General features: G+C 72.3%; 57 protein-coding genes and 1 pseudogene (2 of these 58 running past the window's edge). 31 read left to right on the plus strand and 27 right to left on the minus strand.

Features of this window, described 5'->3' with window-relative positions; all coding sequences use genetic code 11:
* Positions 1-497 carry the 5' end (the start) of a glycerol kinase GlpK gene (gene glpK / locus ACFWXC_RS08395; RefSeq protein WP_384475036.1) on the minus strand. Its footprint begins 1,024 nt before the window's first position, so 497 of the gene's 1,521 nt are visible here — the first part of the coding sequence; the start codon lies at positions 495-497; its stop codon lies off the left edge, out of view.
* 44 nt (positions 498-541) lie between these two features.
* A complete protein-coding gene (locus ACFWXC_RS08400; protein ID WP_384475038.1) occupies positions 542-1,309 on the minus strand; it encodes an IclR family transcriptional regulator in 768 nt (255 codons plus the stop codon).
* Between the two features lie 200 nt (positions 1,310-1,509).
* On the opposite strand from ACFWXC_RS08400, the gene ACFWXC_RS08405 reads away from it, so the two are divergent.
* Positions 1,510-1,935 (plus strand): ATP-binding protein, encoded by a 426-nt coding sequence (locus ACFWXC_RS08405; protein ID WP_384475041.1) that lies wholly within the window; start codon positions 1,510-1,512, stop codon positions 1,933-1,935.
* A 79-nt stretch (positions 1,936-2,014) separates the two neighbouring features.
* Here ACFWXC_RS08405 and ACFWXC_RS08410 read toward each other — a convergent pair whose 3' ends face one another.
* The 3 genes and pseudogenes from ACFWXC_RS08410 to ACFWXC_RS08420 all read right to left on the minus strand — a co-directional run.
* The gene (locus ACFWXC_RS08410) at positions 2,015-3,364 is read right to left on the minus strand and encodes a PP2C family protein-serine/threonine phosphatase (RefSeq protein WP_384475044.1); all 1,350 of its coding nucleotides are present in this window, start codon (positions 3,362-3,364) and stop codon (positions 2,015-2,017) included.
* A 98-nt stretch (positions 3,365-3,462) separates the two neighbouring features.
* The gene (locus ACFWXC_RS08415; protein ID WP_384475047.1) at positions 3,463-4,221 is read right to left on the minus strand and encodes an IclR family transcriptional regulator; all 759 of its coding nucleotides are present in this window, start codon (positions 4,219-4,221) and stop codon (positions 3,463-3,465) included.
* Between the two features lie 85 nt (positions 4,222-4,306).
* Positions 4,307-4,416 (minus strand): annotated as a pseudogene (locus ACFWXC_RS08420) (IS5/IS1182 family transposase); the annotation flags it as partial.
* 208 nt (positions 4,417-4,624) lie between these two features.
* On the opposite strand from ACFWXC_RS08420, the gene ACFWXC_RS08425 reads away from it, so the two are divergent.
* The gene (locus tag ACFWXC_RS08425) at positions 4,625-5,332 is read left to right on the plus strand and encodes an SDR family oxidoreductase (RefSeq protein ID WP_384475050.1); all 708 of its coding nucleotides are present in this window, start codon (positions 4,625-4,627) and stop codon (positions 5,330-5,332) included.
* A 1-nt stretch (position 5,333) separates the two neighbouring features.
* On the opposite strand, the gene ACFWXC_RS08430 is transcribed toward ACFWXC_RS08425, so the two are convergent.
* Genes ACFWXC_RS08430 through ACFWXC_RS08445 form a run of 4 tightly spaced genes read right to left on the minus strand, consistent with a single transcriptional unit; the run spans position 5,334 to position 8,200 of the window.
* Positions 5,334-6,095, minus strand: a complete 762-nt coding sequence (locus ACFWXC_RS08430) for an acyl-CoA dehydrogenase family protein (protein ID WP_384475053.1) — start codon at positions 6,093-6,095, stop codon at positions 5,334-5,336.
* 2 nt (positions 6,096-6,097) lie between these two features.
* Positions 6,098-7,216 carry an acyl-CoA dehydrogenase family protein gene (locus ACFWXC_RS08435; RefSeq protein ID WP_384475056.1) on the minus strand — a complete coding sequence of 373 codons (1,119 nt, stop codon included), beginning with the start codon at positions 7,214-7,216 and terminating at the stop codon, positions 6,098-6,100.
* On the minus strand, positions 7,213-7,638 hold the full coding sequence (locus ACFWXC_RS08440; protein WP_384475059.1) for a nuclear transport factor 2 family protein: 426 nt from the start codon (positions 7,636-7,638) through the stop codon (positions 7,213-7,215). Before ACFWXC_RS08440 ends, ACFWXC_RS08435 begins: the two co-directional genes overlap by 4 nt.
* Positions 7,628-8,200 carry a carboxymuconolactone decarboxylase family protein gene (locus tag ACFWXC_RS08445; protein WP_384475062.1) on the minus strand — a complete coding sequence of 191 codons (573 nt, stop codon included), beginning with the start codon at positions 8,198-8,200 and terminating at the stop codon, positions 7,628-7,630. The genes ACFWXC_RS08440 and ACFWXC_RS08445 overlap by 11 nt, the downstream gene beginning before the upstream one ends.
* Positions 8,201-8,485: 285 nt before the next feature.
* Between ACFWXC_RS08445 and ACFWXC_RS08450 the strand changes: the two genes are divergently transcribed.
* The 11 genes from ACFWXC_RS08450 to ACFWXC_RS08500 all read left to right on the plus strand — a co-directional run bounded on the left by ACFWXC_RS08450 (position 8,486) and on the right by ACFWXC_RS08500 (position 20,148).
* Positions 8,486-9,940, plus strand: coding sequence for an aldehyde dehydrogenase family protein (locus ACFWXC_RS08450; RefSeq protein ID WP_384475065.1), 1,455 nt, complete (start codon positions 8,486-8,488; stop codon positions 9,938-9,940).
* 46 nt (positions 9,941-9,986) lie between these two features.
* Positions 9,987-11,375 (plus strand): ABC transporter substrate-binding protein, encoded by a 1,389-nt coding sequence (locus tag ACFWXC_RS08455; protein WP_384475068.1) that lies wholly within the window; start codon positions 9,987-9,989, stop codon positions 11,373-11,375.
* Positions 11,376-13,487, plus strand: coding sequence for an ABC transporter permease (locus ACFWXC_RS08460; RefSeq protein WP_384475071.1), 2,112 nt, complete (start codon positions 11,376-11,378; stop codon positions 13,485-13,487).
* Positions 13,468-14,178, plus strand: a complete 711-nt coding sequence (locus ACFWXC_RS08465) for an ABC transporter ATP-binding protein (RefSeq protein ID WP_384475074.1) — start codon at positions 13,468-13,470, stop codon at positions 14,176-14,178. The genes ACFWXC_RS08460 and ACFWXC_RS08465 overlap by 20 nt, the downstream gene beginning before the upstream one ends.
* Positions 14,175-14,882: an ABC transporter ATP-binding protein gene (locus ACFWXC_RS08470; protein ID WP_384475077.1), complete on the plus strand. Its 708-nt coding sequence runs from the start codon at positions 14,175-14,177 to the stop codon at positions 14,880-14,882. Before ACFWXC_RS08465 ends, ACFWXC_RS08470 begins: the two co-directional genes overlap by 4 nt.
* A complete protein-coding gene (locus ACFWXC_RS08475) occupies positions 14,879-15,313 on the plus strand; it encodes a hypothetical protein (protein ID WP_384475080.1) in 435 nt (144 codons plus the stop codon). The genes ACFWXC_RS08470 and ACFWXC_RS08475 overlap by 4 nt, the downstream gene beginning before the upstream one ends.
* A complete protein-coding gene (locus ACFWXC_RS08480) occupies positions 15,279-15,596 on the plus strand; it encodes a hypothetical protein (RefSeq protein WP_384475083.1) in 318 nt (105 codons plus the stop codon). Before ACFWXC_RS08475 ends, ACFWXC_RS08480 begins: the two co-directional genes overlap by 35 nt.
* 27 nt (positions 15,597-15,623) lie before the next feature.
* The gene (locus ACFWXC_RS08485) at positions 15,624-16,922 is read left to right on the plus strand and encodes an amidohydrolase family protein (RefSeq protein ID WP_384475086.1); all 1,299 of its coding nucleotides are present in this window, start codon (positions 15,624-15,626) and stop codon (positions 16,920-16,922) included.
* Positions 16,922-17,689, plus strand: coding sequence for an SDR family NAD(P)-dependent oxidoreductase (locus ACFWXC_RS08490; RefSeq protein WP_384475089.1), 768 nt, complete (start codon positions 16,922-16,924; stop codon positions 17,687-17,689). The genes ACFWXC_RS08485 and ACFWXC_RS08490 overlap by 1 nt, the downstream gene beginning before the upstream one ends.
* Positions 17,689-18,882 carry a CaiB/BaiF CoA transferase family protein gene (locus ACFWXC_RS08495; protein ID WP_384475092.1) on the plus strand — a complete coding sequence of 398 codons (1,194 nt, stop codon included), beginning with the start codon at positions 17,689-17,691 and terminating at the stop codon, positions 18,880-18,882. The genes ACFWXC_RS08490 and ACFWXC_RS08495 overlap by 1 nt, the downstream gene beginning before the upstream one ends.
* A gap of 117 nt (positions 18,883-18,999) precedes the next feature.
* Entirely contained in the window at positions 19,000-20,148 is a 1,149-nt protein-coding gene (locus ACFWXC_RS08500; RefSeq protein ID WP_384475095.1) for an acyl-CoA dehydrogenase family protein, read from the plus strand.
* Positions 20,149-20,203: 55 nt separating this feature from the next.
* Here the strand turns inward: ACFWXC_RS08500 and ACFWXC_RS08505 are convergent, their stop codons facing one another.
* Positions 20,204-21,223, minus strand: a complete 1,020-nt coding sequence (locus ACFWXC_RS08505; protein WP_384475097.1) for a phosphotransferase family protein — start codon at positions 21,221-21,223, stop codon at positions 20,204-20,206.
* Positions 21,220-22,521, minus strand: coding sequence for an acyl-CoA dehydrogenase family protein (locus tag ACFWXC_RS08510; RefSeq protein ID WP_384475100.1), 1,302 nt, complete (start codon positions 22,519-22,521; stop codon positions 21,220-21,222). Before ACFWXC_RS08510 ends, ACFWXC_RS08505 begins: the two co-directional genes overlap by 4 nt.
* Positions 22,522-22,630: 109 nt before the next feature.
* Between ACFWXC_RS08510 and ACFWXC_RS08515 the strand changes: the two genes are divergently transcribed.
* On the plus strand, positions 22,631-23,089 hold the full coding sequence (locus ACFWXC_RS08515) for a VOC family protein (RefSeq protein ID WP_384475103.1): 459 nt from the start codon (positions 22,631-22,633) through the stop codon (positions 23,087-23,089).
* A gap of 33 nt (positions 23,090-23,122) precedes the next feature.
* Here ACFWXC_RS08515 and ACFWXC_RS08520 read toward each other — a convergent pair whose 3' ends face one another.
* Together ACFWXC_RS08520 and ACFWXC_RS08525 are read right to left on the minus strand one after the other, a co-directional pair.
* Positions 23,123-23,311 carry a ferredoxin gene (locus ACFWXC_RS08520; protein WP_384475106.1) on the minus strand — a complete coding sequence of 63 codons (189 nt, stop codon included), beginning with the start codon at positions 23,309-23,311 and terminating at the stop codon, positions 23,123-23,125.
* The gene (locus tag ACFWXC_RS08525; RefSeq protein ID WP_384475109.1) at positions 23,308-24,588 is read right to left on the minus strand and encodes a cytochrome P450; all 1,281 of its coding nucleotides are present in this window, start codon (positions 24,586-24,588) and stop codon (positions 23,308-23,310) included. The genes ACFWXC_RS08520 and ACFWXC_RS08525 overlap by 4 nt, the downstream gene beginning before the upstream one ends.
* Positions 24,589-24,719: 131 nt before the next feature.
* Between ACFWXC_RS08525 and ACFWXC_RS08530 the strand changes: the two genes are divergently transcribed.
* From ACFWXC_RS08530 to ACFWXC_RS08555, 6 genes are all read left to right on the plus strand, one after another.
* On the plus strand, positions 24,720-24,959 hold the full coding sequence (locus ACFWXC_RS08530; protein ID WP_384475112.1) for a hypothetical protein: 240 nt from the start codon (positions 24,720-24,722) through the stop codon (positions 24,957-24,959).
* Complete coding sequence (locus ACFWXC_RS08535) at positions 24,956-25,816, plus strand: NAD(P)-dependent oxidoreductase (RefSeq protein ID WP_384475115.1); 861 nt, start codon at positions 24,956-24,958, stop codon at positions 25,814-25,816. The genes ACFWXC_RS08530 and ACFWXC_RS08535 overlap by 4 nt, the downstream gene beginning before the upstream one ends.
* A gap of 184 nt (positions 25,817-26,000) precedes the next feature.
* Positions 26,001-27,287 (plus strand): SRPBCC family protein, encoded by a 1,287-nt coding sequence (locus tag ACFWXC_RS08540; RefSeq protein ID WP_384475118.1) that lies wholly within the window; start codon positions 26,001-26,003, stop codon positions 27,285-27,287.
* A 17-nt stretch (positions 27,288-27,304) separates the two neighbouring features.
* A complete protein-coding gene (locus ACFWXC_RS08545) occupies positions 27,305-27,634 on the plus strand; it encodes a hypothetical protein (RefSeq protein WP_384475121.1) in 330 nt (109 codons plus the stop codon).
* Between the two features lie 5 nt (positions 27,635-27,639).
* Entirely contained in the window at positions 27,640-27,762 is a 123-nt protein-coding gene (locus tag ACFWXC_RS08550) for a hypothetical protein (RefSeq protein WP_384475124.1), read from the plus strand.
* A 50-nt stretch (positions 27,763-27,812) separates the two neighbouring features.
* Entirely contained in the window at positions 27,813-29,021 is a 1,209-nt protein-coding gene (locus ACFWXC_RS08555; RefSeq protein WP_384475127.1) for an amidohydrolase family protein, read from the plus strand.
* Positions 29,022-29,090: 69 nt separating this feature from the next.
* On the opposite strand, the gene ACFWXC_RS08560 is transcribed toward ACFWXC_RS08555, so the two are convergent.
* On the minus strand, positions 29,091-29,855 hold the full coding sequence (locus ACFWXC_RS08560) for an SDR family NAD(P)-dependent oxidoreductase (protein WP_384475130.1): 765 nt from the start codon (positions 29,853-29,855) through the stop codon (positions 29,091-29,093).
* A 4-nt stretch (positions 29,856-29,859) separates the two neighbouring features.
* Positions 29,860-31,350, minus strand: coding sequence for a class I adenylate-forming enzyme family protein (locus tag ACFWXC_RS08565; RefSeq protein ID WP_384475133.1), 1,491 nt, complete (start codon positions 31,348-31,350; stop codon positions 29,860-29,862).
* Between the two features lie 94 nt (positions 31,351-31,444).
* On the opposite strand from ACFWXC_RS08565, the gene ACFWXC_RS08570 reads away from it, so the two are divergent.
* On the plus strand, positions 31,445-32,611 hold the full coding sequence (locus ACFWXC_RS08570; RefSeq protein WP_384475136.1) for an acyl-CoA dehydrogenase family protein: 1,167 nt from the start codon (positions 31,445-31,447) through the stop codon (positions 32,609-32,611).
* A 191-nt stretch (positions 32,612-32,802) separates the two neighbouring features.
* On the opposite strand, the gene ACFWXC_RS08575 is transcribed toward ACFWXC_RS08570, so the two are convergent.
* From ACFWXC_RS08575 to ACFWXC_RS08590, 4 genes are read right to left on the minus strand one after another with little or no spacing between them, the layout of a single operon-like run.
* Complete coding sequence (locus ACFWXC_RS08575; RefSeq protein ID WP_384475139.1) at positions 32,803-33,069, minus strand: hypothetical protein; 267 nt, start codon at positions 33,067-33,069, stop codon at positions 32,803-32,805.
* Positions 33,070-33,121: 52 nt separating this feature from the next.
* Positions 33,122-34,567: a FadD3 family acyl-CoA ligase gene (locus ACFWXC_RS08580; RefSeq protein ID WP_384475142.1), complete on the minus strand. Its 1,446-nt coding sequence runs from the start codon at positions 34,565-34,567 to the stop codon at positions 33,122-33,124.
* 1 nt (position 34,568) lies between these two features.
* Entirely contained in the window at positions 34,569-35,747 is a 1,179-nt protein-coding gene (locus tag ACFWXC_RS08585; protein ID WP_384475145.1) for an amidohydrolase family protein, read from the minus strand.
* Between the two features lie 38 nt (positions 35,748-35,785).
* Positions 35,786-37,321, minus strand: coding sequence for an AMP-binding protein (locus tag ACFWXC_RS08590; RefSeq protein WP_384475148.1), 1,536 nt, complete (start codon positions 37,319-37,321; stop codon positions 35,786-35,788).
* Between the two features lie 116 nt (positions 37,322-37,437).
* Here ACFWXC_RS08590 and ACFWXC_RS08595 point away from each other — a divergent pair, with 116 nt between their 5' ends.
* Positions 37,438-38,157, plus strand: a complete 720-nt coding sequence (locus ACFWXC_RS08595; protein WP_384475151.1) for an enoyl-CoA hydratase/isomerase family protein — start codon at positions 37,438-37,440, stop codon at positions 38,155-38,157.
* 110 nt (positions 38,158-38,267) lie between these two features.
* Here ACFWXC_RS08595 and ACFWXC_RS08600 read toward each other — a convergent pair whose 3' ends face one another.
* Genes ACFWXC_RS08600 through ACFWXC_RS08610 form a run of 3 tightly spaced genes read right to left on the minus strand, consistent with a single transcriptional unit; the run spans position 38,268 to position 40,479 of the window.
* Positions 38,268-39,026, minus strand: coding sequence for an SDR family NAD(P)-dependent oxidoreductase (locus ACFWXC_RS08600; RefSeq protein WP_384475154.1), 759 nt, complete (start codon positions 39,024-39,026; stop codon positions 38,268-38,270).
* Positions 39,023-39,229: a hypothetical protein gene (locus ACFWXC_RS08605; RefSeq protein WP_384475157.1), complete on the minus strand. Its 207-nt coding sequence runs from the start codon at positions 39,227-39,229 to the stop codon at positions 39,023-39,025. The genes ACFWXC_RS08600 and ACFWXC_RS08605 overlap by 4 nt, the downstream gene beginning before the upstream one ends.
* Positions 39,230-39,264: 35 nt before the next feature.
* Positions 39,265-40,479, minus strand: coding sequence for a CaiB/BaiF CoA transferase family protein (locus ACFWXC_RS08610; RefSeq protein WP_384475160.1), 1,215 nt, complete (start codon positions 40,477-40,479; stop codon positions 39,265-39,267).
* Positions 40,480-40,762: 283 nt separating this feature from the next.
* Between ACFWXC_RS08610 and ACFWXC_RS08615 the strand changes: the two genes are divergently transcribed.
* From ACFWXC_RS08615 to ACFWXC_RS08650, 8 genes are all read left to right on the plus strand, one after another.
* Entirely contained in the window at positions 40,763-41,578 is an 816-nt protein-coding gene (locus ACFWXC_RS08615) for an NAD(P)-dependent oxidoreductase (protein WP_384475163.1), read from the plus strand.
* Positions 41,579-41,643: 65 nt separating this feature from the next.
* A complete protein-coding gene (locus ACFWXC_RS08620; protein ID WP_384475166.1) occupies positions 41,644-42,504 on the plus strand; it encodes a mycofactocin-coupled SDR family oxidoreductase in 861 nt (286 codons plus the stop codon).
* A 35-nt stretch (positions 42,505-42,539) separates the two neighbouring features.
* Positions 42,540-42,731, plus strand: coding sequence for a ferredoxin (locus tag ACFWXC_RS08625; RefSeq protein ID WP_384475169.1), 192 nt, complete (start codon positions 42,540-42,542; stop codon positions 42,729-42,731).
* Positions 42,732-42,764: 33 nt separating this feature from the next.
* Entirely contained in the window at positions 42,765-44,126 is a 1,362-nt protein-coding gene (locus ACFWXC_RS08630) for a cytochrome P450 (protein WP_384475173.1), read from the plus strand.
* Between the two features lie 14 nt (positions 44,127-44,140).
* The gene (locus ACFWXC_RS08635; protein ID WP_384475176.1) at positions 44,141-45,802 is read left to right on the plus strand and encodes an OB-fold domain-containing protein; all 1,662 of its coding nucleotides are present in this window, start codon (positions 44,141-44,143) and stop codon (positions 45,800-45,802) included.
* Entirely contained in the window at positions 45,799-46,707 is a 909-nt protein-coding gene (locus ACFWXC_RS08640) for an alpha/beta hydrolase (protein WP_384475178.1), read from the plus strand. The genes ACFWXC_RS08635 and ACFWXC_RS08640 overlap by 4 nt, the downstream gene beginning before the upstream one ends.
* On the plus strand, positions 46,704-47,303 hold the full coding sequence (locus ACFWXC_RS08645; protein WP_384475182.1) for a DoxX family protein: 600 nt from the start codon (positions 46,704-46,706) through the stop codon (positions 47,301-47,303). The genes ACFWXC_RS08640 and ACFWXC_RS08645 overlap by 4 nt, the downstream gene beginning before the upstream one ends.
* The gene (locus ACFWXC_RS08650) at positions 47,303-48,181 is read left to right on the plus strand and encodes an NAD(P)-dependent oxidoreductase (protein WP_384475185.1); all 879 of its coding nucleotides are present in this window, start codon (positions 47,303-47,305) and stop codon (positions 48,179-48,181) included. The genes ACFWXC_RS08645 and ACFWXC_RS08650 overlap by 1 nt, the downstream gene beginning before the upstream one ends.
* Here ACFWXC_RS08650 and ACFWXC_RS08655 read toward each other — a convergent pair.
* On the minus strand, positions 48,122-49,513 hold the full coding sequence (locus tag ACFWXC_RS08655) for an amidohydrolase family protein (protein WP_384475188.1): 1,392 nt from the start codon (positions 49,511-49,513) through the stop codon (positions 48,122-48,124). The two genes, ACFWXC_RS08650 and ACFWXC_RS08655, sit on opposite strands and share 60 nt — an antisense overlap.
* Positions 49,510-50,919, minus strand: a complete 1,410-nt coding sequence (locus ACFWXC_RS08660; protein WP_384475191.1) for a CoA transferase — start codon at positions 50,917-50,919, stop codon at positions 49,510-49,512. The genes ACFWXC_RS08655 and ACFWXC_RS08660 overlap by 4 nt, the downstream gene beginning before the upstream one ends.
* A 22-nt stretch (positions 50,920-50,941) precedes the next feature.
* On the opposite strand from ACFWXC_RS08660, the gene ACFWXC_RS08665 reads away from it, so the two are divergent.
* Positions 50,942-52,030, plus strand: a complete 1,089-nt coding sequence (locus ACFWXC_RS08665; protein WP_384475194.1) for an enoyl-CoA hydratase/isomerase family protein — start codon at positions 50,942-50,944, stop codon at positions 52,028-52,030.
* Positions 52,031-52,055: 25 nt separating this feature from the next.
* Here ACFWXC_RS08665 and ACFWXC_RS08670 read toward each other — a convergent pair whose 3' ends face one another.
* From ACFWXC_RS08670 to ACFWXC_RS08680, 3 genes are all read right to left on the minus strand, one after another.
* Positions 52,056-52,835 carry a hypothetical protein gene (locus ACFWXC_RS08670; RefSeq protein WP_384475197.1) on the minus strand — a complete coding sequence of 260 codons (780 nt, stop codon included), beginning with the start codon at positions 52,833-52,835 and terminating at the stop codon, positions 52,056-52,058.
* Between the two features lie 251 nt (positions 52,836-53,086).
* A complete protein-coding gene (locus tag ACFWXC_RS08675; RefSeq protein WP_384475200.1) occupies positions 53,087-53,899 on the minus strand; it encodes a class I SAM-dependent methyltransferase in 813 nt (270 codons plus the stop codon).
* 421 nt (positions 53,900-54,320) lie between these two features.
* On the minus strand, positions 54,321-54,394 hold the 3' end of the coding sequence (locus ACFWXC_RS08680) for a DNA-directed RNA polymerase subunit alpha (protein ID WP_384475203.1). It continues 949 nt past the right edge of the window; only the last 74 of its 1,023 coding nucleotides appear in the window; its start codon lies off the right edge, out of view; its stop codon occupies positions 54,321-54,323.

Consider the following 54,394-nt stretch of genomic DNA (forward strand, 5'->3'; position numbering starts at 1 on the left):
GTGCCGAACAGCACCTCACCGTCCTTCGCGCGCTGTTCCAGGCCCTTGACATGGTCGAACAGCCAGCGGATCCGCAGCGCCGAGAAGTAGGTGGAGGGCGGCAGACCGCACCGGTCGAGGAAGAACTCCTCTCCGGGCCGGTTTCTGAGCTCTTCGACGAGCGGCGCCGTACGCGTGTCCTGCCAGACGATCGCCCGGCCCAGCGGGACTCCCGTACGCCGGTCCCAGAGCACCGTCGTCTCCCGCTGATTGGCCACGCCGATGGCGGCGACCTGTCCCGCCTCGACGGCCGTACCGGCTCCGGCCATGGCCTCGGACACCACACGTCGCAGGTTGTGCCAGATCTCGACGGCGTCGTGCTCGACCCAGCCGGGCCTGGGGAAGTGCTGCTGGTGCTCTCTCTGCGCGACGGACACCAGGCGCCCGCCCCGGTCGAACAAAATACATCGCGTGGAATTGGTGCCCTGATCGATGGACATCACATACCGTTCCACCATGATCGGGTCCGCCTTCCGATGGATCGCGGAGGTAGCCGGGGGCCTTACCAGCGAGCGGCACCCAGGTCTCTGGAGATCGCCCGTGCCGCCTCACGGATCAGCGTGATCAGGCCGGTCCGGGGGTGGCCCTGGCTGTCACAGACCCGCTCGACCGGGCCGGACAGCCCGATGGCGCCGACGACCAGGCCGCCATGCCCGCGGATCGGCACGGCGAGCCCGGCCTCACCCATGCTCATCTCCTGTATCTCGGCGGCCCAGCCCAGTTCCCGGACCTCGGCGAGTGCCCGGGTGAGTTGCTCCCGGGTGACCAGGGTGTGCCGCGTGTAGGCCTCCAGCCCCGAATCCACGGCGGATTCGAAGGGCGCGGTCCCATACGCCAGCAGCACCTTGCCCAGCGAGGAGGCGTGCAACGGCAGCAGCGAGCCCACGTCCAGAGTCTGGAGCGTGTCGTCGGGCCGGAACACATGGTGGACGACCAGGACCATGCCTTCCAGGGGGGTGCCCAGGCGTACCGCTTCCCCACTGCGGGCGGCCAGGGCGTCGGCCCAGTTGATGGATCGGGACCGCAACTCGTTGACGTCGAGATAGCTCGTGCCGAGGTGCAGCAAGGCAGCTCCGAGCTGGTACTTTCCGGTCGTCGCGTCCTGCTCCACGAAATCCACGTGCTGGAGTGTGCGCAGAATGCCGTGCGCGGTTCCCTTGGCCAGCCCGAGCGAGGCCGCCACCTCTCCGAGCCCGAGTCGGCGGGGCCCACCTGCGAGCAGGCGCAGAATCGCGGCCGCCCGTTCGATCGACTGGACCGGACCGGCCATGAAGCGAGCCTATTACCGTCGCGGACGGTCTGCCGTACGTGCGGGGGCCCGCCGTGGCACCGGAGCGGGCGGCGGCGTTCGGTAATGCCGACCGCCATTCATTGACCGACCCGGCCTGGCTCCTTAGCGTGCTAGCAGGCCCGGCAAAGCGCCGAGGCGTCTGACGCGGGGCCTGTGGCGCTCACCTCTGGAGACACAAGATGGCGGTACAGCTCAACACCCTGGTACGGGGGGCATGCGAACAGGTCTTGCCGATGCCGCCCCTCGCCGCTGCCGTCCCGGACGTACGTCGACGGGCGGGCGCTGTCCTGGCCGCCTGGCAGGTGTCACCGGAGATCGTCGAGGACGCACTGCTGGTGGTGTCGGAACTCCTCACCAACGCGATCGTCCATGCCCTGCCCCCGGCGATGCTGCGGCTTTCGTGGATCCACGACGCCGGTCTCGGCACCCTGCGCATCGAGGTCACCGATGCGGGGCCCGCACGTACTGCGGGACAACCGCCCGCGGGGATCGACCCGGACGAGCACGGCCGGGGCGAGGAAATCGTCCACGCGCTGGCCACTCGCTACGGCATGGACGTCCGTCCGGGCGGGATCACCCGGTGGGCCGATCTCGTCGCGGTGTGACAGGGCGCGTTGCTGCACCGAGCGCCGGCGGTTCGCCACGGGGAGGGTTCCACAGTTCAGCCGGCCGGCCCCGGGTCGTTCAAAGGGTGCCGACGCCGGCTCCCGTACCGTCAGCGGCCCTGACCCGATAAGAACGCGGCGCCGCTCCGCTCGGCCGATCGCCCTTCACCGTCCGGGCCCCGGCTGCGGACCGACAGCCCGACACCACGGCGACGGACCCGCGTCCGACCTGGTTTCCCGGTTCCGTGGCGGCCGCTCCCGGTACCGCCGATTCGGACGGGACCGGTTCGTCCAGGGTCTCCATACGGAGCAGGAGCAGCGCCGCGTCGTCGTGCAGCCGACCACCCACATGTGCCAGCAGTTCGTCATGGACCGCGGAGAGGATGTGTTCCGGCTCGTCGGACACGTGGTGGGCCACTCTTTGGGCCAGCGGGTAGAACTCGCGGGCACGGTCGCGGGCCTCGGTGACCCCGTCGGTGTAGAGCAGCAGCTGATCTCCGTCGGAGAAGGGCAGAATCTCAAGGCAGGGGGACTCGTCGACGAGGGCGCGCAGGCCGAGGGGCGGAGCCGGACGGGTGGCTTCGACCGCGACGACGCCTCCTGACGCGGGTATCAGCAGGGGAGGCGCATGTCCGCAGTTGACCACTTCCAGTTGCCCCGGGCTCGGGTGTCCGACGACCACGGCGGTGACGAAGTCGTCGGGCCCGAGGTTGCGCGCCAGACTGCGCTCGATCCTGCCGACGACAGCGAGCAGATCGGGCTCGTCATAGGCTGCCTCGCGAAAGACACCGAGGACGAGAGCGGCGATCTCCACCGCCGTCAGCCCCTTGCCGCGTACGTCGCCGACGATCAGCCGTACCCCGTGCGGGGTGGGCACGAGGGCGTAGAGATCACCGCCGATTCGGGCTTCCGCCGCCGCGGCGCTGTAGCGGACCGCGACTCGGAACGGGCCCACGGTCTCCGGGATGGGTTTGAGAACCGCGTGCTGGGCGGCCTCGGCGACCGAGCGGACGGCGGCGAGCACCCGTTCCCGACGGCCGCGCAGTGCGCTGGCCAGGGCACTCGCCAGAGTGACGGCCAGCAGGGCCGAGAGCACGGCCGCCAGCTCGTGCCCCGGACTTCCCTCCCTGGCACCCAGGGTCGCGCCCAGCACCCCGGCGAGGAGTCCAACGCACAGGACGCCCCGGGGACCGTTGGTACTGGCGGCCAGAGCCGGCCCGGCCGCCAGCAACGGCAGCCAGAACATCCCTGATCCGCCGCAGACGTCCACGAACACGATGCCGGAGACGACCAGAACCGGCACGACGGGAATACCGGCGGCCAACGGGGCGGAGGCGCGTTTCGGAACCTGCGCCCCCGGGCCCGCCAGTCGTTCGCTGAGCGGCCGCAACGGCCAGTGGCCGCCACCATGGTCTCGCGCCTGCCTCATGTCGCTGTCCGCAATCCTCACCTGTAGGGGACGTACTCCCGACTTGTCCGTTTCATCCAGGAAAGGGGTTCGGTCAGTAAGTCACAAGGAGAGGATTTTCAGATAGTGAGCGAGAGGCCTCTGGTCACGCGGTCGGCGATCGGGAGCAGTCGGATCCCGATCTCCGTGAGTCGGGGGAGCCGATCCGCCGGGAGGGAGACGCCGAGCGAGCCGAGGACGTCACCACGGTAGATGGGTACGGCGACGCACACCGTGCCGAGGGCGTACTCCTCGATATCCGTGACGGCTGGAGCCATGGGGGAAGAGTCGAGCCTGCGGAGCAGTTCCGGGAGGCTGGTGATGGTCCGTGGCGTCAGATCGGCGAGATCGTGCCGGGAGAGGTAGTCACGGCGGGCGTCGTTGTCCAGTTCGCGCAGTACGGACTTGCCCAGCGCGGTGGCGTGTCCCGCGTCCTCGAATCCCACCCAGAGGTCGACCCGGGGCGCGCGGGGGCCGTCGACGATCTCGGCGACACTGATCTCGCCCCCCTCGTAGAACGTGAGGTAGGTGGCGGCGGCCAGCTCGTCGCGCAGCGCGGCGAGTGTCGGCCGGACGCGGCTGAGCAGCGCCTGCGCGCGACCCGCGGTGTGCAGCGTCTGCAGCTTGTCGCCCAGGACGAAGCCGCCGTCGCCCAGCTTCCGCAGGTATCCGTCGTGGACCAGCGTCCGCAGCAGGTGATAGGCGGTCGCCAGAGGCAGCTCCGTCTCACGTGCCAGCTGTTTCGCCGGCGCGCCGTTCTCGTGGGCGCTCACCGCCTCCAGCAGGCGGAAGGCGCGCTGCACGGACATGATGAGCGTGGGGCTCTCGTGAACGCTCATGCCACCAGCGTGCGCCGGTCGCCCGCCGTGAGCAAGGCGCAGCTCTCGCGAACACCATGTGACACCGTTTGCTGCCGGCTGTTCCCGAAGCCGGCACCTCGCGGTCGCCTCGCCGACGATGTCCACCACCCTGGGGCGTTCCGGAGTCGGCGGGACCACTCGCTGGAACAACTCCCACAGATCTTCCGGCGCCAGCCGTCCGACAAGCGCAGCAGTTTCGTGGGCTCTGGCACCGGAGGCCGGTGTCTCTGACTGCCTTCGATCGCCTCTGTAACCCGGCCTGGCAGGTCACAGCCGGTTCGGCCTCAGTAAGCCCAGGTCGGAGAGGTGCGTCGGTGGTACCGGCAGTCCCAGGAAGAAGGGTCTTCTGGCTGACCGGGCGGCCGGGGCGCAGGCTGGACGCATGACGACAACACTGATCACCGGGGCCAACAAGGGCATCGGCTACGAAACCGCCCGCCAGCTCATCGCCGCAGGTCACACCGTGTACATCGGAGCCCGGGACGCCGAGCGCGGCCGCCGGGCCGCCGAGGAACTGGGCGCCCGGTTCGTCCTCCTCGACGTCACCGACGACGTCACCGTCGACGCCGCGGCCAAGACGATCGAGGCCGACGGCGGACTCGACGTCCTGATCAACAACGCCGGGATCGAGACCCGGACCGCGGACAACAGCGTGCCCACCGCCGAGACCGTGACCGCCGACCAGATGCGGAACACCTTCGAGACCAACGTCTTCGGTGTGGTCCGCGTCCTGCACGCCTTCCTGCCGCTGCTGCGGCGCTCGGCGGCACCGGTCGTGGTCAACGTCAGCAGCGGTCTGGCCTCGCTGACGGCCCTCTCCGACCCCGATCACCCCGCCCACTTCTACCCGGGCATCGCGTACCCGACCTCCAAGACCGCCGTGAACATGCTCACCGTGCAGTTCGCGAAGGCGTTCCCGGCCATGCGGATCAACTCCGTCGAGCCCGGCTTCACCAAGACCGACCTGAACGGCAACACGGGCACGCAGACCGTGGCGGAGGGCGCCGAGATCATCGTCCGGATGGCGCAGCTCGGCCCGGACGGACCGACCGGCGGCTACTTCGACGTCAACGGTCCGCTGTCCTGGTGAGTCACAGCTGAACCAGCCGGGGCGCGGTGCCCTGCGTGCGCACCAGCGCCCCGGCTTCGCGGGTCAGCTCCCGCGCGCTGCCCAGCAGGCCGTCCAGGACGACGGCCCGGCGGACGTGCCGGTGCAGCGGGTGCTCGGCGGTGAACCCGATCCCGCCCAGCACCTGCTGGCAGTGCCGGGCCGCGGTCAGCGCCGCCTGCCCGGCCGCCGCCTTCGCCAGCAGTGCGCCGAGATCGTCCTCGGCCGCCGTGAGGGCGGCCTCGGCGCCCTCCAGCGCCACCAGGGTCTCCGCGAGCCGGTGCCGTACCGCCTGGAAGGCGGCCAGCGGCCGGCCGAACTGGACGCGGTCCAGGGCATGCCCCCGGGCGAGCGCCAGCATGGCGTGGCCGGTGCCGAGCAGCCACCAGCCGACCGCCCGCCGGCCGGCGGCGAGGGGCACGGGAGCACCGGTGGCCACCGGCCGCAGGGGCAGCTCCTCGTCCAGTCCGGCACCCGTCCCCGAACCGCCGTACTCCCACACCACCCACCGGCCACCCGCGTACGGCAGGGTCGCCGCGCCCACCACATCGGTCAGCACCGAGGCATGCGCGCCCGTCTCGCCCAGCAGCCGGAACACCGTCGCGACGGCCACCCCCGGGAACTCGGCCAGCAGTGCGGGCCAGCCCAGCTCGGTCAGTGCCGCGTCCAGGGCCGGGCCCGGGGCGGTGACCGTCATCGTCTTGCGGAGCGTCTTCGACAGCAGTTCCAGTTCGGCGGGGTCCATGCTCACTCTCTCCCCAGGTCGAGCAGCCGGCGGGCGATGATGTTGCGCTGGATTTCGGCGGTGCCGCCGTAGAGGGTGGCCGCCTTCGCGTAGAGGTACTCCGACCGCCAGGGCGTCCCGGTCAGCTCCAGGACGCCGGGCAGCAAGTCCCGTACCGTCTCGAAGAGTTGTTGTTCGGCGGTGGCCAGCAGCACCTTGTCGACCGAGGTCTCCGGGCCGAGCCGGGTGCCCTGCGCGAGCCGGCGCTGGGTCGCGTGGGAGCGGCAGCGGACGGTGTGCAGGGCGAGATAGGCGGCGCCGAGAGCCGCGTCGTCCGGGGTGCCGGTCTCGGCGACCAGGCGGTCCAGGCGGGTGTAGAGATGCGCGATGCGGTGCCAGAAGCAGGTGGAGCGCTCGTGCGGGAGCAGGTCCATCGCGAGCCGCCAGCCGTCGCCGGGGCGGCCCAGCATGCGGTCGGCGGGCACGGCCACGTCGTCGAGGAAGACCTCGGCGAACTCGTCGACGCCGTGCATCGTGCGCAGCGGCCGGACGGTGATGCCGGGGGTGTCCATGTCGACGAAGAAAGCGGTGATGCCCCCGTGGCCGGGGGCGGTGCGGGTGAGCAGGACACAGCGGGCCGCGTACTGGGCGAGACTCGTCCACACCTTCTGCCCGTTGACCACCCACCTGCCGTCGTCCCGCCGCACCGCCTTCGTGGTCAGGGAGGCCAGGTCGCTGCCCGAGCCCGGCTCGGAGAAGCCCTGGCACCACTGCTCCCGGCCGCTCAGCAGTAACGGGACCATGGCGGCGGCCAGTTCGGGACGGGCGTAGGCGACGAGGGTCGGGGTGAGGACCTCGACCATCGACCAGATGCCCGGCTCGGCCAGGCCCCGGGTGGCGACCTCCTCGCCGAGCACCGCCCGCAGGACCGCGGGTCCGCCGAGGCCGCCCACCTCCGCCGGCCAGCCGTACCGCATCCAGCCCGCGTCGAACAGGGCCCGGCGCACCCGCGCCAGCTGGGCGACCTGGGCGTCGAAGGAGCTGTCGGAGCCGGGGGAGAGGTCGTGCTCGTCCAGCCAGCTCCGCAGGGCGGTGCGGAACTCCGCCGTCGTGGTGGCGCCGGTGAAGGCGAAGGCGTTCATACGGCCGGGCGTTCGAAGGCGTGCGGGCGTCCCGAGTCGTGGGCGCCGCTGCGGCGGATGAAGGTCATCGCCCGGGTGCGCAGCCGCCAGCCCCCGGCGGTGCGGGTGTACGTGTCGTCGTAGTAGCCGATGCGCATCTCGTGCGTGGCGTGGTCGACGAAGCACAGCGGCTGGGTGCCGGTCGCCGTGTCGCCGTCCAGTTCGACGAGGGGCGTACCGGTGAGGAACAGCCCCTTGGGGGCCGCCGCGACCAGTGCCGGGAAGTCGGCGAGGGGATAGGTGTCGCCGAAGGCGCTGTAGCTGCCGTCGGGGGTGAAGACCGCGAGCAGCCCGTCGATGTCGCCGCGGGTGATGGTCACGGCGTACCGGGCGAGCAGCTGCTGGATCGCCACGAGGTCGGCGGTGGTGTCGTCAGCGGTCACGGGCCCGCCTCCTTTCCGCACGCTCGCGCGCGTCGTGTTCGGGCCGGATGCCGAAGGTGTTGAAGGCCATCGCCATGAGGGCGTACGTCCCCACGGTGAACACCAGGTCCATCAGCTGGTGTTCGTCCAGGTGTGCCGCGAGCGCGGCCCAGGTGCCGTCCGTGACGTCGGAGTTCTCGTCGAGTTCGTCGACGGCGGCGAGCACCGCGCTCTCCAGCGGGTCCGCCGCCTTGCCCTGGCCGGCGGCCTCGATCTCGCTCTCGGTCAGACCGCACTGCCGGGCCGCGTGGAAGTGGTGGGTCCACTCGTAGGCGCAGTCGTGGCGCCTGGCGATCCGCAGGACGACCAGCTCGCGCAGGCGGTCCGGCAGCGTCGAGCCGACCAGGAGGTAGGTGCTGTAGGGGAGGAAGGCCGCGGTCAGGTCGGGGTGCCGGACGAGTGTGGACATGGCGTTGCCGGCCGCCGCGGCGTTGCGCATGCGCCGGGGAAGGAGTGCGGCGAGCACCTCGCGGGTCCGGTCGTCCCACTGGTCGTCGGGCAGCGGAGGCAGGCGAGGCGGCATGCAAGCTCCCTGAACAGTAGCGAGAATGGGATTCTCGATTTCGAGTCCCAGATTTTCACCTGGGTCGCGGTGGCGTCAACCGTCATGCCTGGAGCCTGCCGAAGTCCCGGCCTCGGCAGGCTGAATCCGCCCCGTGCGCTGACCGGGCGTGATTCCTCCCGCTCCCGTGTGAATGCCCAATTCTCCTGTGCGGATGGTTGCTTCTCCTCTACTGAGAAGCTACTTTCCACCGCAGGCAGGGCCGTGGCAAGCAGGACCTGTGACACCCAGAAGAGATGGGGAGCCGTGAGTCTTTTCCATGAGGGCCGGCTGTTGATCGACGGGCGTCTCGTACAGGCGGGACGCAGTTTCGAGACCGTCGATCCGTCCACCGGGAAGGTGCTGGGGACGGCCTCCGACGCGGACGCCGAGCATGTCGGGGCCGCCGTGGCGGCCGCCCGCCGGGCGTTCGACACCACCGACTGGATGCGCGACCGCGACCTGCGGCTGCGCTGCCTGCGCAGCCTGTACCACGCGCTGCACGCGCACCGCGAGGAGCTGCGCGACCTGACCATCGCCGAGGTGGGCGCACCCCGCTCGCTCACCCACGGGCCCCAGCTCGACGAGCCGATCGAGATGGTCAAGTACTACGCCGACCTGCTCGAACGCTACCCGTTCCGCGAGGAGCTGCCCGTCCTGGAGAGCCGGGGACGGCACCACCGCCGCTGGATCGAGAAGGAGGCCGCCGGAGTCGTCGCGGCCATCCTGCCGTACAACTTCCCCAACCAGCTGGCCCTCGCCAAGCTCGCCCCCGCGCTCGCCGCCGGCTGCACGGTCGTACTGAAAGGCGCACCGGACACCCCGTGGACGACCCTCGCGCTCGGCCGGATCATCGCCGAGGAGACCGGCATCCCCGCGGGCGTCGTCAACGTCCTGACCTCGTCCGGCCCCGAGACCGGTGAGCTGCTCACCACCCACCCCGGCATCGACATGATCACCTTCACCGGGTCGACCCCGGTCGGAAAGGCGATCATGGCCGCCGCCTCCACCACCCTGAAGCGGGTGTTCCTGGAACTCGGCGGCAAGTCCGCGATGATCGTGCTCGACGACGCCGACCTCGCCGCCGCCGCGACGTTCGCCGCCTTCACCATCTGCTCGCACTCCGGCCAGGGCTGCGCGCTCACCTCACGCCTGCTGGTCCCGCGCGAGAAGCACGACGAGACGGTGGACCTCGTCGCCGCCATGCTCGGCAAGGTCAGGTACGGCGACCCGGCCGACCCCAAGACCCATATGGGCCCCCTGATCAGTGAGAAACAGCGGGCCAAGGTGCACGGCATGGTCGAGCGGGCCGTCGCCGCCGGGGCCCGCCTGGTGACCGGCGGCCGGCCCGCCGAACGGGAGGGCTTCTTCTACGAGCCCACCCTGCTCGCCGGCGTCGACCCGGCCGCCGAGATCGCCCAGGAGGAGGTCTTCGGACCGGTGCTCGCCGTCATCGCCTACGACGACGAGGACCACGCCGTCCGGATCGCCAACGACTCGGTGTACGGCCTGTCCGGTGCGGTGATCGGCGCCGACGACGAGCGGGCGACCGCGGTCGCCCGGCGGATCCGCAGCGGCACCTTCAGCATCAACGGCGGCAACTACTTCGCCGCCGACGCCCCGTTCGGCGGGTTCAAGCAGTCCGGGATCGGCCGGGAGATGGGCGTCGCGGGCCTTGAGGAGTTCCTCGAACTCAAGACCTTCGCCGTGCCGGCCGGCTGACCGACGGCACACGGCAGTCCGGGGAACACCACCGAGGAGGAACCCCGTGAGAGTCCAGGCAATCCCCGCCGCCCTGGCGGCGGCCACGCTGCTCGCCGTCGCCGGCTGCGGCGGACACGACAGCGCCGGTACGGCCGGCGACGGCGACGCGACCCCCACCAAGGCCGCCCAGCAGGCCACGAGCGGCGACTTCGGAGACCTGAAGGACGTCTGCGGACCGGGCGACGCGAAGAGCGCGCCCGCCCAGGGCGTCACCGCCGACACCATCGACGTGGGCGTCTTCTCCGACGTCGGCTTCACCAAGAACTCCGAATTCGTCGACACCGCCAAGGTGTTCACCTCCTGGTGCAACGCGGCCGGCGGCATCGACGGCCGCAAGCTCGTCGCCACCACCCGCGACTCCCGGCTCACCGAGGTGCGCCAGCGGATGCTGGAGGCCTGCAAGGACGACTTCGCGCTCGTCGGCGGCGGCGCGGCACTGGACGCCCTCGGGGTCCAGGACCGGCTGAAGTGCCTGCTCCCCGACTTCCCGGCCCAGGTGAGCCAGGTCCAGAACGTCGGCTCGGACCTCCAGCTCAACGAGACCGGCGGGGCGTCGTACGGCCGCTACGCCGGCTACTACGACTGGCTGCTGAAGCAGGCCTATCCGAAGTCGGCTACCGCCGTCGGCACCATCGCCGGCGACGCGCCGGTGACCAAGGTCCTCAACGCCGAGACCGGGGAGATGCTCGAGGCGGCCGGCGGGAAGATCACCTACCAGGACCTCTACCCGGCCGCCGGTGTCTCGGACTGGACCCCCTACGCCCAGTCCATCAAGAGCAAGGGCGTCAAGGGCCTCGTCTTCAACGGGGACTTCGCGAGCCTGGCCAAGCTGGAACAGATCCTGACCGGCATGGACTACAAGCTAGACTGGATCGACGCCAACAACAACGCCTACGGACCCGCGTTCCTGCAACTGGCCGGCACCTCCCTCGACCACCAGAACAACTTCGCCGACCTCAGCGGTGTCCACCCGCTGGAGAAGGCGGCCGACAACCCCGCGACCGGTCAACTGGTCGCCCTGTTCGAGAAGTACGCCCCGAAGGCGCACATCACCCTGCCCGGCGTACGCGGCTTCGCCGCCTGGCTGCTGTTCGCCAAGGCCGCCTCCTCCTGCGGTGACGCCCTCACCCGCACCTGCGTCTACCAGGCCGCCACCAAGGAGACCTCCTGGACGGGCGGCGGCCTGCTCGCCCCGGTCGACCTGTCGAAGAAGGACGCCCCGCTGACCTGCTTCAACATCGAGAAGGCCACCTCCAAGGGCTGGCAGCCGGCCGACTTCGAGCCCGACGACGGCGCCTACCGCTGCAACGCGCCCGCCTACGAGTACAAGGGCGACTACGGCAAGCCCCTCACCCTCGCCGACGTCGGCAAGAGCATGAGCGATGTGAAGTAGATGGAGCAGTTCCTGACCTTCGGGATCGTCGGCCTGAGCACCGCCGCCGTCTACGCGGTGATCGGCAGCGGCCTGGTCCTCACCTACGTCACCACCGGCGTGTTCAACTTCGCGCACGGGGCGGCGGGCATGCTGGCGGCGTTCTGCTACTGGCAGTTCACCATCGGCTGGGGCTGGCCGGTCCCGGTCGCGCTGGCCGTGGTCCTGCTGGTGCTCGCCCCCGCGTTCGGCCTCGCCGTCGAACGGGTCCTGATGCGGCCCGTGCAACGGCTCGGCGAGGCCGAACGCCTGGTGATGACGCTGGCGCTGCTCAGCGGTGCCATCGCCGCCGCCCGCTGGATCTGGGACCCCAACGTGCCCCGCCCCCTGTCGGTGTTCTTCGCCGGCAGGCGGCCCTTCCACCTCGGTCCGGCCACCGTCACCTGGCACCAGGCCATCACCATGGCCGTCGCGGTGGCGGTCGCCGTCGGACTGTGGTTCCTGCTCACCCGCACCCGCACCGGTGCCGAGATGCGCGCCACCGTCGACGACCGAGCCCTGGTCCGGCTCACCGGCGCCGACCCGGTCCGCGCCGGCCGGGTCGCCTGGATCCTCGGTACCCAGCTCGCCGCGATCGGCGGCATCCTCATCGCCCCGACCGTCGCCCTGGACGCCTCCCAGCTCTCCCTGCTGATCGTCAGCGCCTACACCGCCGCCGTCTTCGGCAGGCTGCGCAGCCTGCCCCTCACCTTCGCCGGCGCGGTCGTCGTCGGCTGCCTGGAGAGCTACCTCACCGGCTACCTCCCCCAGAACCCCTACCTGCCCGGACTGCGCCTGGCCGCCCCGGCCCTGCTGCTCTTCCTCGCCCTGCTCCTCTTCCGCCACCCGCGCCTGCGCCACCGCGACCGGCGCCTGGTCCAGGTCCCGGCGCCCGGCCTGCGCGGTACGGCCGTCTTCGCCGCCTCGACCGTCGCGTTCGGGGTGGTCCTGGCCACGGTCCTGGACGAGGCCGACCTCGTCACCTACGGGCCGGTCTTCTCCCTCGGCATCGTCGCCCTGTCGTACGTCCCGCTCGCCGGGTACGCCGGCCAGATCTCCCTGTGCCAGCTGAGCCTGGCCGGTATCGGCGCAGTCGTCTGGGGGCACCTCGGCGCCCACGGGGAGTGGTGGGCGCTGGCCGCCGCGATCGCCGTGTCCGGGGCCGTCGGGGCGCTGATCGCCGTACCCGCGCTGCGCTTCTCCGGCGTGTATCTGGCCCTGGGGACGGCGGCGGTGGCGGTGGTCCTGGACCGCTGGATCTTCACCCTGCCGTCCTTCCACGTGTTCGGGGCGCGTATCTCGCTGTTCGACCAAGGCTCGGTCGACATGAGCGGGCCCGACCTGTTCGGCCTGCACCTGGACTCCGCCGCCGACCTGACGGTCCTCGCCGCGGTCTGCCTGGGCCTCGCCTCGCTCGCCGTCGCCCGGCTGCGCCGCAGCGGATTCGGCCGACGCCTGATCGCGCTGCGGGACAGCGAGGCCGCGTACGCCACGCTCGGCGGCAACCTCCTGGTGACCAAGGTGGCGGTGTTCGCGCTGTCGGCCGGTATCGCGGGCCTCGGCGGCGCCCTCTACGGCATGCAGCAACGGGCCGTCACCGCCGAGCAGTTCAACCTCGTCGCCGGGCTGCCGATCTTCCTCGTCGCCGTCATCGGCGGCCTCGGCGCGGTCGGCAACGGCCTCTTCGCGGGCACCGCCTACATCGGGCCGAACATCCTGATCGGCGCGGCCTCGTGGACCCAGAACGTCGTCGCGCTGCTGCCCGCCCTCGCGGGCATGGGGCTCGGCCACAGCCCCGGGGGACTCGTCGCCCGCCTCCGGCGCTCCTGGGAGCCGCTCGGCCGGGACCTGGTCGCCCTGCCCGTCCTGCTGGCCGCCCTGGCCCTGGGCTGGGTGCTGCGGCTGACCCACGCGATCGGCGACTGGACGTTCCTGGCCGGTTCCCTGGTGCTGGCGCTCGCCCTGCGCGGCTGGGCCGCCGCGCGCAAGGCTCCGCAGGCCGTGCCGGACGTGCCGGTCGAGTGGTGGGGCGTACGACGGCCCTGGCGGCCCCAGGACGGGGAGGTGCTGGCCCGTGCCACTGCTGGACGTTAGCGGCGTCATCGTCGCCTTCGGCGGCAACCGCGCCCTGGACGGCGTCGGCATGAGCGCCGACCGGGGCCGGATCACCGGCCTCATCGGGCCCAACGGGGCCGGGAAGAGCACCCTGTTCGACGTGGTGTCCGGACTGCGCCGGCCCTCGACGGGCAGGGTCGCCCTCGGCGGCCGGGACGTCACCCGCCTCGGACCCGCCCGCCGCTGCCGGCACGGACTGGCCCGCACCTTCCAACGCCTCGAACTCTTCGGCCGGTTGAGCGTCCGCGACAACCTCCTCGTCGCCGCCGAACTCGGCCCCGAGCGCCGGCGCGCCGCACGGCTGACCGAGGACCTCCTCGACCGGCTCGGCCTGACCGGCGTCGCCGACACCTGTGCCGACAACCTCCCCACCGGCGTCGCCCGCCTGGTCGAGGTCGGCCGCGCCCTGGCCGTACGCCCCGCACTCCTGCTCCTCGACGAGCCCGCCGCCGGGCAGGACGGCGAGGAGACCGAACGGTTCGCCGCGCTGCTGCGCTCGCTCGCCGCCGACGGCACCGCGGTGGTCCTGGTCGAGCACGACATGGGGCTGGTCATGGGGGTGTGCGACGAGGTGTACGTCCTCGACCTCGGCAAGGTCATCGCCGTAGGACCGCCCGAGGTGATCCGGAACGACGAGACGGTGCTCGCGGCCTACCTGGGGGACGTGTGAACGCTCTGCTCGAACTGCGTGCCGTACGCGCCGCCCACGAGGGCATCACCGTCCTGCACGGCGTCGACCTGAGCGTCGGCGCCGGACAGGTCGTCGCGCTGCTAGGACCCAACGGGGCGGGAAAGACGACCACCTTGCACGTCGCCGCCGGACTCCATAGGCCGCGGTCCGGCCAACTCCGGTTCGGCGGACGGGACATGACCGGCGCCGACCCCCGCGACCTGGCCCGGGCCGGGGTCTGCCTCATACCCGAGGGACGCGGAGTCTTCCCCAGCCTCTCCGTCCGCGACAACCTGCTGATGATGACCTTCACCGGCCGCACCCGCGAGGAGATCCAGGAGACCGCCTACGCCCGCTTCCCGGTCCTGGGAAAGCGCGCGGGCCAGGCGGCGGGCACGCTCTCCGGCGGCGAGCAGCAGATGCTCGCCCTCGCCCGGGGGCTGACCACCGACCCGGCCGTACTGCTCCTCGACGAACTCTCCATGGGGCTCGCCCCGTTGGTCGTCTCCCGGCTCTACGAACAGGTCGCCGAGATCGCCCGGCAGGGCGTCGCGGTCCTGGTCGTCGAGCAGTTCGCGGCGGCCGTCCTCGGCATCGCCGACCATGCCGCCGTCCTCGTGCGCGGCCGCATCGAACGCCAGGGCCGCCCCGACGGCGGGCTGCGCGACGAACTGTCCGCCCTCTACCTGGGGAGTTCCGCATGACATCCACCGAGCCGCAGCCGGCCGCGCGCGCGGACCGGTTCGTCCGCGAACTGGCCGACCTCAGGATCCCCGACCCGGCCGCCGCCCGAGCGGGCCTGTGGCTGCGCCTCGGCGTCGCTCTCATGACCGTCGGCCTGGTCCTCGCGGCGTCGGCGTACTTCGTTGCGCACAACACCCAGAACCAACTCGACCAGAACGACGCCCTCGCCCTCGGCCTCGGCGGCATCGCGGGCACGGTCGTCGGCGCCGCACTGTTCCTGCGGTACTCGCTCACCGGCTTCCTGCGGTTCTGGATGGCCCGCCAGTCCTACGACCTCGCCGTGCTCGCCGACCGCCTGTGTGCGGTGCCGTCCCGGGGGACAACCCCCGGACCCTCGGCCGGAAAGGACCCCAGCCATGACCTCACCAGCTCCGACGCCGCGCCCCGGTGACCAGCTCGCCAGCACGGTGTGCACCACCCGGGTCGTCGTGGTCCGCGCCCGAGCCGACCGGCGGCCGGCTCTGACCTGCGGCGGCGCCCCCATGGTCGCCGCCGCCACTGCACCGCCCCCGCCCGCCACGGGCGGTGACCCGGTCACCCTCCTCGGCAAGCGCTACGTCGACGCCGACGACACCCTCGAACTGCTCTGCACCCACCCCGGCACCGGCGAACTCGCCTGCGACGGCGTCCCCATGACCCTCAAGGCCGCCAAGCCCCTCCCCGCCTCGGACTGAACCGCACACCTGCGAAAGGGACCTCGCATGAACAAGGACGACCTGATTCTCATCAGCGTCGACGACCACGTCATCGAGCCGCCGGACGTCTTCGTCAACCACCTGCCGAAGCGGTATCTGGACGACGCGCCCAAGCTCGTCCACCGCGAGGACGGCAGCGACGTCTGGCAGTTCCGGGACAACACGGTCGGCAACGCCGCTCTCAACGCGGTCGCGGGACGCCCCAAGGAGGAGTACGGCCTGGATCCGCAGGGCATGGACGAGATCCGGCCCGGCTGCTACGACGTCCACGAACGCGTCAAGGACATGAACGCCGGCGGCGTGCTCGCCCAGATGAACTTCCCGTCCTTCCCCGGCTTCTCGGCCCGCATGTTCGCCACCGAGGACTCCGACTTCTCCCTCGCGCTGGTACGGGCGTACAACGACTGGCACATCGACGAGTGGTGCGGCTCCTACCCGGGGCGCTTCATCCCGATGGCCCTGCCCGCCATCTGGGACGCCGAACTGTGCGCCGGCGAGCTGCGCCGGGTCGCCGCCAAGGGCTGCCACTCGATGACCTTCCCGGAGAACCCGGCCGCGCTCGGCTACCCGAGCTTCCACGACCCCTACTGGAACCCGGTGTGGCAGGCCGCCTGCGACACCGGCACCGTCCTGTCGGTGCACATCGGCTCCTCCGGCCGCCTCGCCATCCCGGCGGTCGACTCACCGCCGGACGTGATGATCACCCTCCAGCCGATCAACCTCGTCCAGGCCGCCGCCGACCTGCTGTGGTCGCGGGCCCTCAAGGACTTCCCCGGCCTCAGGATCGCCCTGTCCGAGGGCGGCACCGGCTGGATCCCCTACTTCCTGGAGCGCGTCGACCGCACCTTCGAGATGCACGCCGCCTGGACCCTCCAGGACTTCGGCGGCAAGCTGCCCTCCGAGGTCTTCCGCGAGCACTTCCTGACCTGCTTCATCACCGACCGGCTCGGCGTGAAGCTGCGGCACGAGATCGGCATCGACAACATCTGCTGGGAGGGCGACTACCCGCACAGCGACTCCCTGTGGCCCGACGCCCCCGAGCAACTGCACGGCGTCCTCGCCGAGTTCGACGTCCCGGACGCGGACACCGTGAAGATCACCCACGAGAACGCGATGCGTTGGTACTCCTTCGACCCCTTCGCGCACATCCCGCGCGACCAGGCCACGGTCGGGGCCCTGCGCAAGGCCGCCGAGGGGCACGACGTCAGCATCCGGGCCCGCAGCCGCCAGCTCAAGGAGCCGGTCGACAAGCTGGAGGCCTTCCGCGCCCGGGCCCGCGCGGCCGTAGCGGCGGCGAGCAGGTAGTGGGCCACGACAACGCGCTGTTCGACCTGACGGGACGCGCGGCGCTGGTCACCGGAGCCGCGGGCGGCATCGGCGCCGCCGTCGCCCACGCGCTCGCCCGGGCCGGCGCTGCCGTCCTCGTCACCGACGTCGACGCGGCCGCCGCCGCGTCCGTCGCCGGGAAGATCACGGCGGCCGGGGGTACGGCCGACAGCGCGCCCCTCGACGTACGCGACCGGTCCGCCGCCGAGGCCGCCGTCACCCGGGCCGCCGCCCTCGCCCACGGCATCCTGCACATCCTCGTCAACAACGCCGGCGTCACCGCGCCGGCCATGTTCGCCGACCTCGACGAGGACACCTTCCGCCGGCTGCTCGACATCCACGTCCTGGGCACCTTCACCTGCTCCCAGGCCGCCCTCCCGTACCTGCCCACCGACGGCACCGGACGCATCGTCAACGTCACCTCCTCGGCGGGCCTGACCGGCACCCTCGGCCAGGTCAACTACTCGGCCGCCAAGGCAGCGGTCATCGGCATGACCAAGTCGCTCGCCCGGGAGCTGGCCAGGAAACAGATCAAGGTCAACGCCCTGGCCCCGCTCGCCGCCACCCCCATGACGGAGACCATCCGCACCGACGAGAAGTTCGCCGCCGCCATGCTCGCCCGTATCCCGCTCGGCCGCTGGGCCGAACCCGAGGAGGTCGCCGGTGCCTTCGTCTTCCTCGCCTCGGACGCGGCCTCCTTCGTCACCGGCCAGGTCCTGCCGGTCGACGGCGGCCTGGTGATCTGATGGCATCCGCCGGTGATCCGACGGCTGCCGGCCCCCTTGCCGGAGTGACGGTGGTGGCCCTGGAACAGGCCGTCTCCGCACCCCTGTGCACCCGCGTCCTCGGCGACCTCGGCGCCCGGGTGATCAAGGTGGAGAACCCGGAAGGCGGCGACTCCGCCCGCCACATCGACGACGTGGTCGGCGGCCTCGCGGCGCACTTCGTCTGGGCCAACCGGGGCAAGCAGTCCATCGCCCTCGACCTCAAGTCCGAGGCCGGGATGGCGATTCTGCACCGCCTCCTGGACCGCGCCGACGTGCTGGTCTCCAACCTCGCGCCGGGCACCACGGCCAAGCTCGGCCTCGCCCCCGACGACCTGGCCACCCGGCACCCCGACCTGATCGCGGCGGAGATCGACGGCTACGGACCCGGCGGCCCGCTGTCCCACAAACGCGCCTACGACCTTCTCGTGCAGGCCGAGTCCGGGGTCTGCGCCATCACCGGCCACCCCGGCGCCCCGGCCAAACCGGGACCGCCCATCGCGGACGCGAGCACCGGACTGTACACGGCGCTGTCGATCATGGCGCTGCTGTACGCCCGCGAGCGCCGGGGCGGACGCGGCGGCGCCGTCGCGGTGAGCATGTTCGACACCATGACCGAGCTGATGGGCTACCCGCTCACCTACACCCGGCACGCGGGCGGCTGGCAGCAGCCGCTCGGCATGAGCTCGCCCGCGGTCGCCCCGTACGGCGCCTACCGCACCGCCGACGGACACACGGTCGTCCTCGGCACCACCAACGACCGCGAATGGCAGCGCCTGGCAGGGGAGTTGCTCGAACGCCCGGACCTGGCGGCCGACGACCGGCTCAGGACCAACTCCGGCCGGGTCCACCACCGCGACCTCCTCGACGCCGAGATCGGCGCCTGGTGCGCCCGGCACGACCTGACGGACGTCCAGCGACGCGCCGACGAAGCCGGCATCGGCAACTCCCGCTACAACACCCCGGACGACGTCCTCCACCACCCCCACCTCGCGGCCCGCGGCCGCTGGCGCCACATCGACACCCCCGCCGGACCCGTACCGGCGCTGCTGCCGCCCCCGGTCATCGCCGGCTACGACCCCCCGATGGGCGCCGTCCCCGCCCTGGGCGAGCACACGGGCCAGGTCCTCGCGGAACTCGGCCTCCCAGAGACGGAGTCGAGGGCCGACGCATGACCGGGCCCGCCCTGTTCAACCAGCTCGGCCGCGCCGTCGGGCTGCAGACCATCCGCGACGGCGGCGGCACGGCCGCCGCCACGCTCGTCGAACTCTTCTCCTGACCAGGAGGTTTCGGTGCGCCGAGAGATCTTCACCGCCGACCACGAGGACTTCCGCGCCCTCGTCAGGGAGTTCGTGGCCAAGGAGGTGGTCCCGGACTACGCCTCCTGGGAGCGGGTCGGCCGCCTGCCCCGCGAGATCTTCGAACAGCTCGGCTCGCTGGGCGTGCTGGGCATGGCCGTCCCGGAGGAGTACGGCGGCTCGGGCCTCGCCGACTACCGCTACAACGTCGTCCTCCAGGAAGAGGCCTCCCGGGCCCTGGTCACCCTGGGCACGGTACGCACCCAACTCGACGTCATCCTGCCGTACTTCCTCGCCTACGCCGACACGGCACAGCGGCGCCGCTGGTTCCCCGGGCTGGCCGCCGGCCGGCTGCTGACCGCCGTCGCCATGACCGAGCCCGGCACCGGTTCCGACCTGGCCGGCATCCGCACCACGGCCGTACGCGACGGCGACACCTATGTCCTCAACGGCGCCAAGACCTTCATCACCGGCGGGCTGCTCGCCGACCTGGTGATCGTGGTCGCCCGCACGGCGGACGACCCCGCCGACCGGCGCGCCGGCCTGACGCTGCTGGTGGTGGAGGACGGCATGCCCGGATTCACGCGGGGGCGGGTCCTCGACAAGATGGGCATCAAGGTCCAGGACACCGTCGAGCTGGCCTTCACCGACGTACGGGTCCCGGTGGCCAACCGGTTGGGCCAGGAGGGGGCTGCCTTCGGCTATCTGGGCCACAACCTGCCGCAGGAGCGGATGACGGTCGCGGTCGGCTCGGTCGCGCAGGCGCGGGCCGCGCTGGAGACGACCATCGAGTACGTCAAGGAGCGCGAGGTCTTCGGCAGGGCGGTGGCGTCCTTCCAGAACACCAAGTTCGAACTCGCCGCGGTGGCCGCCGAGATCGAGGCCGCGCAGGCCCTGCTGGACCGCGCTGTCCTGGATCTGGTGGACGGGGAACTGTCCGGTGCGGACGCGGCCAAGGTGAAGCTCTTCTGCACCGAGGTGCAGGCCCGAGCCGTCGACCGCTGCCTGCAACTGTTCGGCGGCTACGGCTATATGACGGAGTATCCGATCGCCCGGCTGTACGCGGACGCCCGGATCACCCGGATCTACGCCGGCACCAGCGAGGTCATGAAGGTGATCATCGCGAAGTCGCTGGGACTGTGAGCGGGAATGCGTGAGCGCCGCGGCCCACGCGAGGGCCGCGGCGCCCGCGCGCGGCTCAGCGTCCGTACGCCGTCGTCTCCGCCAGGTCGGCCGCGGACCTCATCAGCTCCAGCACCATCGGCCCGAACGCCTGCAGCTTCTCGTTGTCACCGGCCCGTTGGAAGCCCTGTTCCAGCACGATGGCCAGCTTCCACTGGGCGAGGACGTCGTAGTAGTCCATGTCGTCGACCTGACGGCCGGAGACGTCCGCGTAGTGCTGGATCAGCTGCTCGCGCGACGGCATGCCGGACAGGTCGACATAGGACGCGGTGGCCGCCTCGGGGGCACCGGTGTCCTCCGGCCAGCCGCGCAGCATCCAGGCGAGGTCGAGCTTGGGGTCGCCGACGGTGCCCATCTCCCAGTCGACGACGGCGGCGAGCCGGGCCGGGGCGCCGTGGCGGTACATCACGTTGGCGAACTGGTAGTCGCCGTGCATCAGCCCCGGAACGTAGTCGAGGGGTTCATGGCTGCGCAGCCAGGCCGAGGCGGCCTCGAAGCCGGGCAGCTCGCGGCCCTTGGCGCGCTCCAGGTAGCGGGTCCAGCGGTCGACCTGGCGCTCGTGGAAGCCGTCGGGGCGGCCGAGGTCGTGCAGCCCCTTCGCCCGCCAGTCCACGCGGCCCAGCAGGGCCGCCCCTTCGGCGAGCTGGTACGCCAGCCCGGCCCGCGCGGTGAGGTCGGCGTCGAAGGGCGCCGGCCAGGTGCGGGCGCTCATCGGGGACCAGCCGTCGACGAACTCCATCAGATAGAAGGTGCGGCCCAGGACGGCGGCGTCCGTGCAGACCGCGATCGCCTCGGTGTGCGGGACGTCCGTGCCGTTCAGCGCCTCCGTGATCCGCCACTCCCGCAGGATCCCCTCGTCACGGGCGGCCGGCGCGGTGGGCGGCGGGATCCGCAGGGCGCAGTGCAGTTCGCCGCGCCGGATCTCGTAGATCTCGTTCTGTGCGCCGCCCGAGACGTACCGGTGCTCGACCGGCTCGCCCTTGCCCGGCAGGCCGGACGCGTCCAGCCAGCCCGCCAGCCGCTCGACGTCGATCATCGGGCCTCCGCCCCGGGCTCCAGGAACTCCGCGTACTTGGCACGGGCCGCGGCCAGCCGTTTGGGCAGGTAGCCGCTCGGCCAGAGGTCGTCGCTCGCCCGGTGGTCCCGCAGCACCTGCCGGGCGACCGTCACCTTGTGCACCTCGGTCGGCCCGTCCGCGATGCCCAGCACACTCGCGCCCAGCAGCATCCGGAACAGCGGCATGTCACCGCTCACCCCGAGGGCGCCGTGCACCTGGATCGCGCGGTGCGCGATGTCGTGCAGCACACCCGGCAGCAGCACCTTGACCATGGCGATGTCCTTGCGGACCTTGCGGTAGTCGTTGTACTTGTCGATCTTCCAGGCGGTGTGCAGCACCGTCAGCCGGAACTGCTGGAGCTGCGCCCACGAGTCGGCTATGTGCCCCTGCACGAACTGCTTGTCCGCGAGGACCGTGCCCTGGGTGTGCCGGCTCAGCGCACGCTCGCACATCATGTCGAACGCCTTGCCCGCGAGCCCGATCGTGCGCATCGCGTGATGGATCCGCCCGCCGCCGAGCCGGGTCTGCGCGATCACGAACGCCTGCCCCTCGCCGCCGAGCAGCGCGTCCGCCGGCACCCGTACGTCCTCGTAGTGCACCAGTGCGTGAGAACCGCGTTCTTCGGGCTCGCCGGCCAGCGCCACGTTCCGCTCGATGACGATGCCGGGCGTCTGAGCCGGGATCAGGAACATCGACATGCTCTTGTACGGGTCCCCGTCCGGGTCCGTCACGGCCATCACGATGAAGAAGGCGGCCGTCCTGGCGTTGGACGAGAAGTACTTCCAGCCGTTCACGACCCACGCGTCATCTTCCCGCACCGCCCGTGTGGTGAACTCCTTGGGATCGGCGCCGGCCTGGGGCTCCGTCATCGAGTAGCAGGAGAAGATCTCCCCGTCGAGCAGCGGGCGCAGATAGCGCTCCTGCTGCGCCTCGGTGCCGTAGTGGGCGAGGATCTCCGCGTTGCCCGTGTCCGGGGCCTGGCAGCCGAAGACGATCGGGGCCCAGGAGGAGCGGCCCAGGATCTCGTTGAGCAGGCAGAGCCTGACCTGGCCGTGGCCCGCACCGCCCAGTTCGGGGCCGAGGTGGGTCGCCCACAGTCCGTGCGCGCGGACCTCCTTCTTGAGGGGGTCGAGGACCCGGCGGAGGGTGTCGTCGGGCGGCGTGAACTGCAGGCCGTCCCACAGGAGATCGAGGGGCTCGACCTCCTCCCGCACGAACTGGTCCGCCCAGTCCAGCTGGGCCTGGTAGTCCGGCTCGGTCTCGAAGTCCCACGGCATTGTGTCTCCTTCCGGCGACTGCCAGAATAACGTTCTCGCGAAAGAGAACGCAATTACCCATGCATGGAACGAGAGTTCTGAAACGGTCACCCCCCGAGGGAGCGTACGGATGAAGGCGACCGATCAGTTCCACGTCGGCCTCGTCGTCGACGACATCGCGGCGGCCGCGGCCGAGCTGTCGGCGCTCTTCGGCCACCAGTGGTGCGAGGAGCTCGGCGCGCCGGCCAGGGTGAGCCTGCCCGGCGGGGACGCGGTCCTCGATCTGCGGTCGACGTACTCGATGTCCCTGCCCCGGCTGGAGCTCGTCCGGAGCATCCCGGGCTCCCTGTGGCAGCCGGTCGTCGGCTCCGGTGTCCACCACCTCGGCTACTGGTCCGACGACCTGGCCGCCGACTCCGCCGAACTGGCCCGGCACGGCTACGCCTCCGAGGCCGTCGGCCGGCGCCCGGACGGCACCCCGTACTGGGCGTTCCACCGCGGCGCCACCGGCCCGCGCATCGAGCTGGTCACCCGTGCGTTGCAGCCGGTCCTGGAGCAGTACTGGACGACCGGCAGAAGGCCGTCGTGACGACGGGCCCGTCCGGCACCGCGTTCCTTGCCGTCAGCTCACGGTGATCGCGTGCTCGGGGCACAGGGCGGCGGCCGAGCGCACCGCGTCCTCGTGCTCCACGGGGACCTCGGGCACGTCCACCACGGCGTAGCCGTCGTCGCCGAGGTCGAACACCTCCGGGCAGAGCGAGCAGCACACCCCGTGCCCGCGGCAGCGGTCGTCGTCCACGGTGACCTTCATCGGGCCGGGCTCCACTCCAGGTTCAGACGGGTGAGGCCACGGAGGATGAAGGTCGGCACGTACTGGTAGCGGCGGGCGTCGGCCGGGCCGTGCACCCGCTCGGCGATCCTGATGTCGGACGTGCGGTCCAGCAGCCGTTCCAGGGTCACCCGGGCCTCCGCGCGGGCCAGCGGCGCGCCCGGGCAGGTGTGGACGCCGCGGCCGAACGCGAGGTGGCGGCGGACGTTGGGACGGCCGGCGTCGAAGGTCTCCGGGGCCTCGAACTGGCGCGGGTCGCGGTTCGCGGCGGAGTTGAGCACCATCAGCGTGGTCCCGGCCGGGACGTCGACCCCGCCCACCGTGGTCGCCACCCGCGACAGCCGGAAGTCGCCCTTCACCGGACTCTCCGACCGCAGCGTCTCCTCGACGAAGTTCGGGATGCGGTCCCGCTCGCTGCGCAACAGCTCCTGCAGCTCCGGGCGTTCGGCGAGTACCTTGAGCGCCGAGCCGAGCAGCCGGACGGTGGTCTCCTGGCCGGCCGCGAAGAGGTTGGCGGCGACCCGGACGACGTCGATGACCTCCGGCGTCGACCCGTCCGGGAAGGTCGCGGTCGCCAGCCCCGTGAGCACGTCCTCGCGCGGCTCGCGCCGCCGCTCCTCGATGTACGTCGTGAAGCGGCCGTAGAGGAACTCCAGCGGCGAGTGGTGCAGCGTGTCGTCTCCCGTGCTGCCGACGCCGCCCCCGTCCTGCGGCCGGCGCTGGAGCCGGTCCATGAACTCCTGCCGGTCCTCCTCCGGCACACCGAGCAGGTCGGCGATGACGAGGAGGGTGAACGGTCCGGCGAACCCGCCGATGAACTCCCCCTCGCCCGGCGCGAGATACGCGTCTAGCAGGCCGTCGGCCAGGTGCCACATGGACGCCTCGTTCTCCTTGAGGCGCTTCGGCGTGATCAGCCGCATCAGCAGGGCGCGGTGGTCGGTGTGCGCCGGCGGGTCCATGGTCGGCAGCTGGTCGCTCATCGGCAGCGCGTCCCGGTGCCGCTCGATCAGCCCGCTCACGTCGTCGCCCTCCAGCGGGACCGGGAACCCGGGGAACGGGCCGGTGACCGAGATGCAGGAGGAGAAGGTGCCGCTGTCGTTGTAGACCTGCAACGCCTCGTCGTACCCGGTCACCATCATCACGTCGTGGTGGGTCTCACGGTGGACGGGGCACTGTCCGCGCAGGGCGTCGAAGTACGGGTAGGGGTCCGCGACGAGCCTCTCGTCCCGGAAGAAATCGATCGCCTCGAAGTCGTTCACGGTCTGTTCGGCTCCCTTTCGGCCGGCACCCTGACGATCGGGCACGGTAGCACAGTTCTCCATTTGCTGGAATGCTGGACGCGATGGTGGAGAGTCGCATTCTCGGTTCTCGGTCGAGTTCAGGGAGACCCATGGAAGAGGCAGACGAGGTGCGCGGCGACCGCGGCCTCCTGGTCCAGGCGGTGACGGCCGCCCTGGGCCGCATCGAGGAGTTCCGCGTCCGGGCCGGCACCGCACTCCGCACCGGAGTCACCGGCGCCGAGGCCGACGAACCGCTGTTCCGGGTCGCCGCCTGCTGCGGAGTGCCCGCGGGCGGCGCGGCCCGGCGGGTCGTGAAGAACGTCCGTGCGGGACGGGAGACGGGGGAGTGAGCGCCGGGAACGTCGGGTTCGTCGGCCTCGGCAACATGGGCAGTGTCCTGGCCGGGAACCTCGTGGGAGCGGGGTGCACGGTCCTGACACATGACGCGCTCGGTCCGCGCCGGTCGCCCGACGGCGCCGAGTACGTCCCCGACGTGGCCGAAGTGGCCCGCCGCGCGGACGTGCTGGTGCTGAGCCTGCCCGACGGGGCCGCGTCCGAGCAGGTCGCCCGCGAGATCCTGGCGGCGTCCGGGCGCCGGGTCCGGTACGTCGTCGACACGTCCACCGTCGGCCCGGCCGCCGCCCGTACCGTCGCCGGGCTCCTGGCCGGCGGCGAGGTCGGCTACGTCGACGCCCCGGTGTCCGGCGGGGTCGCCGGGGCCCGGGCCCGCACCCTCACCGTCATGTACGCCGGGGACGACGAGGCGTGTTCGGGTGTCGAGGGGGTGCTGGCCGGACTGAGCGACCGCCGCCGGCGGGTCGGCGACCGCCCCGGCATGGCCCAGGCACTGAAGCTCGCCAACAACTTCCTGTCCGCGACCACCCTCGCCGCGACCAGCGAGGCCGTCGCCTTCGGTCTCGCCGCCGGACTCGACATGGCCACCATGCTCGACGCGCTCAACGGCTCCAGCGGCCGGAGCGCGGCCACCAGCGACAAGTTCCCGGCCCACGTCCTCACCGGCCGCTACGCCGCCGGCTTCACCAACTCCCTGATGGACAAGGACGTACGGCTGTATCTGGGCGCGGTCGGTGAGCAGGGCGGCCCGGCCGCGATCGGGGCGGCGACCGGGGCGGTGTGGGCGCGGTTCGCCGAGACCGAGCCCGGGGCCGACTTCACCCGGATCTTCCCCTTCGTGGACGGGACCTGACGGACCGGTCGGCACGGCCGCCCCGGCCTGCGGCCAGGCCCCCCTCGGGCTCCGCCCCCGGACCCCGGCCTCCTGGCGGGCGGCTGGCTTGACGGCCCAACTCCGGCGAGAATAGCATTCTCGTTCGGAGAGACTGAGATTATCGTGAGCCCCCTCCGTACAAGCGACTGGAGGACCAGACCCCATGGCGCACTTCAAGAAGCCCGAGGCGGGCAGCTGGACGGCACACCTGAAGATCGACACGGAGCCGGTGTCGTACGAGGACTCGATCTCGCCCGCGCACTACGAGCTGGAGCGGGAGGCCATCTTCAGGCGCACCTGGCTGAACGTCGGTCGGATCGAGCAACTCCCCAAGCGCGGCAGCTACTTCACCAAGGAGCTGGACGCGGCGGGCACCTCGGTCATCGTGGTGCGTGGCATGGACGACGAAGTGCGCGCCTTCCACAACGTGTGCCGGCACCGCGGCAACAAGCTCGTGTGGAACGACTTCCCGCGCGAGGAGACCAGCGGGGTCTGCCGTCAGTTCACCTGCAAGTACCACGCCTGGCGCTACGACCTCGAAGGCAGACTGTCCTTCGTCCAGCAGGAGCAGGAGTTCTTCGACCTGGACAAGTCGCGCTACGGACTCAAGGGCGTGCGGACGGATGTCTGGGAGGGGTTCGTCTTCGTCAACCTCGATCCCGAGAACACCACCGAACTGCGCGAGTTCCTGGGCGAGTTCGCCAAGGGCATCGAGGGCTACCCGTTCCACAAGATGACCCAGGCGCACAGGTACCGGGCCGAGATCGGCGCCAACTGGAAGCTGTTCATCGACGCGTTCGCCGAGTTCTACCACGCGCCGATCCTGCACGCCGGCCAGTACGTGTCCGAGGAGGCCCGCAAGATCCAGAAGTACGGGTACGAGGCGCTGCACTACGACATCGACGGCCCGCACAGCATGGTCTCCTCCTGGGGAGGCATCGCCCCGCCGCACGACCGCACGATGGTCAAGCCCATCGAAGGCGCGCTGCGCAGCGGCCTGTTCGGGCCCTGGGAGGCGCCCGACATCGGCCTGACGACCGAGCAGCTCCCGCCGGCCGTCAACCCCACCCGGGACCCGCGCTGGGGCATGGACTCGTTCGTCTTCTTCCCCAACTTCATGCTGCTGATCTGGCGGCCGAACTGGGTGCTGACCTACCACTACTGGCCGACCTCGTACAACACGCACATCTTCGAGGCGACCTGCTACTTCGTCCCGCCGGAGAACGCCTTCCAGCGGCTCCAGCAGGAACTGGCCGTCGTCTCCTTCAAGGAGTACGGACTCCAGGACGGCAACACCCTGGAGGCGACCCAGACCATGCTGGAGTCGCGTGCGGTGGGGGAGTTCCCGCTCAACGACCAGGAGGTGCTGCTGCGCCATCTGCACGGCACCGCCCGGCAGTACGTCCGCGAGTACCAGCAGCGCACCTCCGGCGCCCCGGCCGCGAGCTGACCCGAGGAGACCGAACGATGGCCACCGTCCTTCCCCCCGAGTTCGCCGCGCTGGAACCCTTCGCAGACTGGGCGGTTCCCACCGAGAAGGCCCGTTACGCCAAGCGGATCGCCAGCACCATGGACGAGCTGGACGCTTTCTACGCCGCCGCGTACCCGCTGCTCGCCTCCGGCACGGAGTACCTGCGGAACGTCTCCATGACGGACATCTCCGAGGCGGACAAGCACCTGCTGTGGCTGTTCTGCGCCCTGGTGACCGTCGCCTTCTCGGTCGAGGCCTGGCGCCGGCCCAAGGTGCCCGACACGGGCGCGGCGAGCATCGACGCCGTCGTCGAACCGGCGGTGTGAGCCGGATGCGAGCCGTTCGCGCGGTCCGTGCCGTCCGTGTCGCCCGTGCCGTCCGCGTCGTCCGTGCCGTCCGCGTCGTCCGCGTCGTCCGCGTCGTCCGCGTCGTCCGCGTCGAGGGGGGCGCCTGATGCCCAGGCCGCGCGCTCCGCAACCCCCCGTCCGACTCCGTGCCGCCCGCATGCTCGACGTCGACAAGGGCGAACTGGCCGAGCCGGGCGACCTGTTGATCGAGGGCGAGCACATCACCGCGGTCGGCCCGGCGACGATCCCGGCGGACACCGTCGTCCTCGACCTCGGGGACGTCACCCTCCTGCCCGGCCTGATGGACATGGAGGTCAACCTCTTCCTCGGCGGCCCCGACCACCGCAGCCCCCTCATCCCGGTCCAGGAGGACCCGGCGGTGCGTACCCTGCGCGCGGTCGCCAACGCGCGCCGTACCCTCCGGCACGGCTGGACGACCGTCCGCAACCTCGGTCTGTTCGTGCAGACCGGAGGCGTGCTCCTCGATGTCGCGCTGAAGAAGGCGATCGACCTCGGCTGGGTCGACGGCCCGCGGATCGTGCCCGCCGGCCACGCCGTCGCGCCCACCGGCGGGCATCTCGACCCCACCATGTTCCAGGCGTTCGCCCCCGGCGTGCTGCCGCTCACCGTCGAGGAGGGCATCGCCAACGGCGTCGCGGAGGTCCGCAAGGCGGTCCGGTACCAGCTCAAGTACGGCGCCCGGGTCATCAAGGTGTGCGCCTCCAACGGCGTCATGTCGCACACCGGGCCGGCCGGCGCCCAGCAGTACTCGGACGAGGAACTGCGGGCCGCCGTCGACGAGGCGCACCGGGCGGGGGTGAAGGTCGCGGCGCACTGCATGGGCGACACCGCGATCCGGGCCGCCGTCGAGGCCGGCATCGACTGCATCGAGCACGGCTTCCTCGCGAGCGACGCCACCCTCGACCTGATGGCGGAACGCGGCACCTTCCTGGTCGCGACCACCTGTCTCACCGAGGCCATGGACACCTCCCAGGCCGATCCGGAACTGAGGGCCAAGGCCGCCGAGGTCTTCCCGCGCGCCCGCGAGTCCACCGCTCGGGCGATCCGGCGCGGGGTGAAGGTCACCGTCGGCACCGACGCGCCCGCCATCCCGCACGGCCGGGGCGCCCGGGAACTGCTCGCCCTGGTCGACCGGGGCATGAGCCCGCTGGACGCGCTGCGCGCCGCCACCGTCGTCGCCGCCGACCTGATCGCCGCCGATGACCGGGGCCGCCTCGAACCCGGCCTGCTGGCCGACGTGATCGCCGTCCCCGGCGACCCGCTGACGGACATCGGGGTGACCCAGGACGTGCGGTTCGTGATGAAGGGCGGCCAGGTGTACCGGAACGAGGGCGTCGAACAGTAGAAGGGCCGGGGGGACGGGAGGGCGGCGACTCCGACCGGAGCCGCCGCCCTCCCGTATGCCGTACGGCGGTCAGACCTTCCGCGTGATCCCGCCGTCGACCCGGACGATCGCACCGGTCGTGAAACTGGACGCGGCACTGGCGAAGTGAAGCGCCAGGGGCGCCACGTCGTCCGGCTGCCCGAGCCGGCCCAGCGGCACGAAGGACGGGTCGAAGTCCTCCGCCGCCCACTCCTTGTGGGCGTCGGTGAGCACCGGCCCCGGGAGAATGGCGTTCACCCGGACCTTCGGGGCGTACGCCTCCGCGAGCCCCACCGTGAGCGCGTTGAGTCCCGCTTTGGCGCAGGCGTACGGCAGTTCGTGGACGCTCGCCATCAGCGAGCCGGCCGTACCGATGTTGACGATCGAGCCGCCGCCGTGGTCCGCCATGTGCTTCGCCGCGAGGACCGCCAGCCGGAAGGGGCCCTTCAGATTCACGGCGAGGGTCTTGTCGTACAGATCCTCGCCGACAGCGTCGAGACTCTCGTACGGGGGTGACATCCCGGCGTTGTTGACGAGCACGTGGAGGCCGCCCAACTGCTCCACCGTCTCGGCGACCAGCCGCTCGCAGTCGTCCCAGCGGCCCACATGGCAGGCGATCCCGACGGCCCGCCGTCCGGTCGACGCCCGTACCTCCGCGGCGACCGCCCGGCACACCTCACCCTTCCGGGAGGCGATCACCACGTCGGCGCCGGCCTCCGCCAGCATGCGCACGATGGCCCGCCCGATACCGCGCGAACCGCCGGTGACCACGGCCACCTTGCCCGTCAGATCATGAAGCTCCGCGAAGGACGTCACGACGTCAGCCTTTCGGTATCAGGGTCAACAGCTCGCGCCGCAGCAGCTTTCCGGTGGGCGTGTACGGCAACTCCTCGCGGAAGACGACCAGGTCCGGCGTCCTGGAGCCGCGCAGCCGGGAACGCACCCAGCCGCGCAGGTCCTCGGCGTCGACGGCCGAGCCCTCGTGGACGACGACGAAGGCCGCGATCCGCTCGCCCCACTCCGCGTCCGGCACCCCGACGACGGCGGCCTCGCGCACCGCGGCATGGCGCAGCAGGACGTCCTCCACCTCGGCGGGAGCGATGTTCTCGCCGCCGCGGATGATCGTGTCGTCGGCACGGCCCTCGACGAACAGATAGCCGGCGTCGTCGAAGTGGGCGAGGTCCCGGGTGTGGAACCAGCCCTCCGCGTCCAGCGGCGCGGCAGCCCCCTTGTACTCGCCGGACACCTGCGGACCACGCACCCACAGCTCGCCCGAGGCCCCGGCGGGCAGCACGGCCCCGGCCGCGTCCCGGACCTGCGCCTCCACGCCCGGCACCGTCCGGCCGGCCGAACGGAGCCGGGCGCGCACCGCTGGATCGCCGGAGGACAGGGCGGCGCGGTGGTCGTCGGGACCCAGCAGCGCGATGGTGGAGCTGGTCTCGGTCAGGCCGTAGGCGTTGGTGAACCCCGTGCCGGGGAAGGCCCGCAGGGCGGCCTTCAAAACGGTGTGCGGCATCCGGGCACCGCCGTAGGCGAGCGCCCGGAGCGTCGGCACCTCGGCCGGGCGGCCGTCCAGGTGCTCGACGAGGCGGGCCAGCATGGTCGGTACGACCATGGCCGAGGTGACCCCCTCGCAACGGACCAGCTCCAGCCAGGCTTCCGGCGCGAAGGCGCCGAGGTGCACCATGCGGCGACCTGCGTAGAGACTGCTCAGCACGGAGCCGACGCCGGCCACGTGGTACGGCGGGACCGAGGCGAGGACGGTGTCGTCCGGGGCGGCGGAGGCGAACTCCACGGTCCCCAGGACATAGCTGGTCAGGTGCCGGTGACGGAGCACGGCGGCCTTGGGTGCGGCGGTGGTTCCGCTGGTGAACAGCAGCACGGCCGGGTCGTCGGCCGCACCCTCCAGACCCTCGGCAGGCGCGGCGGCCAGCCCCTCGGCCAGCAGGTCCTCGGTACTGCGCACCTCCAGGCCCGCCCCGGCGAACACCCCCGCGAAGTCCTCGTCCGCGACCACCAGCGGCTTGTCGGTGTGCTCCAGCAGACCCGTCAACGCCTCCGCCGAAAGACGGTAGTTGACCGGCACTAGCGGTACGCCCGCCAGTGCCGCTCCGAACAACAGCACCGGAAAGGCAGGGCTGTTGACCCCGACGAACACCAACTCCCGTGCCCCGGACCGATGGACGGCAGACGCGACCTTTGCAGCGCTGTGCCGCAGCTGCGCGCAGGTGGTCCCGGCGCCACGCGGCCCGATCGCCACCCGGTCCGGATCGCCGGTCACGGCCATGTCGAGCAGCATCGCGATGTTCACGGCACACCCTTTCTTCCACTCCCCGTCTGCGAACGATATTCTACGTATGGGGAAACTACATTCTCCATAGCTGTGCTGTGTGTCAGGGGGCCACATGGATTTCGAGCTGACCGAGCAGCAGGAGGACATCCGCCGGGGCGTCCGCGAGCTGGCCGCCTCCTTCGGGCCCGACTACTGGGCCAGGCAGGACGAACGGGCCGAGTTCCCCTGGAGTTTCTACGACGCCTTCGCCAAGGCCGGCTGGCTCGGGATCGCCGTCCCCGAGGAGTACGGCGGCGGCGGACTCGGCGTGCTGGAGGCCTCCCTCCTGCTGGAGGAGGTGGCCGCCTCGGGCGCCGGCATGAACGGTTGCAGCACCATGCACCTGACCATCTTCGGCCTCAACGTCCTGGCCCGGCACGGCAGCGAGGCGCTCCGCCGCGAGGTCCTCCCGCACGCCGCCACCGGAGACCTGCACGTCTGCTTCGGCGTCACCGAACCCGACGCGGGCACCGACACCACCAGCATCGCCACCTTCGCCCGCCGGGACGGCGACCACTACGTCATCGACGGCCGCAAGATCTGGATCACCAAGGCGGGCGACTCCCAGAAGATGGTTCTCCTCGCCCGTACGACCCCGCGCGACCAGGTGGACAAGCCGACCGAGGGCATCTCGGTCTTCCTGGTCGACGTCGACCGGACGGCAATGGACATCCGGCCGATCCCCAAGATGGGCCGCAACGCCGTCGCGTCCAACGAGATCTTCATCGACGGCCTGCGCGTCCCAGCCGGCGCCCGCATCGGCGCGGAGGGCGAGGGCTTCCGCTACCTGCTGGACGGGCTCAACCCCGAGCGCATCCTGCTCGCCCACGAGGCCCTGGGGCTGGGCCGGGCCGCCCTCGACGCGGCCACCCGGTACGCCCGCGACCGGGTCGTCTTCGGCCGTCCCATCGGCCAGAACCAGGGCATCGCCTTCCCGCTCGCGGAAGCCCTCACCCGACTGGACGCCGCTCGTCTGATGGCCCGTAACGCCGCCTGGCGCTACGACCGGGGGCTGGCGTGCGGCCGCGAGGCCAACATGGCCAAGTTCCTCTGCGCCGACGCCGGTTTCCAGGCCGCCGACCGGGCTGTGCAGACGCTGGGCGGCATGGGGTACGCCCGCGAGTATCACGTCGAGCGGTACTTCCGTGAGGCACGGCTGCTGCGGCTCGCGCCCATCAGCCAGGAGATGGTGCTGAACTACGTGTCCCAGCACGTGCTGGGACTGCCCAGGTCGTACTGACCCGACCAGCCCGCGGCCGCCCGTCAGTCGCGTTCCCCCGATGTGCCGAGGGCGGCTTCGGTACGCACCGGTCGGGCGGCCGGCCAGGCACCCGCGGGCAGCAGGAAGCCCGCGTCAGGGCGGACGCGGGCTTCGGCCGGGTGCCCGAAAGGACCGGGCGCCTGCGCGCCCGGGCCCGGAGGAAGCTTTCTTCAGGATTCGCGGCTGGGATCGCACAGCACCATGACCGCGCGGGCGACGAGTTCCCCGGCGCCGCCCAGTTCCCGGCGGTAGCGGCCGGTGATGCCGCGTACGGTCTCCGCGAAGGCCGGGTCGGCGGCGCGGGCGCGGGCCGGGGGCGGGAGCTCCTGGGCCATCGCGCGGCGGCGGGCGAGCAGCGCGATGATCTCCTCGTCGAGGCGTTCGAGCCGGGCGAGTGACAGATCCGCCGTCGCATCGGTAGCGGGGTTCGTCGTCACTAGAGATCTCCGTTCTCCGAGGACGGTTCCCGGTCGTGGTTCCCGTCCGCCTTCATCGCAGGTGGTCCTTCATCACTTTGCCCGTGGCGTTCAGCGGCAACTCCTCTCGGAACTCCACGGACCGCGGCACTTTGAACCCGGCCATGCGCTCACGGCTCCAGGCGATCAGCTCCGCCTCGGTCACCGGCCCGTGCCGGACGACGAACGCCTTGCCGACCTGACCCATCCGCGCGTCCGGCACGCCGATCACCGCGACTTGGGCGACCGCGGGGTGGCCGAGCAGGAAGCCCTCGATCTCGGCCGGATAGGCGTTGAAACCGCCGACGAGGAACATGTCCTTCTTGCGGCCCACGATCCTCAGGTGCCCGCGCTCGTCCAGGCTTCCGAGGTCGCCGGTGTGCAGCCAGCCGTCCCCGTCGATCGCCTCGGCAGTCGCCTCGGGGTCGTCCAGGTAGCCGCGCATCACGCTGTAGCCGCGTACCAGTACCTCCCCGTCGTCGGCGATGCGGATCCGCACGCCGTCGCAGGGGGTGCCGACGGTCGTCGCGATGTCCTCGAAGGAGTCACCGGGGCGGGACGCCGTCACCGTGCCGGCCTCCGAGAGGCCGTAGCCGGTCATGATCGACCGGAACGGGAGCTCGTCGCTGATCCGGCGGATGAGGTCGACCGGGATGTCGGCCGCGCCGGTGACCGCGCACCGCAGCGAGGACAGGTCCCGGTCGCCCTTCGCCCGGGCCTCCAGGAGGGAGTGGTAGAGGGTGGGCGGCCCGGGAAGCATCGTCACCCGCTCCCGTTCGACCAGATCGAGCACCCGGTCCACGTCGAAGACCGGCACGGGCAGGATCGTGGCCCCCCGGATCAGGGAGGCGATGCACCCCGCCTTGTAGCCGAAGATGTGGAAGAACGGGTTGACGATCAGGTAGCGGTCGCCCTCGCGCAGATCGGCCAGGTCGCACCACTCCGCGTACAGGCGCAGCGTCTGGGCGTGTGTCATCAGCACGCCCTTGGGGCGGCCCGTCGTCCCCGAGGTGAAGACGATGTCCGCCACGTCGTCGGCGCTCACCTGCCTCTCGAACGGCGAACCCGCCGCCAGGAAGCCGGACTTGAGGTCGATCACGGGCACGCCGGGCGGCCCGTCGAACTCCCGTCCCAGGAACCCCTGCTGGACCAGCACCGCCCTGGCTCCGCTGCGTACGACGATGTCGTGCGCCTCGGCCTGCTGGAACCGGGTGTTGACCGGGACGAGCACCCCGCCGGCGGTCAGCAGCCCGAACGCGGCCACGATCCACTCGGCGGAGTTGGGCGCCCAGACCGCCACCCGGTCGCCCCTGCCGACCCCCAGCGCGGCGAAGGCGCCCGCCGCCGCCCGTACCCGCTCGGCGAGTTGGGCGAAGGTGAGGCGCAGCGGGCCGTCGACGACCGCTTCGGCGTCACCGAAGCGGTCGGCCGCGCTGAGCACCATCCGGGGGATGGTCTCCCACGTCCTGCGAGGGGCCATGTCAGGCAGGGATCAGCCGGGACAGGTTGCCGCCCATGATCTTCGCCTGGTCGGACCGGCTGAGGCCCTGGATGGCGTCGACGTACGAGGTCGGCTGGGCCAGCCCCTCCGGGTGCGGGTAGTCCGAGCCGAACAGCACCCGGTCGACGCCGATCAGGTCGACCAGCTCGCCCAGGTCCTCCTCGTAGAACGGGCTGACGTGGATGCTGTTCCGGACCGCCGCCACCGGGTCGCCGAGGAACTGCTCGGGCATCTTCTTGTGGACGTCGGCGAGTTGGTCGAGCAGCGGCGCCACCCAGGAGGAGCCGTTCTCGATCAGCGCGATCTTCAGTTCCGGGAAGCGGAACAGTGCGCCGTGGCACACCCAGGACGCCACCGCGTCCTGGATCGGCCGCCACTCGCTCACCTGGCGGAAGGCGTTCGACTTGAACGGCAGCATCTCGGCGGTGGTGCCCTCCCAGTCGTTGGCGTACCGGGAGTACCCGCTGTCGGACGAGTGCATCGCCACCAGCACGCCGGTCTCCACGACCCGCTTCCAGAACGGGTCGAACTCCTCGAGGGCGAAGGACCTCGAGCCGCCGTACCCGGGCACCGGGGCCGGCCGGACGAGGATCGCCCGCGCGCCGCGCTCCACCGCCCAGTCGAGTTCCGCGATCGCCTTCTCGACGATCGGCAGGGTGATCACCGGGGTGGTGAAGATGCGGTCCTTGTAGCTGAACGACCAGGTCTCGTGCAGCCACTCGTTGAGCGCGTGGATGACGGCGTGGATCAGCTCCGGGTGGTGCCGCATCCGCTCCTCGATCAGGCTCGCGAGCGTCGGGAACATCAGGGTGCGCTGCACGCCGAGTTCGTCGAGCAGCTCCAGGCGCGGGCCCGGTTCGCGGTAGGCGGGGATCGAGCGCATCGGTTCCCCGAAGATCTCCCGGCGGGTCTTGCCGTCCGGGTTGCCCACCCGGAAGTACTCCTCCATCGCGCCGGGGCGGGCGACCACCTCGAAGGTGGGGTTCGGGATGTACTCGCTGATCCGGCCGAGGATCGCGATCTTCGTACGGCCGCGGACCTGCACGTACTCGATGGCTCCCGCGTACTGCTTCGGGAGGAACTTGGTCAGCGCCTCCTCGGTCTCGTAGAGGTGGTTGTCCGCGTCGAAGAGCGGATACGGCAGCGCACGCGACGACATGAGACCCTCCTTTGCGAATTTAGAGAATCGTATTCTCTTCAGGTACGGGTGGCAATGTCCTGCCGGAGCCGGAACTTCTGCACCTTGCCGCTCGCCGTCCGCGGGAACTCGTCCACCTCGTGCAACTCCTCAGGCCACTTCTGCCGCGCCAGCCCCGCCCGCTCGAAGTGGGCGCGCATCTCGGCCAGGCCCGGCAGCGGGTGGCCGGGCAGCATGCGCAGGAACCCCGCCGCGTGTTCGCCGAGCCGGGTGTCCGGGGCGGCCACGACCGCGGCCTCCGCCACACCGGGCATCGTGAGGAGCACCTCCTCGACCTCGACCGCGCTGATGTTCTCGCCGCCCCGGATGATCAGGTCCGCCTTGCGGCCGGTGATCGTGAGATAGCCGTCGCCGTCCAGCTCGCCGGTGTCGCCGGTGCGGTACCAGCCCTCCGCGTCGAACGCCCGGGCCGTCAGGGCCGGATCGGTGTAGCCGAGGCACAGGTCCGGGCCCCGGCTCAGGATCTCGCCGTCCCCGGCCAGCCGTATCTCGACGCCCGGCAGCGTGGTGCCGTCCGTGAACAGCCGCTTGGGCTCGGGGGCGTCGTGCCGGGACGAGGTGATCGAGGGGTGCTCGGTGCTGCCGTACGCCCGGAACACCCGGATCCCGAGGCCGGCCAGCCGGGTGGTGAGGGCCGCCGGGACGGACGCGCCGCCGAGCCCCGCGTAGCGCAGATACCGCAGATGGCCGGTGGTGAAGTCGGGGTGGTCGAGGAGGCTGGTGACGTAGTACGGCGCGCCGCCCCCGATGTGGAGTCCGTGGCCCGTCATCAGCCGCAGGGCCGCGGCCGGGTCCCAGACGTCGGTCAGGTTGACGGGGGTGCCGTCCAGGACGGGGATCAGGAACGCGTTGACCATGCCGATGAAGTGGCCCACGGGGGCGGCGGTGAGCTGGCTGCCGCGGTCGGGAGGGTAGCTCGCGGCGAGCTGGCGGGTTTCGTGGCCGAGGGTCTGATGGCTGTGCACGACACCCTTCGGGTCGCGGGTGGTACCCGAGGTGAAGGCGATCAGGGCGGGGCCGGCGGGGTCGGCCGGCAGTGACTCCGGCAGCGGTTCGTCGCTCAGCAGCTCCTCGAAGTCCCGGCCCACCACGCCCACCACCGGCACGTCCGCGCACAGCTTTGGCCGGAACTCCAGCCGGCCGAACCGCTCGGCGGTGACGAAGACGCGCGGCCGCGCGGAGTCCAGGATGTAGCCGACCTCCTTGCCGCCGTAGAAGTGCACGATCGGGACGACCGCCGCCCCGAGGAACGCCGAGGCCCAGAACACCGCGGCGGCCTCCATCCAGTTGGGCAGCTGGAAGGCCACCGTGTCGCCGGGGCCCACCCCGCGCTCCCGCAGCCCGCCCGCGAGCCTGCGCGCGACCTCCTCGACGTCCCGGAAGGTGCCGGTCCAGGGCCGGGCGGCGGAGTGCACCCGGAACTCGGTGTCCGGCGCCGCCGCCAGACCCCGGGTCAGCAGCTCACCGATCGTCTCCCTGGTCCACCACCCCTCGGCCTCGTAACGCTCGGCCAACTCCACGGGGATCCTTCGCATCTGCGGCTACCTCCACTGCGACGGGCGGCTCTTCGAGGTATCGGGCTTGCGGCGATCAGCAGCGCATACGCTATTCTCGCTGGAGGAGAATGCCAATATCCGCTGAGGGGAATCATGTGATCGACCTCGAACTGGACGACGGCCTGGCCGTCCTCACGATCGACCGCCCCCACGCCCGCAACGCCATCTCGCTCGCCACGATGGACGAGCTGGACAAGGCGCTCGACGCGGCGGCGGGTGCGCGGGCGCTGGTGATCAGGGGAGCGGGGGACCGGGCGTTCGTCTCCGGGGGAGATCTCAAGGAACTCGCCGCGGTGCGCACCGAGGACCAGGCGGCGGCGATGGCCCGGCGGATGCGGGGCGTCTGCGACCGGATCGCCGGCTTTCCCGCCCCCGTCGTCGCGGCCCTCAACGGCCACGCCCTGGGCGGTGGCGCGGAGGTGGCCGTCGCCGCGGACATCCGGGTCGCGGCCGACGGCATCAGGATCGGGTTCAACCAGGTGACCCTCGCGATCATGCCCGCCTGGGGCGGCGCCGAGCGGCTCGCCGCCCTGGTCGGACGCGGCAGGGCCCTGATGCTCGCGGGCACCGGCGCCGTACTGAACGCCGCCGAGGCGCAGCGGCTCGGACTGGTGGAACGGGTGGTGCCGCGCGCCACCTTCGAGGCCGAATGGCGCTCGCTGGCGCGTTCCCTCGCCACCGGCCCCGCCGCGGAGATCAAGCGCGTGGTGGGCGGCGGCACTTCGGCGGACGAGGCGGTGCGCGCCTTCGCCCGGCTGTGGGCCGCCGACGCACACTGGGAGGCCGCGGACCGCGTGCTGAACCGCGGCAGGTGACCTGCCCGGCCCCGGGCCCGTATCGCCACCGCGACATCATCGGGTGCGCGGCGGACGGGAGCGCCGGTGCGGACGCGACGGGTGCGTCACCCGCGGTCCCCGTGCCGACCTCACGTGTTCCGGCCGCCGTTCACCCCGATCACCTGCCCGGTGATGTACCCGGCCTCCTCGGACACCAGGAACGAGCACGCGGCCGCGATGTCCTCCGGGCGCCCTGGACGCCGTACCGGTGTCAGCTCCGCGTGATGGTCCACGGACCCGCCGAGCAGACCCCGCTCCTCCGAAGAGCGCAGCATCGGCGTGTCGATGAAGCCGGGCGGGATGGTGTTCACCGTGATGCCCGACGGGCCGAGTTCCAGGGCCAGGGACTTGGTGAGGCCGACGAGACCCGCCTTCGAGGCCACGTAGTGCGCCATGTACGGCTGTCCCGAATGCGTGCTCGACGACGAGATGTTCACGATCCGGCCCCAGCCGGCCTCCCGCATGTCGGGCACCACCGCCTGGCAGAGGTAGAACGGGCCGTTGAGGTTCACGGCCAGGATCCGGTCCCAGGTCTCGTCGGTGATCTTCAGGAAGGGGCCGAAGCCGCTGACCCCGGCGTTGTTGACCAGCACCAGCACCGGCCCGCCCAGCGTGTCCCGGACCCGCCGCACCGCCGCGTCCACCTGCCCCCGGTCGGACACGTCGACGCCCCCGAAGGCGACCGCCTGGTGACCCTTGTGCCGTGACTCGTCGGCGACCCGCTCGGCCGACTCGGCGTCCAGGTCGAGCACGGCGGTGGCGAAGCCGTCCTCGGCGAGCCGCTGGGCGATGGCGCGTCCGATGCCCGAACCGCCGCCGGTGACGATCGCCGTGCGTCGCTCGCTCATACGACCGCCTCCTCGCCGAGCAGCGAGGTGCGGTGCATCAGCCGGGCGGCTGCCGGGCCGTAGGGCAGGGCCGGACATTCCTCCGCGACGCCCCGGTCGACCAGCCGGCTCCCGGAGAGCCCGGTGATCTCGACGCCGGTGGTGGGGGTGGGTTCGGTGACGGTGACGGGCATGGGGGTGCGGCCCTTCTCTCGCTGCGGCAAGGTCGGTCACGTCCTTCGCTCCGGTCGGCGTGCGGCTAGGTCACGGCCCCCGCGTCCTTCAGCGCCAGGATCCGCTCCCAGTCCAGCCCCAGCTCCAGCAGGACCTCCTCGGTCTGCGCCGCGAACTCCGGGGCGGGGCTCAGTCGCGGTGCGGTCACGTCGAACTGCACCGGATTCGCGGCGAGTTCGAGCTCCCCGGCCGGCACCAGGTACTCGTTCGCCCGGACCTGCGCGTCGGAACCGACCTGGAGGGAGTCCTGCACGGGCGCCCACGGCCCGGCCAGCGTCGCGAACCGCTCGGTCCACTCGGCGAGCGTGCCCGCGCCGATCACCTCACGCAGGATCCCGACGGCGTCCTCGGTGTGCGCGGCGATCAGCTCGGCGGTCGCGAACCGCGGATCCGCCGCCAGCTCGGGCCGCCCGATGTGCCGGCACACGTCCGCCCAGAACCTGGCCGGCTGCATCATCACGAACGCCAGACAGCGGTCGTCGGCCGTGCGGTACAGCCCGGACAGCGGGTTGGTGGGGGAGCCGTGCGATCCGGTGGGCGGCGCGACCATCGGCCGGTCGAGCCGGAGCGAGAGGGCGATCCCGTGTCCCAGCGCCCACACGCCGCTGCCCAGCAACGAGACGTCCACGACCGAGGATTCGCCGGTGCGCTCGCGCTTCAGCAGGGCCGCGGCGATGCCCCCGGCGAGGTTGGTGCCCGAGATCGTGTCCCCGTAGGCCGGTCCGGGCGGCGGGATCATGCCGGGAGTGCCGGGCGGCGTGAGGCTGGCCGCCGTACCGGCCCGGGCCCAGAACGCGGTCATGTCGTACCCGCCCTTGTCCGCCTCCCCGCCCCGCGGGCCGAGCGCGCTGCCCCGTGCGTACACGATCCGCGGGTTGACCTCGCGGATGTCGTCCACGTCGATGCCGAACCGCCGCCGCGCCGACGGCAGGAAGCTGGTCAGGAACACGTCCGCGCGCCGGGCCAGCTCGTACAGCACCTCCCGGCCCTCCGGCCGCGCCATGTCCAGGCCGATGCTGCGCTTGCCCCGGTTGGCGTGCTCGACGTTGGGGTTGGGATCGCCCTCCACCTTGAAGGTGCCGGTCTGCCGCAGCCCGCGCTGCGGATCGCCGTTGACCGCGTGCTCGACCTTGACCACGTCCGCGCCCCAGTCGGCGAGCACGGCACCGGCGGACGGGACGAACCCGTACATCGCCACTTCCAGGATCCGTATCCCGGTCAGCGGGCCGTCGCCGCTCATCCGGCCACTTCCCCTAAGAACCTGCGCTCCATGAACTCCTCCAGAAGACGGCGCGCGGAGCCGGCAAGCGGCCGGCGCCCTGTTCGGCAGGGGCGTCCCGTTGCCTCCCCGCCGACGGAAATTGAGTTCTCGATTTTGAGAACCATACCGGCGGACGGCTTGAAGGGCACCACCCGGGAACCGTACTCCTGCATCTGTCGCGCCGTGACACAAAGTCGTTACTGGGGACTTCCGGGTGCCGTTCGGTGAAAGTATGGTTCTCGCATCCGGAAGGGGGATTCTTGTGATCGGAGTCGTGGGAGCCGGTCGGATGGGCCTGCCCATGGTGCGCCGGCTCGCCGAGGCCGGTCACCAGGTGTGCGTCGTCGGCCGCTCGGACGAGACCCGCCTCGCCCTCGCCGGGGAACCCGCCGAGGTCGTCCACGAGATCGCGCGGGTCGGCGACGGCGCCGACACCGTGCTGGTGTGCGTCCGCACCGACGAACAGGTCCGCCGGGTGTGCCTCGGCAGCGGGCTGCTGGGCGCGATGCCGGCCGGCAGCACCCTCGTCGTCCACACCACCGGGAGCCCGGGCACCGCCGAGGCGATCCAGGATCAAGCCGCGCCCCGCGGTATCGGCGTCGTCGACGCACCGGTCAGCGGCGGTCCGCCGGACGTGGCGGCCGGCCGGATCACCCTCTACGTCGGCGGCGCCCAGGACACGGTCGCCCGGATCCGGCCCGTCCTGCGCGCCTACGGCGACCCGGTGCTGCACGTCGGCCCGCTCGGCGCCGGCCAGCGCGTCAAACTCGTCAACAACACCGTCTTCGCGGCCCACATCGGACTGCTCGCCCACGCCGCCCGGCTCGGCCGGGAGCTGGGCCTCGACGAGCCGCTCCTGCTGGACGCCCTCACCCACGGCAGCGCATCGAGCCGCGCGCTCGGCGGGGCCGTACGGCGCGGAGCGGTCGCCGCATTCGCCCGCTCCACAAGGGAGTTCCTCGGCAAGGACCTCGACGTCGTACGCACGGTCGCCGGCGAACTCGGCGCCGATCTCGGCGCCCTCGCCCCGGCCCTCGACGCCCTCACCGACCTCCTCGCCCCGTCGGGCACCGGCTGACACCGCCCGCCGGAGAGCAGCCACGCGCGGACCGGAGAACCACCACGGAAGAAGGGACACCGCCCATGGGACGAGTCGAGGGCAAGGTCGCGTTCATCACCGGCGCCGCCCGGGGTCAGGGGCGCAGCCACGCCGTACGCCTGGCCGAGGAGGGCGCGGACATCATCGCGGTGGACATCTGCCGCGACTTCGAGACGGTCCGCTATCCGATGGCCACCCCCGAGGACCTCAAGGAGACCGTCCGCCTGGTCGAGGAACAGGGCCGGCGGATCGTCGCCCGCCAGGCGGACGTACGCGACACCGCCCAGTTGCGCGACGCCCTGGAGGCGGGCCTGGCGCAACTCGGGGGAGTGGACATCGTGGTGGCCCAGGCCGGTATCGCCCCGCTGCGCGGCGAACCCAGGATGCAGGCCTGGTGCGACGCCATCGACGTCGACCTGATCGGCACCATCAACACCGTCCAGGTCTGTCTGCCGCACCTGCGTGAAGGCGCCTCCGTCATCGCCACCGGCTCGACCGCCGCCCTCATGGACCACGGCATCGTCGAGACCCCCGGCTCCAACCCGGGCGGCGCGGGCTACGCGTTCGCCAAGCGGGCCCTGTCGGAGTACATCCACGAACTCGCCCGCAACCTCGCCCCGTCGCAGCGGCGCGCCAACGTCCTGCACCCCACCAACGTCGACACCCGCATGCTGCACAACGAGTCGATGTACGAGTCCTTCCGGCCCGACCTAGCCCATCCCACCCGCGAGGACGCCGAGCCGTCCTTCGCCGTGCAGCAGGCCATGCCGGTCCCCTACGTCGAAGCCCGCGACATCAGCAACGCCCTGCTCTTCCTCGCCTCCGACGAGGCCCGCTACATCACCGGCACCCAGTTGCGGGTGGACGCCGGCGGCTACCTCAAGTGGTACGACTGGCGCCGCTGAACGCACGAAACCCCAGCTCAGCAGGGAGGCATACCGTGAAGGTCCGGGTCGATCCGGAGCGCTGCCAGGGCCATACGCTCTGCGCGATGATCGCTCCGAAGGCATTCCAGCTCGACGACATCGACGGCCACTCCTCGGCCGTGGCCGAAGAGGTCCCCGCCGACCAGGAGGAGCCGGTCCGGGAGGCCGCGCACTCCTGCCCCGAACGGGCCATCCGGCTCTTCTGAGCCGGCCGACTCCGCCGAAAGGAGGGCAGAGCCATGAGCGAGGCAGGCGACGACGAACGCAAGAAGCACCGGGTGCACTTCGACCGGCACACCCCGCAGTACCGCCACCGGTTCGAGGAGATCACCCACGAACTGCACGGCACATGCCCCATCGCCTGGACCGACGCCCACGGCGGCCACTGGGTCGCCAGCGGCAACCGCGAGGTCTTCGAACTGGCCCGGTCCGCCGAGTTCCTCTCCAACGACCACGACGTCAAGGGCGAACGGCGCGGATACAAGGGCATCACCATCCCCGCGCCGCCCCGCGCCCGCGAGGCACGGGGCGGGTTCCTGGAGATGGACCCGCCCGGCCAGCGCCACTACCGCCAGACCCTCAACCCGTACCTCTCCCCGGCGGCCGTCGCCCGCTGGATCCCCTTCGTCGACGAGGTGGTCCGCGCCTGCCTCGACGAGCGGGTCGAGGACGGCCGTATCGACTTCGTCGACGATCTCGCCAACATCGTCCCGGCCGTCCTCACCCTGGCGATGATGGGCATCCCGATCGCGGACTGGACGGTCTACAACGAACCGGCGCACGCCTCCGTCTACACCCCGCCCGGCTCACCCGACATGCCCCGGGTCGTGGAGTTGAGCCGCCACATGGGCCGCGGCCTGTACACGGCGCTCCTGGAGATCCGTGACAAGCCCAGGCCCGGTCTCATCGACGCCCTCGTCCGCGCGGAGATCGACGGCAGGACCCCGCCCGACGAGGAGCTGGTCGGCGTACTGGCCCTGTTGATCGGCGGCGGCTTCGACACCACCACTGCGCTCACCGCGCACGCGCTGGAGTGGCTGTCCGAGCATCCCGGTGAGCGGGAGCGGCTCAGCCGGGAGCGGGAAACCCTGCTGGACCCGGCCACCGAGGAGTTCCTGCGCTTCTTCGCCCCGGCTCCCGGTGACGGCCGCACGATCTCCGCCGACTGCGAGATCGCCGGGCAACGGTTCGAGGAGGGCGAACGCCTGTGGCTGTCCTGGGCGATGGCCAACCGGGACCCCGCCGTCTTCCCCGACCCCGACCGCGTCCACCTCGACCGCAAGGGCAACCGGCACAGCAGCTTCGGCCTGGGCATCCACCGCTGCATCGGCTCGAACGTGGCCCGTGCGGTGTTCAAGCGGATGGCGACGGCCGTCCTCGACCGGATGCCGGACTACCGCTGCGACCCCGACGGCACCGTCCACTACGAGACCATCGGCACCATCCAGGGCATGCGCCACCTCCCGGCGGCCTTCACCCCCGGCCAACGCCTCGGCCCCTCGCTCGACGAGACACTGGCGACCCTCCAGAAGGCCTGCGACGAACAGCGCCTCGCCGAGCCGGTGACCGTACGGCCGGGCCGGGACCGGACCACCGGCTGAAAGGGAGTCGCCCAGTGGCCCCATCCTCGGGACGCCCCCTGCCCCTGATCACCGACCAGACCGAGTTCTACTGGACCTCGGGGGCGGACGGCCGGCTGCGGATCCAGGAGTGCACCTCCTGCACCGCCCTCATCCACCCGCCGCAGCCCGTCTGCCGGTACTGCCGTGGCCGGGAGATGGGCGTACGGGCCGTCTCCGGCCGCGCCACCCTCATCGGCTTCACCGTCAGCCACCGCTTCCGCCTGCCCGGCCTGCCGGCACCGTACGTCGTCGCCCAGGTCGCCCTCGAAGAGGACCCCCGGATCCGTCTCACCACCAACGCCGTCGAGTGCGACCCCGGCGAACTCGCCCTCGGCATGCGCATGGAGGTCGTCTTCGAGCGGGCGGGGGAGGAGGTGTGGCTGCCGCTGTTCCGGCCGGCCGCCGAACAGGGGCAACCCGCCCCGCTCCCCGCCGACGAGGTCGAACCGGACCAAGTACGCACCCGTACAAGGCCGATGACCACCACGGAGAAGTTCGAGGACAAGGTCGCCCTCACCGGCATCGGCGCCTCCCCGCTCGGCCGCCGCCTGATGGTCCCCCCGCTCTCCCTCACCGTCCAGGCCTGCGAGGCCGCGGTCGCCGACGCCGGCCTCACCCTGGACGACATCGACGGCCTCGCCACCTACCCGGGTGCCGGCGCCTACGGCGGCTTCGCCGAAGGCGGCATCACGGCACTGGAGTCCGCCCTCGGCATCCAGCCGACCTGGCACCAGGGCGGCGGCGAGACCTTCGGCCCCGGCGGCTCGCTCATCGCGGCGATGCTGGCGATCGCCGGCGGCCTCGCCCGGCACGTGCTCTGCTTCCGCACGCTGTGGGAGGCCAGCTACGGCGAACTGGTCAAGCAGGGCCGGATATCCCCGCCGGCCGGCCCGGACCCCGGCTGGCTCAACCCCTTCGGCGCCACCTCCGCCGCCCACACCCTGGCCCAGAACGCCCAACGCCACATGCACCGTTACGGCACCACCCGCGAGACCCTCGGCTGGATCGCCCTCAACCAGCGCGCCAACGCGGCCCTGCACCCCACCGCCGTCTACCGCGGCCCGATGACGATGGACGACTACCTCCGGGCCCGCCCCATCACCACCCCCTTCGGCCTCTACGACTGCGACGTCCCCTGCGACGGCGCGGTGGCCGTCGTCGTCTCCGCCGTGGACGCCGCACGCGACCTGGCCAAGCCGCCCGTCCTCGTCGAGGCCGTCGGCACCCGGATCACCGAACGCCTCGAATGGGACCAGAGCACCCTCACCCACGAACCCCAGACCCTCGGCCAGTCCGCCCACCTGTGGACCCGCACCACCCTGCGACCCACCGACGTCGACGTCGCCGAGCTCTACGACGGCTTCACCTTCAACTGCCTGTCCTGGATAGAGGCGTTGGGCTTCTGCGGCATCGGCGAGGCGAAGGACTTCCTGGACGGCGGCAAGAACATCGCCCGCGACGGCGTACTGCCCCTCAACACCCACGGCGGCCAGCTCTCCCACGGCCGCACCCACGGCATGGGCCTCGTCCACGAGGCGATCGTCCAGCTGCGCGGCGAGGGCGGCGCGCGCCAGGTGCCCGGGGCCCGGGTCGCCGTGGTCAGCTCCGGCGGGCTCACCCCCAGCGGGGTCCTTCTCCTCAGGACGGACACGTGACAGAGAGCCAGCCGGACGTGGCGCCCGGCGCCGTCACCGTCGACGGCATCCCGCTGTCGTACCGGGCGAGTCGGGTACCGCGGCCACGGGCCGTCGTCCTCGCCCTGCACGGCGGCGGCACCGACTCGGCGTACTTCGACTGCCCGGGCCGACCGAGGCTCTCGCTGCTGCGCACCGGAGCCGCCCTCGGCTTCACCGTCGTCGCCCTCGACCGGCCCGGCTACGGCGCCTCCCTGCCCCACGCCCACCGGCTCACCGACCCGGCCCGGCGGGTCGACATCGCCTACGCGGCCCTCGACCGTCTGCTCGCCTCCTGTCCCACCGGCGCGGGCGTGTTCCTGACGGCCCACTCCGCCGGCAGCGAACTCGCGGTGCGGATGGCCGCCGACGAACGGGGACGAGAGCTGCTCGGCCTGGAGATCGCCGGCACCGGACGGCACCACCACCCGCGCTCGGTGAGCTTCCTGGAACACGGCGACGAGGAACTGCGCCGGGCCCGCTCCCGGCTGCGGGAAGCGCTCTGGGGCGCGGGCCACCTCTACCCGCCGGAGATCCTCGGCGGCGCGGGCATCGCGGCTCCCTCACCCGCGTACGAGTCCGCCGCACGCGGCTGGCGCCACGAGTTCCCGGAGCTGGCCGCACGCGTGCCCGTCCCCGTGCAGGTCAGCCTCGGTGACCACGAGGAGGTGTGGAGCGCGGGCCCCGCCGCCCTCGCCGACATCGCCGGCCTCTTCACGGCATCGCCCCGCGTCCGTGTCAACGAACAGCCCGACGCCGGGCACAACCTGAGCCTCGGTCACTCGGCCCGGGCCTACCACCTGAGGGTGCTGTCGTTCGCCGAGGAGTGCGCGGTGACCCGGGAGGCGGGTCTCGCCGCGCCGCCACGACAAGGGAGAGCGGGATGAACCAAGCCGACACCGTCGCACTGCTGCTGCGCCTGGTCCTGGGTGTCGTCATGATCGCGCAGGGTCTCCACCACTGGCGCGGCGGCGGCCGTATCGCCGGCACCGCCCGCTGGTTCACCGGCCTCGGACTCACCCACGGCACCCTCCAGGCCTGGCTGAGCGTGGCGACCGAGATCGGCGCCGGGGTGCTGCTGCTGGCCGGCCTGCTCACCCCGCTGGCCTGCGCGGCCGTCATCTCGGTGATGCTGGTGGCGGGCCTGCTCGCCCACCGGCCGCACGGCTTCTTCGTCTTCAAGGAGGGCTACGAGTACGTCCTCACCCTCGCCGTCGTGGCACTGGCGCTGGCCGCACTGGGACCGGGCAGTGCCTCCGTGGACGACGCGGCCGGTCTCGACCGGGACGGCTGGGCGGGCGCCGGCATCGCACTGGGGGCGGCCGTGGTGGCCACCACCGGACTCTTCGCCACGTTCTGGCGCCCCAGCCCCAGCCCCAGCCCCAGCTCCAGCTCCAGCGGCAGCCCCGGGCCCACGCCCAGCCCCAGGCCCGCGCCGGAACCGGCGCCGGGCCCCGAACCCCGTGAGCAGGAGGCCGGTTGATGCGCGTCGGATTCATCGGACTCGGCAGCCAGGGCGCCCCGATGGCCCGCCGGATCGTCGACGCGGGCTACGAGACGACTCTGTGGGCCCGCCGCCCCGCCGCCCTCGTCCCCTTCGCCGACACCCCGGCCCGGCGGGCCGCGTCCCCCGCCGACCTGGCCGCCGCCAGCGACCTGGTGTGCGTCTGCGTCGTCGACGAAGCAGACGTCGAGGAGGTCCTCACCGGCGCGCACGGTGTCCTCGCCGGGCTGCGCCGGGGCGGAGTGGTCGCCGTGCACAGCACCGTCCACCCCGACACCTGCCGGCGCCTCGCCGACCACGCCCGCACGCACGGAGTCACCCTGGTCGACGCTCCGGTGAGCGGCGGCGGTCCGGCGGCGGCCGAGGGCCGGCTGGTGGTGATGGCAGGCGGCGAGCCCGGCACGGTGGCGTACTGCCGTCCGGTGTTCGCGACCTACGCGGACCCGGTCGTGCACATGGGCCCGCTCGGCACCGGCCAGCTGGCGAAACTCCTCAACAACGTCCTGTTCACGGCCAACCTGGCCACCGCCGCCGACACCCTGGCCCTAGGCCGGAACCTGGCGATCGATCCGGCCGCCCTTGCCCGGGTCCTCGCGCACGGCAGCGCGGCCGGCTTCGCACTGGACCGGGTCGCGGCGGCCGGCGGCACCCTGGACCGGTTCGCCGCCCAGGCCGGTCCTCTGCTGCGCAAGGACGTCCGTCTGCTCACCGACGTCACCGGGGCCGCGGGTGCCGAACCGGACATCGTCCTGACGGCCGCGGGTGCCGCCCTCGCCCTGATGAACGGCCGACGGCCGTCAGCGGAGGATCCTCCCCCCGATGAGAGTCAGCCGCACAAGATCGGCCGACGGATCTGACAGGGCGTCGGCCAGCGGGACGGCGAGGAGGAGCAGGTCGGCGGGCGAGCCGGGGCGCAGGCGCGGGGGAGGGGAGCCGGGGGCGTGGGGCGGTGAGAGGTACGCCGTCAGCGCCTGGGCGGCGGTGAGGCGTTCGGCGGGGTTCGCGGTCCGCCCGCCGGGGACGTGGCGCGTGGTGGCCGCCCGGATCACGGACCAGGGGTCGAGCGGTCCGTACGGGGCGTCGCTCGACAGGGCCAGCGGGACGCCGGCGCGGAGGAACGAGGCGCAGCGGTACAGGCCGTCGTGCTCGTGCGCCGGGGTGCCGTCGAGGAAGGCGTCGCCGCGGTCGGCGAGGAAACCGGGCTGGGTGACCACGCGCAGCCCCAGACGGCGTACGACGGGCACGGCCTCCGCCGGGACCACGGCGGCGTGTTCGACCCGGTCCCCGGGCAGGGCGCCGGTCTGTTCGAGCGCCGCGAGCAGCAGGGCGAGCGAGGCGGCCGTGACCGTGTGCACGGCGACCGGACGGCCCTGCCGGTGCGCCGCGTCGATCTCCTCGGTCAGCCCGCCGAAGTCCGGCAGTACGGAGTCCGCGAGGACGATCTTCCAGGGCCCGGGCGCCGGCCGGGCGGACGGCGGGGTGCTGAGCGGCGCCCCGAGCAGCAGCAGCCGTTGCGGCAGCCGGCCGCTTCCCGCCTCCTCGGCCAGTGCGCCGACGGCGTCGGGGGCCAGACGCGGGGTGGCGTCGGTGACCGCGGTGATGCCGTACCCGGCGAGCCGGCGGCCCACCGCCGTGAGGGACGGCGGGGCGGTCTCGGGCAGCCGGCCGCGCAGCCAGTCGTCGGCCCGCCACAGCCGCCCCGTCGGTGCTCCGGCGGCATCGCGTTCGATGCCGGGATGGCGTCCGGACCGGAGGCCGGCCCGTTCGGCCGCACGGGAGTTGAGCACCCACAGGGCGCCGCTCCGGTGCTGCACCCGCACCGGGACGTCCGCGCGCAGCGCGTCCAGCCCGGTGGCGTCCAGCGCTCCGGCGACCCGTTCGGCGTAGCCGATGCCCCGGACCCAGCCGTGCCGGTCCGGAGCCGCCCGGTGCAGCGCCGCCCGCAGCGCCGGGCGGTCGCGGACGTCCGGGGGACCGCAGCGTACCGACGCGAACGCGGCCGCCAGCGCGAACAGGTGGAGATGATGGTCGGTCAGGCCGGGCAGCAGGGCACCGCCCGCCGCGTCGATCTCCTCCTCACCGGGGGCCCGCGCCGGTACCGCGCCCAACTCCTCGACCAGGCCGTCCCGGACGCGGACGGAGCACCGTCGGCCGTCGACCTCCGCGTCCCGGATCAGCAGCCCGCTCACGGCAGCGGGATCCCCAGCTCGCGCAGCACCGCGGCGGTGTCGGCGCCGCTCGCAGGGGCGGAGCCGGCCGGACGGCGCGGACGCGGGGCGGCCAGCGGATGGGAGGTGCCGCCGGTGTCCAGCAGCCAGCCGTCGCCGTGTCCCACGACCCGGGCGTCCTGGCCGGCGGACACGGAGAGACAGGCGGACACGACGTCCGCCATCGACACGTCCAGGACCGCACCGCCGCCCCCGGGCCGTTCGGACAGGGCGAGCGCCGCGGCGAGCAGGCCGGTCAGCGGGTCGGCCACCGCGTCACCGGCGAACACGGGCAGCCCCTCCGCGTCCGCGCCGAGGAGTCCGCGGGCGGCGGCCACGTCGTCACCGAAGCCGACCCGCCCCGCGGCCCGTCCGTGCGCCGTGACGGAGATCCAGACGCAGCCGCGGGCCGCCTCCGCCCCGGCGTCCAGCCCGAACCCCGCCAGCGCGCGGGGCCGGGAGGCCTCCACGACCACATCCGCCCGGCCGACCAGCTCGTGCAGGGCGGCACGGCCCCGCGTGTCCATGGGGTCGAGCACGACCGAGGCGTGTCCCGCGTGCAGCAGGTCGTAGAAGACCGGATCGCCGAAGCGTGCCCCGTCCGGGCGGGACGGGGTCTCCACCTTGACCACCCTGGCCCCCGCCGCGCCCAGCAGATGCGCGCACAGGGGGCCCGCCCACAGGGCGCTGAAGTCGACCACCAGCAGCCCCGCTCCGTCGCGAGGCGTGCCGGGCAGCGGGCAGGTCCGCTCCGGCCGCGGCCGGACCGAACCGCCCGCGAGTCCGAGGAGTCCGACCCGCTCGTCCAGGTCGTCGCCCTCGTGCGCGGCCAGCCACTCGGCCAGCCGCGCGGGCAGGGCCCCCGCATCGAGGTCCCGGCCGATCAGCGCGCTCCACAGCAGCGGGTCGTCGGGACGCGCGTCGGACACGGCGGCCCAGCCGTCCCTGGTGGGCAGCAGCCGGCAACTGCCCCCCACCGACCGCCGCCCCTGCCGCCCGCGCCCGCTGAGCGCGGCCCGCTCGGCGAGCAACCGGGCCCCGTCGAACCCCGCCGCACCGGCGGCGGCGATGTGATCGGCCAGCCAGGCCGCGAAGGTGGCCGCCGCACCGGGAGGCAGCAGCGGGGGCCCGTCGGCGTGACCGGTCAGGACGGGGACCCCGCTGCGGGCCCAGTCCTCGGCGACACGGGCGGGGCCGGTGTCCGGCCAGCGACGTGCCGACCGGGTCGCGTCGGCACCCGGCCCGCCCCCGGGCGGCACCGGCGGACCACCGGGTGCCGGGCGGGTACTGCCGGATCCCGGGCAGGTACGGTCGGGGGCCGAGCGGGTACGGTCGGATGCCGGGCGCCGGAAGGATCCTGTCGTACCGCCAGATGCCCCGTCGGCCATGCGGGGATGGTAGATCAGAGAGGTGTCCGCGACCACAGCGCTCTCTCTCACCGAACTCGCGGCCGGGGCGGCGGACGCCGACCTGCTGGACGCGCGGGCGAAGCCGTTCCGGCCTTTGCTGGTCGTCGATCTGGACCCGGGGACCGCAGCACCCACCGCCGCCGACCTGGAGCAGGCCGTCCGCCGGGCCCGGGACAGCGACCGACTGCTGGTCGGCCGCACCCGCCGACAGGTTCCCCCCTGTCCGGAAATCCTCCTGAACGCCCTGGACCTGACGCTGGTACGGGCTCCGGGCGACCGTCTCGGCGCGGCGGACGCCGCCGGGCACCCGGCCACGGTGGCGGTCACGGACCCGGCCGCCGAGGCGGAGTTGCTGCGCGCCCGGGCGGCGGAACAGCCGCAGGCGGCCCTGGTGCTGCGTCAAGTCCTGGGCATGGCAGGGCGGTTGCCGGTGCCCCAGGCCCTCGACCTGGAGTCGCTGGCGTACTCGACGCTGCTCGGCGGGGCCGGCTTCGCCGGCTGGCTGGCGGCCCGCGGAGCACGGCCCGCGCCGCCGCGCGCGACCGGCGACCCCGTGCTGGCGTGCCGCGAGGGCGACCTGCTGCGGATCACCCTCAACCGGCCCGAGCGGCGCAACGCGCACGGCGCGGAACTGCGTGACGCCCTGGCCGCGGCCCTCGACATCGCCGTCTGGGACGAGACCGTGCGCGAGGTGGTCCTCGACGGCAACGGCCCCTGTTTCAGCTCCGGCGGCGACCTGGACGAGTTCGGTGCGGCCGGTGACCTCGCCACCGCGCATCTGATCCGCACCCGGGCGGGTGCGGCGGCCCGTCTGCACGCCCTCGGTGGACGGCTCACCGCGAGGATCCACGGGACCTGCGTCGGCGCGGGCATCGAACTCCCGGCCTTCGCCACCCGGGTCCTGGCAGCACCCGGCACCACCGTCCGGCTGCCCGAACTGTCCATGGGCCTGATCCCCGGCGCCGGAGGCACGGTGAGCATCCCGCGCCGGATCGGCCGCCGACGCACCCTGTACCTGGCCCTCGACGGCCGCCCCGTCCCCGCCGAACGTGCCCTGGCCTGGGGACTGGTGGACCGGATCGAGGAATGAGACGCCCGTCGAGGTGGTGCCTGCCTCAGCCGATGCAGATGACCAGCAGACAGAGTTGCGACGGCGAGGTCGCGGTCGGGGCGGGAGTCGCCGTCGGCGCCGGTGTGCTGTCGCCGGCGCTGGGTGTCGGCGTGGCCGCCGGCTCCGACGGGGTGGCGGTGCTACCGGAGGCCGGGGCAGCGGCAGCGGCCGCGGCCTGGGGCTGGGCGGTGGACGACCTCGTGGACGGCACCGACGTGATGGTGAGCCGACGGGACGCCGGGGTGGCCTCGGGCGTGCCGGCGGTCTGCTCGTGCGGCGCGTTGGCGGTGGCCGTCGACCGGGCGGAGGGGGTGGTGGGGTCCGGGGCCCGGTGGCGGCCGGTCGGTGTCGACGCCGACGGCGTGGGCTCCGTGGCCTCCTCGTCCGCGACTCCCATGGTCGTGGTGTCCGGGGCGCTGGCCGCCTGTGCCCGGTCCGTGGACTGCCGGTCCAGCGAGGCGACGGTCAGCCCGCCGCCGACCAGGGCGACCGCGGTGGCCACCAGGGCCCGCCGCTGGGTCTTCTTCCAGCGGGCCCGCTGACGGCGCCGGGCCGCCCGGCCGAGGGGCCCGGCAGACATGGCGGAGGAGTCGTCGTTCGGGACTTCGGCGGCCTCTTCCGCCTCGTCCGCGTACGCGTCCGTGTCGTCGTGCCAGGCGCTGTCGGCCGGGGCCTGCCAGGGCGTCGCGACGACGCGGGGCGCGATGTCCGGGGCGTAGGCGCCGCAACCGGGGCACGCCAGGGCGCCGTTGAGGTGCCGACGGCACGAGGAGCAGTAGTCCATCCGCGGTCTTCCTGACTCGACTGCGCCAGCGGCGTCCTCGGCCGTGGCCTGATCTCGATCGCACGTGGGATCGAACGGCCAGAACGGTAGCGAGCCTTTGGCTGGGCAGTGTGCAGCCTGTGTGCTGTTTCTGCGCAGATGCGAGACGTGGATACGACCGGGTACGCGGAGTCACCGCCGTACGCGAACCGCGGTGGGCCGCGCAGCTCGACACCGTGCACCGGGGGCGGGAGACCGCTGTTCGCGGCGCGTCAGCGCGTAGCCTCGTCCTCGGGTTTACGTCCCCAAGCGGTCAGCATGCCGGCGGACAGCGCGGCGCACTCCTCGGAGGCCAGATAGCGGACCCCCGCGTCGACGGCCGCGTCGTCGACCAGGCCGGTGGCGAGCATCGCCGCCCGGCTCCGCTCCCAGGTGTCCGCCCAGAAGCGGCTGATGGGACTGCCCGGCAGCAGCGGCGGCACATGGATCTCGGCTGCGACGGACACCAGCCCCGCCCCCCGCAGCAGTTGCGGATACGACGGCACCCAGGAGACGTCGGTGCCGATGGTCGCCCGCAGCCCCTGCCACATCGCCCGCATCACCGTGGAGTACGGCGTGCCGGGCGTCCGGTCGCTCGTCAGGTCGACCGCGTCGCTGAGCACCAGCACCCCGCCCGGCTCCACGAGTCCGGCCAACGCGGTGATCAGGCGGTCGTGGTCGGACAGGTGCATCAGCACGAAGCGTGCGTGGACGAGCCGGAACCGGCCGCGGATCGAGTCCGGGGCGGCGGTGATGTCGGCCTCCAGCACATCGAGCCCGGGCCGCTCGGTCAGGAAACGTACGTCCCGGTCCACGGCGAGCACGTTCTCCACCCCGGCCTCGTCCAGGAGCCTGCGCGAGACCGTGCCCGTGCCGGCGCCCACGTCCAGGCAACGCCAGCCCGGGCCGGCCCCGAGCGCCCGCAGCCGCGCCACGGTGAGGTCGTCGTAGACGAGGGCGCCGACGTCGATGCGCTCGCCCTCGCCCGCCTGTTCGGGACGGAAGACGGCCTCGCCGTAGCGGCCGCCGCCCGGAGCGGCGGTCATGCCGCCACCGGAGTGCCGCCGAGCCCGAGCGGCCGGAACAGCGGGTGGTCGCGGAGTTTCATGGCCGGGCCTCCTCACGTGGCGGTGCGGCCCGTCCCAGGGCAGCCGCGGCACCGATCCTCCACCGACGACCGCCCGCACACCCGAGGCGCGCCGCGCCTGACCCGATCGGCCTCACCAGTCGTGGGCGGCCGCATGCTGGCACGCGCGGACCCGGGCCACGTCCGGGTTGCTGTCGGAGCCCGGCCGCTGGACGAGGAAGAGGGTGTTGAGCGGGGGCTCCTCCGGACCAGGCGCCGGGCAGGCGGATCTCCGTCTCCGAAGGTTCGTCGCGTCACCCCTGCCGCAACACCTCCTCTCGGAGTCCGCCGTCCCGTCTCCTCGTCGCCGGCCCCCCCGTGACCCGGCCTTAACGCAGCGTTCAGTACTGCTCGGTCTCCGCGAAGCCCGTGTCCGCGTCATTGCCCGCGCCGAAGGCGTCGGCGGCGGCGGTCG

The organism is Streptomyces sp. NPDC058683 (genome assembly GCF_042716195.1).
In the GTDB taxonomy this organism is placed as follows: Bacteria; Actinomycetota; Actinomycetes; order Streptomycetales; family Streptomycetaceae; genus Streptomyces.

What these genes read in the sequence shown, in the direction of transcription:
- ACFWXC_RS08400 (WP_384475038.1), bottom strand. Translation starts at nt 1,309, where the DNA reads ATGGCCGGTCCGGTCCAGTCGATCGAACGGGCGGCCGCGATTCTGCGC.
- ACFWXC_RS08405 (WP_384475041.1), top strand. Translation starts at nt 1,510, where the DNA reads ATGGCGGTACAGCTCAACACCCTGGTACGGGGGGCATGCGAACAGGTC.
- ACFWXC_RS08410 (WP_384475044.1), bottom strand. Translation starts at nt 3,364, where the DNA reads ATGAGGCAGGCGCGAGACCATGGTGGCGGCCACTGGCCGTTGCGGCCG.
- ACFWXC_RS08415 (WP_384475047.1), bottom strand. Translation starts at nt 4,221, where the DNA reads ATGAGCGTTCACGAGAGCCCCACGCTCATCATGTCCGTGCAGCGCGCC.
- ACFWXC_RS08425 (WP_384475050.1), top strand. Translation starts at nt 4,625, where the DNA reads ATGACGACAACACTGATCACCGGGGCCAACAAGGGCATCGGCTACGAA.
- ACFWXC_RS08430 (WP_384475053.1), bottom strand. Translation starts at nt 6,095, where the DNA reads ATGGACCCCGCCGAACTGGAACTGCTGTCGAAGACGCTCCGCAAGACG.
- ACFWXC_RS08435 (WP_384475056.1), bottom strand. Translation starts at nt 7,216, where the DNA reads ATGAACGCCTTCGCCTTCACCGGCGCCACCACGACGGCGGAGTTCCGC.
- ACFWXC_RS08445 (WP_384475062.1), bottom strand. Translation starts at nt 8,200, where the DNA reads ATGCCGCCTCGCCTGCCTCCGCTGCCCGACGACCAGTGGGACGACCGG.
- ACFWXC_RS08460 (WP_384475071.1), top strand. Translation starts at nt 11,376, where the DNA reads ATGGAGCAGTTCCTGACCTTCGGGATCGTCGGCCTGAGCACCGCCGCC.
- ACFWXC_RS08475 (WP_384475080.1), top strand. Translation starts at nt 14,879, where the DNA reads ATGACATCCACCGAGCCGCAGCCGGCCGCGCGCGCGGACCGGTTCGTC.
- ACFWXC_RS08480 (WP_384475083.1), top strand. Translation starts at nt 15,279, where the DNA reads ATGACCTCACCAGCTCCGACGCCGCGCCCCGGTGACCAGCTCGCCAGC.
- ACFWXC_RS08485 (WP_384475086.1), top strand. Translation starts at nt 15,624, where the DNA reads ATGAACAAGGACGACCTGATTCTCATCAGCGTCGACGACCACGTCATC.
- ACFWXC_RS08495 (WP_384475092.1), top strand. Translation starts at nt 17,689, where the DNA reads ATGGCATCCGCCGGTGATCCGACGGCTGCCGGCCCCCTTGCCGGAGTG.
- ACFWXC_RS08505 (WP_384475097.1), bottom strand. Translation starts at nt 21,223, where the DNA reads ATGATCGACGTCGAGCGGCTGGCGGGCTGGCTGGACGCGTCCGGCCTG.
- ACFWXC_RS08510 (WP_384475100.1), bottom strand. Translation starts at nt 22,521, where the DNA reads ATGCCGTGGGACTTCGAGACCGAGCCGGACTACCAGGCCCAGCTGGAC.
- ACFWXC_RS08515 (WP_384475103.1), top strand. Translation starts at nt 22,631, where the DNA reads ATGAAGGCGACCGATCAGTTCCACGTCGGCCTCGTCGTCGACGACATC.
- ACFWXC_RS08520 (WP_384475106.1), bottom strand. Translation starts at nt 23,311, where the DNA reads ATGAAGGTCACCGTGGACGACGACCGCTGCCGCGGGCACGGGGTGTGC.
- ACFWXC_RS08530 (WP_384475112.1), top strand. Translation starts at nt 24,720, where the DNA reads ATGGAAGAGGCAGACGAGGTGCGCGGCGACCGCGGCCTCCTGGTCCAG.
- ACFWXC_RS08540 (WP_384475118.1), top strand. Translation starts at nt 26,001, where the DNA reads ATGGCGCACTTCAAGAAGCCCGAGGCGGGCAGCTGGACGGCACACCTG.
- ACFWXC_RS08545 (WP_384475121.1), top strand. Translation starts at nt 27,305, where the DNA reads ATGGCCACCGTCCTTCCCCCCGAGTTCGCCGCGCTGGAACCCTTCGCA.
- ACFWXC_RS08550 (WP_384475124.1), top strand. Translation starts at nt 27,640, where the DNA reads ATGCGAGCCGTTCGCGCGGTCCGTGCCGTCCGTGTCGCCCGTGCCGTC.
- ACFWXC_RS08555 (WP_384475127.1), top strand. Translation starts at nt 27,813, where the DNA reads ATGCTCGACGTCGACAAGGGCGAACTGGCCGAGCCGGGCGACCTGTTG.
- ACFWXC_RS08570 (WP_384475136.1), top strand. Translation starts at nt 31,445, where the DNA reads ATGGATTTCGAGCTGACCGAGCAGCAGGAGGACATCCGCCGGGGCGTC.
- ACFWXC_RS08580 (WP_384475142.1), bottom strand. Translation starts at nt 34,567, where the DNA reads ATGGCCCCTCGCAGGACGTGGGAGACCATCCCCCGGATGGTGCTCAGC.
- ACFWXC_RS08585 (WP_384475145.1), bottom strand. Translation starts at nt 35,747, where the DNA reads ATGTCGTCGCGTGCGCTGCCGTATCCGCTCTTCGACGCGGACAACCAC.
- ACFWXC_RS08590 (WP_384475148.1), bottom strand. Translation starts at nt 37,321, where the DNA reads ATGCGAAGGATCCCCGTGGAGTTGGCCGAGCGTTACGAGGCCGAGGGG.
- ACFWXC_RS08600 (WP_384475154.1), bottom strand. Translation starts at nt 39,026, where the DNA reads ATGAGCGAGCGACGCACGGCGATCGTCACCGGCGGCGGTTCGGGCATC.
- ACFWXC_RS08610 (WP_384475160.1), bottom strand. Translation starts at nt 40,479, where the DNA reads ATGAGCGGCGACGGCCCGCTGACCGGGATACGGATCCTGGAAGTGGCG.
- ACFWXC_RS08620 (WP_384475166.1), top strand. Translation starts at nt 41,644, where the DNA reads ATGGGACGAGTCGAGGGCAAGGTCGCGTTCATCACCGGCGCCGCCCGG.
- ACFWXC_RS08630 (WP_384475173.1), top strand. Translation starts at nt 42,765, where the DNA reads ATGAGCGAGGCAGGCGACGACGAACGCAAGAAGCACCGGGTGCACTTC.
- ACFWXC_RS08645 (WP_384475182.1), top strand. Translation starts at nt 46,704, where the DNA reads ATGAACCAAGCCGACACCGTCGCACTGCTGCTGCGCCTGGTCCTGGGT.
- ACFWXC_RS08650 (WP_384475185.1), top strand. Translation starts at nt 47,303, where the DNA reads ATGCGCGTCGGATTCATCGGACTCGGCAGCCAGGGCGCCCCGATGGCC.
- ACFWXC_RS08660 (WP_384475191.1), bottom strand. Translation starts at nt 50,919, where the DNA reads ATGGCCGACGGGGCATCTGGCGGTACGACAGGATCCTTCCGGCGCCCG.
- ACFWXC_RS08670 (WP_384475197.1), bottom strand. Translation starts at nt 52,835, where the DNA reads ATGGACTACTGCTCCTCGTGCCGTCGGCACCTCAACGGCGCCCTGGCG.
- ACFWXC_RS08675 (WP_384475200.1), bottom strand. Translation starts at nt 53,899, where the DNA reads ATGACCGCCGCTCCGGGCGGCGGCCGCTACGGCGAGGCCGTCTTCCGT.